This is a genomic window from Blastocatellia bacterium (assembly GCA_016713405.1).
Classification (GTDB): domain Bacteria; phylum Acidobacteriota; class Blastocatellia; order Chloracidobacteriales; family JADJPF01; genus JADJPF01.
The window spans coordinates 1-57,671 of record JADJPF010000024.1 but is presented as its reverse complement, the minus strand read 5'-3'; the positions used below and the strand labels follow the sequence as shown (position 1 = coordinate 57,671).

The following is a 57,671-nucleotide window of genomic DNA, read 5'->3' as shown; positions in this document are numbered from 1 at the left end:
GAGGATTATTTGGATTAAATGGATTAGCTGTAGAATTATCATAAAAGGCTGTTAGCTTAATTTTGCTACCACCAGGTAATACTAGGGGTTCTTGATAAGTATATGTACCTTGCCATTCGAAATCCCAAGCAGGAATGTTAACCATACAAGCAGGCTTTTTGCTACCTGGTAAAGTAACTTCTAGCTTCATTTGTTTTCCAAGTAAGTGCATATGTGGGCTAACACCTAACACTTTAATATTGGTGTTGGCTGGAATTGTATATTGTCCAATAACTTTATGTTTTTTTGCTCCAGGAGGAATAGCAAACCCAAGGTTAAAAATTGGGAAACTACGTAATTCACTTTCTAGTGGTGTATCTGAAAAATGTAGCCCAATACGAGTTTGATCAAGTGTTGTTTTACCATTTGGATGATAATGAACTTGCATCACTACACGTGAGCCTTTAGGGATTTTTATCCCAACACCTTCAGGAGAAAAACGAGGTAAATTTCCAGGAGCCCAACCGCCTAGACCGCCTGTAGGAGTAAAGCCTGGGCCACCAAAAGAAGTATAGCCTGGGCCAGGATCCGCCTCATCTAACTTAAGAGATACGCCTTTACCATCAATAAAAAGTAGTACATGATGAACTACTTCTGCTGCATCTGGTAGGACTTCTACGGCAGTAACATATTTATCTTCTTCAAAAACATGTGGCATAACAAAGCAGCGATAAACATCATCACCATTAGCGGCTAGCTCATAAGGTTCGCTAGATTTTAATGCTAGTTGTGGTTCGCCTAGTCCCCAACTACTACTAAATTTTACTGGAGGTGGTAGGTCTTCTGCATTACCTTCAGGCGCACCAGCATCGGCCCATTTACTAATGGTTTCTATTTGAGCAGGCGTTAAAATACGCTCATCATTAAAGCTTCCGCAACCCTCTGCTGCTTTCCAAGGAGGCATCATACGAGATTGAACAGCGGTTTTGATTGCTTCTGCAAAAGGCTTAGTTTCTGAATAAGTCATTAATGAAAAAGGTGCAATATAGCCTGGATGGTGACAAGTTTGACAATTTTGCTGTAAAATTCTGACTACTTCTTTATTAAAAGTTGGGGCATCAGCAGCAGATCCTTTGGTTGGTTTAGTTATACTTGGTGCTAAAACTAACAAACCGCAGGCAAATAAAAAGACCAATAGTAAAAATTTTTTCATGCTTTCCTCCAACGGAAATGCAATTAATAGCATTGAGTGATAGATAGTTATTTAAGGATTATTTTATTTTGCTAAAGGTTCTTGCCATTATACAGAAAAATACTTTTCTACAGCAATTATATTATTGTTAAAATGCAATAATGTAAGCTTAAAACGCGAAAATACTTAGTTAGAATACTGTTTAGTAATATTCATTACCAGTATATTTTGTTTTATTTAGGGTTTATTTAGGATCTTAATATTATCTAAAGAAAGTAAGTTTTTTATATTCTATTTAGGATCTCTTAAATAGTTAAATTTGTTTATTAACTATTAATAGTTATTTCTTCTATATAATAAAGATAATTAAATTTTTGTAATGCTTGCCTACCATAGCCAGGAAAAAATTGCTAGATTATTTAGGACATCTGATCATTAATAATGAGCATCAAAAATTTTAAGCCAAAAAAAGCTCTCAACATTAAAATCTTAAACAACATTCTTCTGAGGTTTAATTAAATGTCAGCTAAAGTATTTTTCCCTATACAAAACATATTAAAAAATAACTGGAAAAAAGTTGTTTTAGGCAGTGTTTTATTTGCAAATTCTTTTATTCCTCTATATGCACAAAATACTAATCAAACCCCTATAGATATTAAATCTAATGAGCCTCCAACAACAACCATATTAAAAAGCACTAATAAAGTTGCCAAAGAAAAAACAACAGAAGAATATTTATTAGATAAATTAGTTGAAGCTCAAAAGATACTAGCTAAGGATTGCTCTTTAGATGAAGAAACTGTTGGAATTTCAATGCTAGAAAAACGCAGCGGCGAAATCTACTTTATTAAAACCTTAAAAACTAATTTTATTACTCGCGGCTATCAAGAAAACTTCGCCTTATCAGAAGGATCGCAAATTACCTTACGAATAGACCATCCTAACTTTATTAATACTAAAGTAAGCATAGAAACTAGCAGTGGTATAGGGCAGTTTGTTCCCTTAATGGTTAAATACCCAATAGTTAGAAAAGGTATGTTTAAGGAAATGGGCTATTATGTTCCGGCCCATTATAGTTTGCAAACTTATAATTTTGCTCCATTAGGTGATCAGTATATTGAAAAAGTTTTGACTAATGCTAATAAATCTCTTAAACGCAATAATTTAGATGTACCTGAGAAAGTTTTTAATTTAGCAAAACTGCTTTGTATTGTAGAACATATTGACCATAGCCGTTACCACAATGAAAGCAAAACAGCTTTATTTAATGAAGTAAGAACACTTTACGCACTTAATCGTGGAAATACCTATCGTTATGCTGTTAGCAGTGCTGGTGCTGGTGGAATGGTGCAAATGATTTTTAGCACTTATAGAGAAATGAAAAACTCTTTTCCACAAGTAGATTGGATAAGTGATTTTGAGCAAGCAATGATGACACATGAAAATGCTGCTAAAGCAATGTTACTTTATCTAAATCGTTACTATCAATTTTTCTCTGGTAATGATGTTGTTGCTAGTGCTTGGGAAAACAGTATTGCAACAGAAGAAGAAATAATGGCAGCCGGTTATAATTCTAACCCTGTAAAAGTACCTCGCACATTATCACAAGGCGAATATTGGAAACGTTCACTTCCACAAGAAACACAAATTTATTTATCTATTCTTCGTTCATTAGATAGCTCTGTTACAGTAGAACCACCATCAGACTACCGCGCACCTGAAACAGTAACAAGGGCTGCTTATCGTCCACGTGCTAAATCCCAACAAATTCGCAATGTTAGACTAAAATCTCGTTATAAAACTTCTTCCCGCTATAGCACTAGTCGCAAAGCTGTAATCCGTAAAACGGTTAAAGTAGCACCTACTAAGCAACAAAGTTACAAAACTAGTAACAAAAGCAGAGTAAATGCTAGTAGTAAAGCTAAAGCACAGCCAAAAGCAAAAAATCGTACTTCGCGCCATCGTTAAAACTAGTAAAAAAATATCCAGCTAATATGGTCTACATTAGCTGGATATTTTAATTATACTAATGTCTCATAGTTAAGAAATTTCACGTTAAGTAAAATGTCTCAGCTATAATCTACTAAATCACTAAACTAATCCCCAATCTTTTTTTAAGCATTCAAGTAATTCTGCTTCTGCTTCAGAAAGTTCATCACTTCCAATTACTAATTCAACCCCATCAGCTATTTCTTTTAATTTTTTTGATGGTAAATATTCGGCAAAAATAGCGATAGATTCTTTTAAGAGTTCTACATTAACATCTTTTTGCATATCATTAATACAACCAACTACTAAACTTTCAAGGTCTGTATCTGAACCTAAGCCTTCAATCATTCCTTTAAGATAGCCCGCTATATGTTCTATTTCTGTTTGGGAAAGGTCTCCATCTGATGCAGCAAAAAACGATAATAAATGGCACATTCTATATTCTAAGCTATAATCTCCAAGGGCATTCAACATCTTTTTTATATCTTTATTCATAAGATCTCCTTAAATTTTAGGCTTGAGTCTTTTCATAATAATAAATATCACGATAAAAATTATTTATTTAGAAAAACTCTATAAAAGGTAGAAAAAGCTGTTAAAGCGTTATTTTTATCGCTAAATAGTTTTAGAACATATCAAAAAAATAATCCCAATAAAATTGTGGAACTACTTCTTCAGCACGACCTAAAACGCTAACATCAAAAAATTTAGATAACACTGTAGGTTGAGGATTTATTTCTATTAAAAAATTACATTTGCGACGTGCTAAATTAATCAATTGGCTAGCATAAGTAATTTGACCAGAAACACCAATAGAAATAAATGTATCACTTTGTTCAATCGCCATTACAGCTTCACGATGGATTGCTCGTGTAATAGGTTCATCATTAAATACAACATTAGGACGTAAAAACCCTTGGCAGATTTCGCAATATTCTGGCATAGGTAGTTGTCTAAAAGGTACTAAATCATAGATCGTTTGACAAAAGTGACAACGCAACTGCCAAATAGTTCCTTGTAACTGAATAATAGATTCATTTCCCATCAAATTATGTAAGCCATCAAAATTTAATGTTAAGAGAAAAAATTTTAGTGGATAAGTAAAACGTCTTTGCTCCCAACCATGCAAAGTTTGATGGGTAATGCTTGGTCGCGCTCTATAAATACGATTGCGTAAGTCATCATAAAAAGCTTTTACTATTTCTGGGTAATCTTGCCAGGCTGTAGTAGAGCTAAGATATTCACAAGGATAATTATTAAAATGCTGCAAGCGTCCGCTACCTTGGAAAGTTGGGACACCACTAGCTAGGGAAATTCCTGCACCAGTAAGTACACATAATGACCTACTTTGCCCAAATTTTAAGAGTAAATCTTCTGGCAATTGAGGCGAAACCATAACTATCTTCTAGTTTGACTCTTACTTAACGCTTTTTGAGAAACATGTATGTTTATTTCTTGTTTCTGTAAAAACTGTTGAAATATTTGGTAAAAAGCTTCTCGATCAGTTGAAGAGATAAACGCTGTAGCATCAGCCGTTGCTAAAGGGTAAGGATAGCCTACACCAACCACTACTTCAGCACGTACTAAATTTATTACATAATCAAGCAAGCCTTTTTCATATACCCAAACCGGAATATCTAAACGAGCAGGCAAATTCTGATTAGTTTTTAAGTAAACAAATCCAACCCCTCTTTTATGTTTACCAAATTGGTCTAGTAGCCCTGCACGCGCACAAGTAAAAAAAATACTGCGATCTCCCCAAGCTAAATTGCGAAATAAATATGCGTCATGTAGCGGGCTACGCTGAATATCTAAAGCAAAAAAATACTTAAACATTACCGTGATATCACAAGCAAGCGTAGTGTCTACATAACCAACAATAGGAACATTAGTAGCTTCTGAAACATCCAAAAGCCTAATTAAAGGCTCAATAAACAATTTTCTTTGGTCTTCATGCCAACGTTCAGCAAAAGAAATTACAATTGAGCTATCAAGAAAAACAAGTGGAGGAGTTTTGCCTGTATCATTATTTTGAGCATAGCTTTCCATATAATTAGTTAAAACTTCTACTTCTAGTTGAAAGCGTCGCAAGTTTACCATTTGATCAGAAACTTGTAGCTCTGCACCCTTTCCCATCAATAGATCATTAGGTGAAAGTACCTCTACACGAGTGTTTTTAGTATATTGTCCATTAGGTGTGTGTGGATTTTCAAACCAAGCAACTTGTATTGCTGCAACAGGCAAGGACAAATCTTTGGACGGCATTATTTGCGAACCATCTGCGGCAAAAGTTGGATGCCCAAGTAAAATTTTATATGCCCAAGTACGCGCTTCTTCGTGATTTGACCATTGTTCATTAAATTTAACTACTAGATTTTTACTAGTCTGAAATTCTGCTAATGGAATTGCCCCAGGTGCAGAAAAGTCAGATAAATTTGCAAGAATTTCCTCATAATTTAACTTTGAAAATTCACAAATTTTTTCATCATAAAACAAACTACTACTATTTAATTGTTGATCAAAGCTTGTAAATTCCTGGGCTTTAGAATTTAAGGCATTAGCAATTTTATTTCTTAAAGACATAAATTTATATATGAGCTTTTTTTGTTAATTGAATAATATTATCCGTAGAGCCTTCAAATGAATCATCATGAGTAACAATAAAAAGTTGCTCAAATTCTTTTATTCGGCCAATTTGTTGAGCTAAATTCCGACGACGTTCTTCATCCATATTTGTAGTCGGTTCATCAAAAAATGCAAAGCGTAAATCTGAAAATTCTTTTAGAAGTGCTAAACGAACAGAGATTGCTGCTGTCATTTGCTCACCACCGGAAAGGTTATGAAATGGGCGGTCGCGGCCTTCTTCCTCCATAATAATTTCATAATCTAGCCCCCAGCGTAGACTAATCATAGAATTACCAGAAATTTCTCTATAAAGTAAATTTGCTTCTAGCGAAACTGTATAAAGATAAGCCTCTGTAATATATGGCCCAGCCTTACGCAAACAATCACGAATAAAATCAGCCAAGTCATGTAATTCACTAAGACGATCTCTTTCAGCAATTTTGTTTGTTTGTTCACGTTTTACTACTTTTAATCTTTCTAATTGATTAAATAAGTTTTGTTTTTGCGTTTCTGTATGCTTTGATTCGCTTTCTAGCTGAGCAACTTCATGAATTAATTTGTTAATTAGGTTGCGCTTTTCACTATGTTCTTCATATGAGTATTTAGGGCTTATATTTATTAACTCTGTCTCTTTAATTTCTAATTCTGTTTTAAGATTAGAACTACTTGAGATTATCTTTTCTAAATCTTGTTCTAATTTTGGCAGTAAGCTAGCCGTAGATTGATTAGCTAAAAAAGTTTGATAATCGCTTTGACAATCAGCTAATAGAAGATTTACTTCAGCTAGTTCTTTATCTAAAGCAGAAAAACTTTCCAGTTGATTTCTTAGATTAGCAGTTTCATCAATTAATCGTTTATAGTTTTGTTCTTGCAAACTTAGTTGCTGTTTAAGCATTGTTTCGCGCAAAATTTGACGCTTTAAAGCCTCATAAGTAGCACGAGGATTTCCCAAGTTAACTAAATCAGTTTGAATAATTGCTTGCGCTGATAGCTCTTCTTTAAGTCGAGAAAGTCGTGCTGAATCTGCGTCATGAGCTTTACGCTTTTGTACACCTTCTTCTTTAAGCTCAATTAAACGCAAGCGGCGAGGCTCTAATCCTGCATATTTTAATTTTCCTTCTCGTGCAATTATAAGTTCTTTTTCTAGTGCTTGTAGTCGATTTGTGTCATCTATTTTAGCCTTAAGTAATTGGGTTTTATCACCAAGTTTAGCAATTTCATTTTCTAATAAATTTTGTTGTCCTTGGATAGTTGTTGCTTGTTGTTTTAGTGTTGTTAGCTGAGATATTAAATTTTCCAAAATCAATTTTTTATTTAACAAAAACCTTGCTTGAGTAAGTTGTAATGAAATTGTTTTTGACAAACTCTCTTTTTCTTTTAATTGTGTGTTTTGTTCTGTTAACTGAAAGCTAAAGTATTCATCCAGGGTTTGACCAGGTTTCATATTTAGGCAACGCTCAGACAGCAAAGGACATAAACCGTTTTTTATTTCCTGCTGCATTTTTTCATCACGTTGGGTTATTGCTTTTAGCTCTGCTATTTTTTGTGTTAAATCTTTTTGCTTTTCTTCTAATTCTGTAACAGAAGGCAAGTCTATAGAAATTTCCTTTTGTAAGTCTTCTATTTTTATAGAAATTTCTTTTTATTTGTAAGTCTAAGTTTTGATAAGTATTTATTATATTATTAAGTTGCTCTTCTTTATGCTTAAGCTCAGTTAAAGTTAAATTATAGTTGGCTAAACGTTGGTCTATTTCTGATTTTTCAAGCTCTAATTTTGTCACTAACTTATCATCATTTTTATGTTTTTCTGAATCTTCTATGCTACGTGAAACCTCAGAATATTTTTGTCTTAAGTCGTCTAAATCTCGACCTAAATTAGAAATATTTCTTTCTACCTGTTCTTTTTCCCCAACCTTTTTTTGTAAGTCTTGTAATTGTTTTTCAAGCTCTTCTTGTTCCTGGACTTTTGTTGTTAAATTAGTAAGTTCTTGATGGGCTTTTTCAATTTGTTTTAATTCTTGTTGAGTATGTTCAATATCACTTTCAAGCCTGCTAATTTGTTGTTCAGTGCTGCTATAGCTATTTCTTAATTGATCACGTGTAGTGCGAGATTTTTCTAATACCTTTAGCTTTTCTGATGCTAATAAAAACTTTTCATAACCTATTTTAGCTTTGTTAACTAGCTCTGATGCTTGTTTAGCTCGCTGAATTTCTGCTATTAAATTTTTCCCTTTGGTTTCATTTTCAATATTGCTAAGTTTAAGTTGATGGATTTGCTGATTAATTTTATCAATATTTGTTTTTAGAGTTTCTAGCTGAGAAAGTCGAATTTCTGTAATTTGTTTATTTAATTTAGCATCATCATACAAATATTTAAGTGAAGCTAATTTATCTATAGCCATTTGATAGTTAGATTCTATTTCCTCAAAGTGTTTTAACTGTCCTTCATCACTAGCAATTTTCTCACGAATGGCAGAAATTTTTCCCTCAATTAAGCGCGATAAGTCCTTAAATTTGTCTGCTGCATGGATGTAATCTTCTACTTTTAAGATTTTGTCAAAAACTGGCTTACGCTTAGATGGAGGTTGCAAGAAATCATAGGTAAAAGAGCCTTGAGGAACTCCTATTGTAGTCCGAAATAGGTTAGAAAGGTCTGTTCCATCTTCTACACCATGTTGTTGGCAAAGCCATTTTGTTACTTCCTGTTTTTGTTGGGCTAGACGAATATTTAGTTCAGGATCATAAACATAATAAGAGCCTGTGCTATCACGAGAAACACCATATTCCCGACCATCTATATTAGAAACAAAAAAAACATTCACACTTCCTTTACGCGCACCCCTACGGACAAAATCTTCTTTTTTATAGTCTAAATGGTCAAATAATGCCCAAGCAATTGATTCAATAATGGTTGTTTTACCTGATCCATTTGGCCCGCAAATAGCTATTATTCCATTGCTAAAATCAAATTCGTGTTCAGTATAATTTTTAATATCTTTAATTTGTAATTTTCTAATTAACATAAGAATTTATCTTAAAGGTGTTTTGCGAAAAGAAAAATATTCTAAGGGGAAAGATATGGAAAATAAGCAAAATTGTCAATAAGTTGATTTGCAGAACATTATAAAAAATAGTAGTCTTTCGCTTTGCAGATACAAGCTTTTTAAGGCATAATAACAGCATCTCAACACAAAATTCTTAAAATCTATATGCTAAAAAACCTATTATTTTCACAAATTGAATTAACTTCCTGTTTTATTCCCGCAAAAATGCGGGCTGACCTTTTTGCAGACTAACCTTAAATAAATCTACCTCTAAATCTTCTTGAAAAATCTTAAGTCTTTTAACCTAGTGTGTCTTTAGCACAAAGATTTTGCTGCTAGGCAGAGGACTACTAACCATTATTCTATTTAGCCTTCTAGTTAAAGAAGGTAAGGAGAAAATTTATTTATGACTAGTGTAGCAAAAGAATTTCGCGCACCATTAATTAAAACTGAATTACCCGGGCCCAAGGCCAAAGAAATTGTAGAAAAAGACGCTCGTTACATTTCCCCAAGTTATACTCGTACTTATCCATTAGTTATTAAACGTGGGCGAGGTGCAGTAATTGAAGATGTTGATGGAAATATGTTTTTAGACTTTAATGCTGGCGTAGCCGTACTAGCAACCGGACATGCTCATCCAGAAATTGTTAAAGTAATGGCAGAGCAAGCAGCAGATTTTGTTCATATTTCTAGCACCGATTATTACTTCGATAGCATTACAGAATTAGGAAAAAAACTAGAAGAAACTACACCTGGAGATTATCCTAAGCGAGTACATTTTGGCAATTCTGGTGCTGAAGCCGTAGAAACAGCCCTAAAATTAGCAGCATATTCTCGTCGTCGTCACAAATATGTTGCATTTTTTAATAGCTTTCATGGTCGCACATTAGGCGCGTTATCCGTAACCGCTTCTCGCAGTACACAACGACAAGGATTTGGTCGTCAAGCTTTAGATGTTACACATATTCCTTATGCCAATTGTAAACGCTGTCCTTATGGTAAAGATGTTGAAAATTGTGCTGTAGAATGTGCAAAAGTAATTGAAGATCGTTTATTTAAGACAACTGTTCCGCCAGATGAAGTTGCAGCAATTATTGTTGAACCTGTTCAAGGTGAAGGTGGTTATGTTGTACCGCCAGCAAAATTTTTACACGAGTTACGCGCAATTTGTGACCGTCATGGTATTTTGCTAATCGCCGATGAAGTACAAGCAGGAATGGGACGCACTGGCAAAATGTATGCTTGTGAACATTCTGGAATTGTTCCTGATATTATTTGTTTAGCTAAAGGAATTGCTTCTGGACTCCCGCTTTCAGCTACAGTTGCTAGTGAAAAGGTAATGAATTGGCATCCCGGCGCACATGCATCAACTTTTGGTGGTAATCCTGTTGCTATTGCTGCATCACTAAAAACATTTGAAATGTTAGAAGGTCAATTAATTGAAAACTCTCGCAAAATGGGTGAAAGACTCTTAGAAGGTCTACAACCAATTGCTGCAAAATATTCAAGTGTAATTTTTGATGTACGTGGTCTAGGGTTAATGGTTGGTGTGGAGTTTGTTACAGACCGAGTAAGCAATAAACCTGATGCTAAATTAAGAGATCGTATTGAAGTTGAAGCTTTTCATCGGGGATTAATTTTACAAGGCGCAGGTGAAAATACTATTAGATTCTCACCACCATTAATTGTTGATGAACAAGACATAGACACAGCCTTACGTATATTTGATGAAGCTATTGGTGCTGCTATAGCTGTCTAGATTTTTTAGTTTTTATAAAAAGCTCCAAGTGTATAACTTGCATTTGGAGCTTTAATTATATTCAGGTGAATAATTTAGAAAAAAGATTTGCTTTAACTATAAGAGGACGTGTTCAAGGCGTAGGCTTTCGCCCTTTTGTCTATCGACTAGCACAGCAACTTAGTCTAACAGGTTGGGTAAGCAATTCTTTACAAGGTGTGTTAATTGAAATTCAAGGAAAGGAAATAGATTTAGAAAAATTCTTTACCCTCTTAGAACAAGACTCTCCCCCTAATTCAGAAATTAGCTCTATAGAAAAACACGCTTTACCCTTGAAAACAGAAGAAAATTTTCTAATTGCCCAAAGCAATTTAGCTGGAATAAAAGAAAGTGCTATTTTGCCTGATTTAGCAACTTGTCAGGAATGTTTAGCAGAAATATTTGATATTAATAACCGTCGCTATTTTTACCCTTTTACAAATTGTGTTAATTGTGGCCCACGTTTTAGCATTATAGAAAATCTTCCCTATGACCGCAGCAATACAACAATGAAAGATTTTCTAATGTGTCAGGAATGTGAAAAAGAATATTCTGACCCATCAAATCGGCGTTTTCATGCTCAACCTAATGCTTGTCATACTTGCGGCCCACAGTTAGCTTTCTACGACAGTAATAATCTCCTAGCTACTAAAATAGAGGCTATAACCCTAGCAGTTACATTAATAAAAGAAGGAAAAATAATTGCCATTAAATCAACAGGAGGATTTTTATTAATTGTTGATGCTTCAAATAAAGAAGCTATTGCTAAACTTCGCCAACGCAAAAACCGAGAAGAAAAACCCTTTGCCCTACTTTATCCTTCTTTAGATTTAGTAAAAAAACATTGTTGGTTATCAGACGTAGAAAGTAATTCTCTTACCTCAGCCATTGCACCAATAGTTTTATTAAAACAACTTGATGGAATAAATATTGCTGATAATGTTGCACCTAATAGTAATTATCTAGGTATAATGCTAGCTAATAATCCTTTACAGCATTTGCTGATGTATTTATTAGAAGCACCTGTAGTTGCAACAAGTGGAAATATATCTGATGAGCCTATTTGTATTGATGAAAAAGAAGCTATTAGCTACTTAGGAAGTATTGCTGATGGCTTTTTAGTACATAATCGGGCAATTGTTCAAGCAATTGATGATTCGATTGTACAGGTAGTTTTAGGTAAAGAAATGTTGCTGCGTCGTGCTAGAGGTTATTCTAGCTTAATTACTGAATTTACAAATTGCTCTAGCGGGATTTTAGCCCTAGGAGCGCAACTTAAAAACACTGTAGCATTTTCTTTAGAAAACGGTATTTATTTAAGCCAACATTTAGGAGATCTACATAATAAAAAAGCTTTTGCTAATTTTAAGCAAACTATCACAAAAATAAATAAGGTATATGACAATAAAATATCAAATATTGTGCATGATTTACATCCAGAATATTTATCAACTAAGTATGTACAAAGTCAGAGTTTAAATTCTTTAGCTGTTCAACATCATTATGCACACGCGCTTGCTTGTATGGCAGAAAACCAACTTACAGGCAATGTTTTTGCTGTTGTTTGGGACGGATCTGGCTATGGTACTGATGGCACAATTTGGGGAGGGGAATTTTTACAAATTACTTCAAATAAGTTTTCTAGGTTTGCTCACTTAAAACAATTTCCTTTAATTGGAAGTGAAAAAGCTATTAAAGAACCTAGACGAGTAGCTTTAGCCTTACTTTATGAAGTTTTAGGTGAAGAAATTTTTAACAGTCAACTTACTTGTATTCAAAGTTTTACAGAACAAGAGCTAAAAATATTAAAACAAATGCTAAAAAATAAAATAAACGCTCCTTTAACCTCTAGCGTTGGGCGGTTGTTTGATGGGGTTGCTTCAATCTTGGCAATTGAGCAAAAATGTAGTTTTGAAGCACAAGCCGCAATAAAAATGGAAAATCTAGCTTCTAAAGTAGATACTAAAGAAAGCTATAAATTTATAATTTGTAAAAAGCAATCTCCTATAATTATTGACTGGAAAGAATTTATAGCTAATATTTTATCAGATTTAAGTAATTTAATTGATATAAAATTAATATCAGCAAAATTTCATAATGCTTTAGTTAATATGTTGGTAGAAATAGCAAAGCTAGTAGGAGAAAAACAGGTTGTTTTATCTGGTGGATGCTTTCAAAATAGGTATTTATTAGAAAAAAGTGTTTTAGCACTAGTACAAGCAGGATTTTCTGTTTATTGGCAACAAAAACTTCCTAGCAATGATGGTTCAATTGCAATAGGCCAAATAGTAGCAGCAAGTAGAGTGAAAAGTTAGCAAATAATAATTAAATAATTTAGTAATTTGTTGAGGTAATAATGTCAAGTATAATTCAAAAAATAGTTAAATTAATAGGTATCGCTTTAATTTCTCCAATGTTAATAAAAGCAGCAGAAAAGCCAATTAACATTGGTCAGACTTTAGAAAGTCGTTTAGGTGAAAGCTCAGTAAATCTTGATAATATTGCTTATGAAACCTGGCAATTTAGCGGTAAAGTAGGTCAACAAGTAATAATTGAAATGACATCAGAAGACTTTGACAGTTTACTAAAACTTACTGCCCCTGATGGCAATGTCTTGGTAATAGATGATAATGGAGGAGTAGGTTATAACGCTCGTATTTCCATTAAGTTACCAATGAATGGAAAATATACAATTGAAGCTACAACCGTTTGGCAAATGCGAAGCGGTAACTATCGTCTAACAGTTACTAATATTGAAGTTCCAGTTAAAACAGGTGTAGAAAAATTAAGAGAAGATTTTGCTTATTATGAAAAATGCTTAAAAGAAACTAAAAACCCTGCTTGGGCAAGTGAGCTACATACAGGTAGATTAATAATTCTCTCAACTTTAGAAGCAGATAAAGAAGCCGTTGAAGCGGCAGAACTAGCACTTATACTTGCAGAAAAAAGTGCAGATAAATACTCATTAGTTAGAACTTACCTTGCAATTAGTAATCGCCTACTACGTGATGGAGATGCGGACGGAGCAATAAAATACTTTGAGCAAGTTATAGAAATCCAACGAGAATTAAAAAATCGCATTGGCGAGGCCACAACTTTATCAGCAATAGCAGACGCTTATTTATCAATAGACAATTTTGTTGAGTCAAAAAATTACTATCAACAAGCCTTAGTTATTTATCAAGAACTGCAAGATAAAAAAGCAATAGGTTTTGCTTTGTTTGGGCTTGGACAATCTCATCGACTTGCAAAACAGTTTAAGGAGGCTATTCCCTACTATGAAAAATCATTAACAGCAGCAAAAGAGTCTAATAACCTTTCTGGTGTTGGCTATTCATCATTTGGGCTAGCAGATTGTCAAAGAAATTTAGAAAACTATGATGAAGCTTTTTTATCTTACCAAGTCGCACTAAGAGCAAGCCGCGAGGATAAAGAGCGTAATTTAGAAGGAACTGTACTAGCTGCGGTAGCTGATACTTACCGGTTATTAGGAAAATATGACTTAGCATTGCCTTTTTATAAGCAAAATATAGCTATTAGAAACGAGCTAAAAGACTTACGTGGTGAGGCTTACACCTTAAATGCTTTAGCTATCTGTGAGAAAAACTTAAGTTTATTTAGTGAAGCAAGCAAACATTATGATCAAATGCTAGCGATTTGTCGGCAAATCAAAGACCGACGGGGTGAAGCACTAGCATTGCTTGGGCTAGGTGCTAGTTATCGCCCTCAAGATAAATATCAAGACTCTGTTAGTAGTTATGAACAAGCTTTAGTGGTTGTTCGAGAGTTAAAAGACCGACGTAGCGAATATACTGCATTAATAGGATTAGGAGATAGTTACACTAGTCTAAATCAACCTGCTCGCGCTTTACCATATTTAGAGCAAGCTTTAGCAATGAATCTAGAAAATAATTCTCCTGCTAGACAAGCTGTTTTATTTGAATCTTTAGCTAATGTTTCTTTTGTTGCTGGACAATATGAGCAGGCAGCAAAACATTGTGAAAAAGTTTTATCCCTTAAGCGAGAAAGTAAAGACCAAGCAGGTGAAGTTAATACACTTTTACTACAAGCCGCTATCGCTATTAAACGTAATGAATTAACTGCTGCCATAGAAGCTTATAATCAAGCAAAAAATATTTTTTCTGAGCTAAAAAATCAAGTTGGAGTTTATACATGTCTTTATGGTTTAGCTAAAATTGCAAATCAACAAAATGATGCTAAAGCAGCACAAACAAACTATGAAGCAGCAATTAATATTATTGAAAATTTCCCTGATATAAAATCAGAGCCATTTTTTGGCTTAGTAAAGCCTTTGCAAGTTTATCAAACTTATATAGAAATGTTAGTGGCTAAACAATTATTTCCTGCTGCGTTAACAGTCTCAGAAAGAATAAGAGCCTATCAATTCCGTGACTTGTTAACAAAAAATTTAAGTAGCGAACAATCTAAACAAAATATAGAAACTTTTAAACCCTTTGTTGCTGTAGACTTTGTGGAAATTCTTCAAACAGCACAACGACTTAATGCTACTATTTTGGATTATTTGCCTATAGAAAACGGATTACTAATTTTCCTAGTAAAACCCGACTCAACCATAGTTGCACATCATCATAAAATAGATATTAATCAATTAAATACCCTGCTAGACAAATACCGAAGCCTTACAGAAGTTAACAATCCAAGAATAGATAAATTTAAAGCTGCATTAGCAGAATCAGTAAATAATATTAATATTGATAATCCAACCACTTTATCAGACGAGCTAAGAGCTTTACTTATGCCTGAAAATATTTCAAACGCGCTGCCTATGGAAGTAGAAAGCAAGCTCTTAGTGGTAGCATCTGGTAAACTTTCAACTTTTCCATTTATGGACTTAAAAGATGTTCAAGGAACCAATTTAATTGACCGTTTTGTTATTTTACAAACACCTTCAATTAGCACACTCTCAACGGCTGCACGCCAACGTAACAAACCCGATCTTGTGGTTAGAGTAGAAAATGTTGCTTTAGGTATTCCTGCCGGAAATTCAATTAATAATGTTGCATTACCTGTTTTAAGTGAGGCTAAAGATGAATTAAAAGCAGCTACAAACTTTAAGGCAACAGCTTTAACAGGTGTTGTAGCGGTTAAAGATACTTTATGTGAACAAGGAAAAAATAAACATTTTCTACATTTAATTGCTTATAGTTACTTAAATGACAAAGAACCTCTCAAAAGCTTTGTCTTACTAACTCCTCAAACTAATGAACAAGGTGCAATAGTGCATGATGGTGTAGTTTCACTAGTAGAACTAAATAATTGTATTAAAAATAATGATCTAGTAATTTTAAGTAATAATCAATCTGGATTTAGTTCTAGCACTGGAGATGGGATTTTCTTTTTAGCCAATAGTTTAGCAGTAAATAACTGTTCTGCTAGCCTGCTTTCACTTTGGCAAGTGGACAACAAAATTTCTACCCTTTTTATAGAATCTTTTTATGAGCAGCTAAGAAAAACTCCTGATATAGCAATAAGTTATCGAAGAGCATTATTAAAACTAAGAGAAAAATATAAAAGCCCATCTCAATGGGCAGCATTTGTTTTAATGGGAGAGCCTGTTAATTAAAAAATTGTTAGCTTGGGGGATTAAAATATGTTGTGGTTTTCCACATTAACCCCAACAGTAATAACCTTTTATAGAATTATCCATAAGTGTGGTTAGTCTCGTTAAAAATATTTTTCCAAAAATTCATAATTCAGCTGCTTCAAGATTCAATTATTTATTTAGGAAGATATATGAAACAATATTTATATTTGCTAATCACTGTTTTATTACTAATCACTGTAACCACAATAAGTTTTTCAAATAATACTCAAACATCCATACTTACAACTTTTCCTTTAGAAAAAGGTAATTATTGGCTTTATGAAGGAAAAATTAAATGGGATAATCAACCAAACTATGAAAACCTAGATGAAATGATTAATTATGATTTGGTTTCTAAAAATTTAGAGGAAAAATCAATTACTTGGAAACTAGAAGTATTAGAAACCTATGAATTTGAAAATATTAAAGTAGCTGTGTTAAATGATGATTTTAGCAATCTATCATTAGATTCAGTTGCTGTAATTACTAGTAACGTAAATAATTCTAATAGTAATATCTCTGGTAAATCAGTAATAATTGTTTTGGATGGCAAAAAATACTACTTAATTACAGATACATTAACAGATAAGATTATTCGCAGAGCCAAAAATAATAACTTTAATTTTACTGATTTAGGAGTTTTAGAAGAAGAATATTTAATGCTTTCATTACCATTAAAACTTAATTCTTACTTTGGCCGTAGCGAAGAATTAAGCACAAAAAATGATAATTGTCTTGCTTGGTGTTGGAACGTTAAAGAAGAAAAAACTATTTTACCTAGTAATATAACAGGGGCTAATATTACTAGTCCAACCAACCAATACTTACTTTCTTGGGGATCAAATAATGGGGTTGTAAATAAACAATTTGTTGTTGGTGTTGGTTTTACACAGTACAGCAATGTTTATCACGGCCCATCTTTTTATGAAAAAATTTCTCTTAGTCTAAAAGATTGCAAAATAAATTATTAGTAACCTAAAACACCTAAACTATAACCTACAAAAGAGCCTTAGCCAACAAACTAGCTAAAAAGGCAATTGTGCCACAAATTGGAAAAGTTAAAACCCAGGCTAAGATAATGTCTGTCGAGTAATTCCATCTAACTGAAGTTACTCGACGTGAAGCAGCAGCCCCCATAATTGAAGTTGTAATTGTGTGGGTTGTGCTAAGAGGTATGCCAGAAACCGAAGCTCCTAAAATTGCAGTTGATGCTGCTAGTTCTGCACCAAAACCTTGCCAGGATTCAATACGAGCCATCTTTTCGCCTAACATACCAATGATTTTGAGTCCTCCAACAGATGTTCCAAGCCCCATCACTAAAGCACATAAAATAACAACCCAGCTAGGAACCATAAAAGTAGGCAATTTACCAGCAATAACTAGTGCCATAACAAATACACCTATAAACTTTTGTCCATCATTCATACCATGATTAAAAGCCATTAGAGCAGCGGAAAATATTTGTAGGCGGTCAAAGAGTTTTTTGGATTTAATAGGATTGGTTTCAGCAAAAAAGTATTTAATTAATTTACCAATACCAAAAGCTAGGAAAAACCCGACGAAAGAGGAAAAAACTAGCCCAATTAAAACTTTTTGCCAGCCACTCCATAAAACTGCTTCGGGGCCGGCTGTGGCTAGTGCTGCACCTGTTAAACCTGCTACTAGCGCGTGTGATTCACTAGTTGGTAATCCTAAACGGCCTGCAATTGTACTCCAAACAACAATCCCAAGTAATGCTGCTGCAATTGTTGGAAGTGTGATTATTGAAGGGTCTGCTATTCCTTTACCTATGGTTTCGGCTACAGCAGTACCAGATAAAGTTCCTATTACATTTAATACAACAGCTAAAATAATAGCGTTACGCGGAGCAATTACCCTAGTTGCAACTACGGTAGCAATAGCATTTGGGGCATCTGTCCAACCGTTAACAAACTCAGAAGCAAGAACTAACAAGATAACAATTACAAGTAATATGTCCATGTGTATCACCTATTTTATAAGGATTCTTTTCTAATGATTGAAGATAGGGTGTTAATAACATGTTCTGCGTGGTCGGTAATTGTTTCTAATTTCTCAAAAATATCTTTCCATTTAATAATAGTTTTATAGTCATTTTCTTCATCAAAAAGGTTTTGTATTGCTTGGTTGACTAGGGCATCTGCTTTTTCTTCTAACTCTTTAATATGAATAACATAGGTTTGCATTTTTTCCATATTTAAGTTAGGTAGATGTTTTATAGCCTCTTGTAGATACTTAAGCATTTCAACAATTATACTTGCAAATGTTGGAGCTTCTTTTCTAGCAGCAGGAATACGATAAGTTTGTATATCGATAGCGACCTTTTTCATATAGTCGATCGTATTGTCCAGGTCTGCAATTAACCGTTCAACGTCGGGTTTGTCATAGCGAGAGATAAAAGTATTATCAAGGCGGCGGTAAGTTTCTCCAACAAGTTTATCTGCATTATGTTCTAGCTCAATTATTTTTTGAATATGCTGGGCAGCAAATGAGAAGTTATTAAATAGCTGAAATAATTCTTCTGCACATTTTGCAGAAGTGTCCACATGTTCTTGAAATATTTCTTCAAATTGTCGTTCTTTCTTTTTTCCAAACATAACTATTCCTTTCTAAAAGGTTTATAGAAACCAGCTTAGGTTCTATCTTAAGCTAGTTTTGCAATTTACTACTGTAAAATTATTGTTAACTTTTTGGATAGATTTTAGAGGAAAATAAAAAAACTTCTAGACAAGCTATTTAAGTTAAAAGCAAGTCCGCAAAAAGAAGATAATTTTAATAAACAACTATTTTTTATAACGTTGAGTAAAAATAGCTGCAACAAGTAAGCCAAAGGATGCTGCTTCAAACAAAGTTCTAACTGCACCTATAGCAGAATAATAAAGCCCTATTTCTGAGGCTGATACGCTATTTAAAAACTGGGGCAAAACCATATTAACAACAGAAAAAACTATTGTTTCTAAAATTAGAGTAGTAAAACCAAGTAAAGCTAAAAGGGATGCTTTTTGGTAATGTTCCCAGTTTTTTATTGCTAAAGCAATTCCCACTGTCCAAACAACTAATAATGGAACTTGTCCTAAAAAATACATAATCCAAGTCATAAGTTAATTAACCTCATATAAAATTAACTAGTTATAGGAATCAAACAGCGTAAACAATGTGTAGCAAGGTCAGTAACATAGATACGTCCATCTGGGCTAAGAGCAATTCCCGCCGGATGTTGAAATTTTGCTTGTAGTGCTGGCCCATCCTCATGACCTGGAGTTAAACAACCTGCTACTTGGGTAATTACTCCTTGAGGAGTAATTTTTTTGACTGTGTAGTCCCCAACATCTGTCACCCAGCAATTACCCATTGAATCTAGTGCTACTGATGTAGGTTGTTGCAAAAATGTGTTACTACCATCTGCGGGAGTAATATCAGCACCAGCTAATGTGCCAACTTTTTGCAATTGAGTAATATATCTTATAGCACTATTATCAGCGTCTACTACATAGAGATTGCCTACAGTATCGGTAGCAACAGCACTAAGAGTGCCAAACCTTGCTTGGACACCAACACCATCCCAAAGGCCAGATTCAGTGCCACCGGCCCAGGTTACAACGCTACCTGTACGGCTAATACGTCTAACTTGATAGCGATCTACAGCAAAAATATATCCTGAGTGATAAGCAACATCGCGCACTTCAACAAACGAGGCAGCACGACCTGCACCATCTGATTGGGATTTTGCACCTGAACCAGCTAAGGTAGTAACTTCTAGGTTGCCATCAATTTGTCTAATTAAATTATTTCCAAAATCAGCAATATAAAGATTTCCATCATTATCAAAAACTAGCCCACGAGGGTTAAGAAATGCTGCTAGAGGAGCTAGACCATCTTGAAAAGTTTTTGTTGCTTTACCACCAGCAATAGTAGTTACTTCACCAATAACACTAACTCGACGAATAGCACTATTACCAAAATCAGCAATAAAGACTGAACCTTGACGGCTAATTGCAATGCCATTGGGACGGTTAAACTTGGCTTTTTCTCCCATTGCATCAACAAAACCAGAGGTTAAGCCTCCAGCAACTGTAACTACTCTATATTCCACTAATATATCTCCTTAAATCACAAACCTAATTTTTATTAATAACATCTGCTAGCATTTCTAATAATTTTTCTGCTGTGTAAGGTTTGGGCAAAAAGCTTTTTGCACCACAAGCTATTGCTTCCCCTGCTTTACCATCTGAACTTAAGCCACTAGTAGCAATAACTTTAACTAATGGATTAAGTCGCTGTAATGCTCTAATAGTAGCAATACCATCTAAATAAGGCATCATCATATCTATAATTATTACTGAAATTTCCTCAGAATGTTTTGCATAAATAGCTAATGCTTCTGTGCCATCGCCAGCAACCATAGGTGAGTATCCATATTTATTTAGTGTTGCTCTAGTAATTTCTCTGATGGAAAGCTCATCATCTACAACTAAAACTGTTTCACCTTTTCCTAACATTAAACTAGTAATTCTACTTTCTGTATGTGGAGTAGAAACTTGAGGAGCAGAAGGAAGAAAGACCTTAAATTTTGTTCCTCGTCCTAATTCGCTATAAACCTCAATAAATCCTTCATGACTTTTTACAATTACAGCAACAGTTGAAAGACCAAGCCCTGTGCCTTTTCCTACTTCTTTAGTAGTAAAAAAAGGATCAAAAATTTTATCTATAGTGTCTTTAGCAATACCTATTCCTGTATCACTAACAGTAATTAGCACATATTGCCCAGGTTTACCATCTAAGTACATTTTTACATAATTTTCATCAAGAAAAATATTTTCTGCTCTAATAGATAATTGTCCACCCTGAACCATAGCATCACGAGCATTTACACAAAGATTAAGCAATACTTGATAAAGTTGAGTAGCATCTCCAACAACGGGCCATAAATCCTTGGCTACAAAACTGCTTATTTCAATAGATTTAGGGAAAGTTTGATCTAAAATTTTCTTAAGTTCATTAATAAAATGTTTTGGCTGTAGGACTACGCGATTGCCTTCTACACCACGAGCAAAAGAAACCACTTGACGAACCATATCGGCTGCACGTTCTGCACCTGCTGTAAGGATATTAAGTAAAATAAGCTTTCTTCATCGCTAAAACGTTCCCTTAAAATTTGTACTGCCATTAATACAGGTGTTAAAGCATTGTTTAAGTCGTGAGCTATTCCACTAGCTAATGTGCCTATGCTTTCCATTCTTTGGGCCCGTAAAAATTGAGCAGCAAGCTTTTTCTTTTCTGTTATATCAGTATTAACTATTAATTTAGCTTGAGGCTCACCTTGATTATTTAATACAAGTGTCCAACGGCTTTCTACAGCAATTTCTTTAGCTAACTTAGTGGAGTTTTGCATTTCTCCACGCCATTCTTTTTTATCAAGAACTGCTTGAAGTGCTTCTTGAAGTTGTGGATAGCTTTTTTCAAATAAAAGTTTTTGAGTTTTTTGTCCAATTGCTTCGCTACTTGTCCAACCATAAATACTTTCCGCACTTTTATTCCAAAATATTATTTTTCCTTCCATATCTTCAACAATAATTGCATCTTGGGTTTTATCTAATAAAGCAGCTTGTTCACGAATTTGTTGTTCAGCACGTTTTAGTTCCTCAAACTGTAATTTCAAGTTTTGATTAACTTGGGAAAGCTCTTTGGTTCTTTCTTCAACTCTTTTTTCTAATTCATCGTGAGCGCGTTTAAGAGCTTCTGCTGAACGTTTACGCTCTGTTACATCCCGAATAATACTAGTTACTAAAAGACCTTCTTCGGTTTGTAGAGGGCTTAAACTAATTTCTACAGGAAATTCTGTTCCATCTTTACGACGTGCATAAAGATCTAGTCCACTTCCCATTGGGCGAGTATGAGGATCTTGGAAATAATTTTTACGGTGATGATGATGGTGATTATGGTATCTATGCGGCACTAAAATTTCTAATGGTTTATCTATTAGCTCAATACGAGAGTAACCAAAAAGTTTTTCTGTTTGTGAATTAATAATGCTTATTAGTCCTTTTGCATCAACAATTACAATTGCATCTGGAGCAGATTCCATAAGAGCAAAAAACTTTTTTTCTGATTGCATTTGATGTTGGCTAATACTTTGCAGATTAGCCACTTGATCTTTAGTTTCTTCTAGCAATTTTTCTGTCTCTATAAGTTGTTCTAGAAGCTTATCTTTTTTTATTTTTGGATTGATCATTGTTTTAGCCCATAATCTAGCCTATACAGCCTATTTGAGGGAGGTTTTTATTTGTTTTTCTAAAGTCACCCATTATAGATATTTTTTAGTATCTTTGTCTATCAAGCCAAAAATTTTCAACAAAAATTTTTAGTTCCTTTTACTTATTATTTCATTGTGCTAAGGCTACTAGCACAATTATCAAAGTTAATTGTAGGATGTAAGCTCATTTTCAAACTCTAATTACTAAATACTAAGGATTAAAAGAATGAAAGTTTTTGAGATTCAAAACCAATTTGGCTTAGATTCACTTACCCAAACTGAACGTCCAGAACCAGAGATTACTAATCACCAAATACTTATAAAAATGCGAACAGTTTCATTAAATTTTCGTGATCTAATGACTGTAACTGGAACCTATAACCCTAAACAACGTCTTCCCCTTATTCCATTATCAGATGGTGTTGGAGAAGTAGTAGCAATAGGTAAAAATGTTACTAGAGTAAAAGTAGGAGATCGAGTATCAACTATTTTTGCTCAAAAATGGTTAGCCGGCCCTCCAACCAAAGCTAAATTAAATTCAACTTTAGGTGGCCCATTTGATGGAACACTAACAGAATATATGGCACTTAGTGAAGAAGGTGTAGTTACTTTGCCTGCGCATTTAACTGATGAGGAAGCAGCCTGTTTAGCTTGTGCTGGAGTAACAGCTTGGAATGCAATAATTTCACATGGTCAACTAAAAGCTGGTGATACAATCTTATTACAAGGTACAGGAGGAGTTTCTATTTTTGCTCTACAATTTGCAAAAATGGCAGGTGCAAGAGTTATTATCACTTCTAGCAGTGATGAAAAACTTTCTCGCGCTCGTAGCCTTGGTGCTGATGAAACTATTAATTATGTATCTACCCCTAATTGGGATAAACAAGTAAGAGAATTAACTAATGGTAATGGGGCAGATCATGTTGTTGAGGTTGGTGGAGCAAATACTTTTGAAAAAGCTTTGCGTTCAGTACGTTTTGACGGTCAAGTTAGCGTTATTGGAATATTAAGCGGCGCAACTCCACAAATTAGTTTAGTGCCAATTCTAATGCAAAATCTTAGAATTCAAGGAATAATTGTTGGTAGCCGAGAAACTTTTGAAGAAATGAATCAAGCTATTAGTTTGCATAAAATGAGACCTGTTGTAGATAAGGTTTTCTCTTTTGAACAAACTAAAGAAGCTTTTGAATTGATGAGCCAGGGCGGTCACTTTGGCAAAATTGTTATTAAATTTTAATTTGTTTTTTCTGTTATTAGATGTGCCATTACTAGATTAATTAAATCATCAACCATATTGTCTGTTAATGGTGCGTGTCCTATTAATAGGCGAAAATAAAGTGGTGCGTAAAGAACATCTAGTAATAGATCAACATCAATATTACTAGATATTTTGCCTTGCTCCATTGCTTTTTTTAGGACATTTTTTGATTCTAAACGTCGGACGGCCAAGAACCTACTACGAAAAGCTTCAGCTAGTTCCTTGTCCGTCTGACAACCACCTAATAATGTAGCAATTGTGCGCCCACCTTGACCATTTAACACTTTTACTACTAATTTTATTTGCTGTCGAAAATCTTCTAAAGGTGAACCTGTATCGGGAAAAGGAAATTGAGGTGCTGTTTCAGCTAAAAAAGCATCCATCACTACACTAGCTTTATTAGGCCAACGTCTATAAATAGTTGTTTTACCTACTCCAGCACGCTGAGCAATTCCTTCAATTGTTACATTACTAAACCCTACTTCTATTAGTAGTTCATTAGCCGCATTAAGAATATTTTGATGTGCAATAATACAACGTCTTCGCCCTGCGGATTTTGATGAGAGGTTTTCATCAACAAAATTTTTAGGATCTTTTTTGGTTCTTTCCCTTGACATTATGACCTTTATTGAACTATTTTACAAATCGAAACGTAGCGTATCATATTAAATTTTGTTAAACAACAAATTAGTTGTAAAAGTTAAACAAAATAGCGATTGTGAAAGCTGAGGTAAAGAATTATGAAGATTAGTAGTAAATATTCACAAGTGGTTTTTGCTTTATTAAGTTCTGCTGTTATGACAATTTTGATGTCTGGAGCAATGACAATTATTAATCGAGGTTTGACAAATGATTTTCTTTTCTTTTGGGGAAAATCTTTTTTAATTGGTTGGTTAATATCCTTCCCTTTATCTATCCTAATAATCCCACAAATCAGACGTTTTGTTGAAGAATTAACTAATAAGGCAGAAATGGAAATGAGTCATCCAGCTTAAATTCCTACAAAAGATCTAAGGTAATTTTACTCTTAAACTAAAAAATATCCGTGAGCCATTACGAAACAGTACCGCATTAGAGTCTCCTTGTCCAAAATCTTGTTGCATTTTACCAGTGAATGAAGTGTTGGCAGGAGCAAAGTTACGCCGGTAAATACCTAGATCCATACGGCCATTAAAAAAGCGATAAAGAATGATTCCTTTAGTATAAGAGAGCATATCCCGACGATAATAAAGGCGGTCGCTTTCCATTTCTATGGCTTGTCCAGTTTCATTAAAGCGTTGGCGTTGAAATAAGGATTCTTGATAGAGGCGGGAAGCACGTTCTACCATAGTTTCTGGAGTTTTTGTTACTTTAAGATTCTTAAATAAATTAGCACTACGCCAATCAACTACTTCTACAGAAACCAAAGTAGTATCACTTTCTACTTCTACAGGTGTGGAATCAGATGCTTTTTCTACAGGTTTTGGTAATGTAGTAAGAGCTTGTGCTAAGTTTTGTGCTAGAGCTAAACTTGGAAATAAACTTAAAACCAAAATTACTAATAAACGTGTCATAAATTTATACAGTAAAATGTCTTAGATATTTTACTGCCTCCAGCAACAAAGATTTTATAGATTGGTTTAATAGATTTATAGACTGTGAGAGTGTTAAACACAATAAAAAAAGAATGGTTCAAGGGTTTAATTAAAAATTAAATCTTTAATTAATATATTCTTCTCCATCATAAGTTTCTTCTGTTTGTAAATAAAGATCTCGCCATTTATCAGCCGAACGTTGATAGGTTTCTGCTGTTTCTTGCCAAGTTTCAGAGGCTTCTTTCCAAACCTGTGCTGATTCTTTCCAAATAGCAGTTTTATTTTGCCAGTCTAAAGATAAATTTTGCAGGTCATTAATAATTGTTTGGGCCATTAGATATTTTTTACGTTCTTGAAAGTACTTAAACCAACCAACAAAAGCAAAAATTAGGTTGATGATTAAAAATAAAACTAACCACACCATAAAAATGGCCTCCTTGTTGTTAAATCATATATAGTTAGATGACAAAAAAAAGTAGGTAAAACCGTAGCTACGAATTAAATCTTTACAAAGATTAAAGTATTTTTTTAGAGAAAAACTTTTGCTATAGTATGTTCTCTGTAGTTATATATTCAATCAAGCATATTACTGATAGCCAAGAACCCCTATTTGAATGCTACAATAGCAAATACAAATCAATTGATGTTCCCAAAAAAAATTTAATATTCACGGATGAGGATAAGAATGGATTTCTGGATTCCTATTATATTGGCAGTTGTTGCTGTTGCTCTTTTAATAATTTATTATATTTACTTAATGAAAAAGCGTAAACGTCATGAACAGGAGTGTTTTGATGCAATGTTAAGAATGCTTCTGCAACCTACATTAAATAACATATCTGCGTTAGAGAAGATCTTAAAAAGTCATTGGATTAGTGGCAAAGCTAGTCATAATATTTTATATCAAGCAGAACTTGAAGCCGATTGTTTATCAATTATGCCTACAGGAGAAATACGTTCTAGTCAACCATTTTTACAACAACGCTATAATCAAATTTTAACTACAGCACAATCTCAGGAAGCTGTATCCAAATTAGTAAAGGTTCGATTAACTAGTTTCAAAAAATCTAAATAGTTTCACACCTTCCTAAAATTGATAAAACTAGGTAGTTTGCCTAGCAAATCTAGCAAATAGAAATTTTCTTTCTATAAACTCATAACTAGGGTTGAAGCCATTAGCCGTTTATGGTATTAGATAGCGTTATCTTTTTAATTGTTATAAACATTCAACAAATAGCATCTGTTAATACTATTGCAGTAGATTAGCACAATTAATCTAATTAAATAATTATACTTACAGAGAAAGAAAAATTTATGCAATCTTTTGATGAAAACCTCAAAAAGCTTGAAGAATATTTGCAAATGGCAGTTGCAATTCAATCAAAATTAACAATAGATGATATTGATACTAAAGAAGTTACAACACAATTGGCTGAACAACTTCGTTTACAACAATTTCGTTGGGCAGATAACAAGTATTTACCACATATTTTAATGGTACATGTTTTAGAAGATAAACCAGAAAAAGTAGAACCGATGGAAGTCGTCTTTTGCTCCCCCGATTTTATCAAGCTATTAATGTACACAGCTAAAGCTGCTGGATTAGATTGTTTAATGCCTATTCGCTCTGAAGTAGAACTAGTAAAACGTAATCATCCTGCTTTAATTTCTGGTAGTAACAGATGTGCAATAACTTTAACATGGCCTAAAGTAGAGGATACCTTAGCCCTAGCAGATGTTGTAGTTGACCAAGAACAACGTCGTATTATTGCTATACATATAAGACGTGCTAAAATGCCTGTTCTTGCTCGTCTCACTGCCTTAAATGCTGAGGTTTACCGAAATAATTATTTAATGATTCGTGAAATTACTCATATTGGTAGGTTACGAGTAGTTATTGATGATAAAACTGGCAGATTTATCAGACGTAACGATTTTGTTTTTGCTCAAAACGATGATCCAGAAGCTATTTGTAATAGTGTTTCACGTCAACATGCAAGAATTACTTATCATTCAGATGGAAGCTTTTATATTGAAGATAGTGGTAGCTCTAACTTAACTAGGGTGGAACGTTTAGAGGATGGGAAAAAAGTTCCTATAGATGTCAAATCAGGCATTTTAGTTAGATTACAACATAATGACTTAATTAGTTTAGGGCTTGCTCAAGTAAGGTTCCAGATTGTAGATCAAATAGATCCTAATGCTTTAGCAGAAATCAGTTTTGAACAAGAGCGTTCTTCTGTTGCTAGAAGTAACGAGAAACAAAATGTCACTATGCGTTTACCAATAGCAAAAACCTATGAAGATTAAATAGTGAGGGAAAATTAATGTTTAGCCATCAAAAACATTTTGACCATTTTCAAATTCATACATTAGCCGATGATGCAGGTAACTTATTATCTGTAGTGCCTGAGAGAGGCGCAATAATTTCTCGTTTTGAAATTGCTGGCAAAGCTATTTTTTATTTAGACCAAGATAGCCTAAATGATACTAGTAAAAATGTTCGTGGTGGAAATCCTGTACTTTTCCCTATTTGTGGCCCTCTTTCAGGTGGCACTTGTCAGATTGATGGCAATACCTATGCTATGAAACAACATGGCTTTGCTCGAAATCTAGCTTGGCAAGTTATAGAAGAAAATGAGACTTCAGAAAGTGCTAGTATTTGCTTAGAACTAATTAGTAATGATACTACTCGCCTGCAATATCCGTTTGATTTCTCTGTAAAATTTACCTATAAACTTACACCAAAAGGATTAACCATATTACAAAGATATGAAAATCTTTCTAAAACTACTATGCCATTTTACGCAGGTTTTCATCCTTACTTTGTTGCACCAAAAAAACAAGCTGTCAATTTAGAAGTTGATGCAGATGAATATGATGATTTTCTAACAAAAAAGACTTTTCCAGTAGAAAAAATCATAAATTTTGATGCCGGGACAGAAACTAATGGAGCATTTCATAATGTGAGAGGAAACAAAGTAGTATTTAGTAATTTTGGACAAGACCAAACCATAGAAATTACCTTCCAAGAGCCTTATAAACACATTGTAATTTGGGCTTTGAAGGATAAACCTTTTATTTGTGTAGAACCTTGGATGGGGCTAAATAACAGCTTAAATACAGGAGAAAGTGTTTTTCATTTAGATTCCGGTGCTGTTTTAGAAACCGCAGTCTCTTTTAATGTTTTATAAAATAAAGTATTTACTTAAGGATTTTTAGATGACAGAAGAAATTTCTACTCCAAACGAACAACAACAATTTCATTTACTTGCTTTAGCACATTTGCTAGAAGAACAAAAAGATAATTATTCTCCACGTCAAATCCATCATTTAGTTGGATTATTAGAAGAAGGTGCAACAGTTCCTTTTATCGCCAGATATCGTAAGGAAATGACTGGGGGAATGGATGAAGTTGTTGTTGGCAACTTAAAAGAACGTTTTGAAGAATTGTGCGAATTAGAAACCCGTAAACAAACAATTCTGGAAACAATTCAAAAGCAGGGCAAGTTAACCCCAGAATTAGAAGGACAATTAGCCGCCTGCCATGACAAACATTTACTAGAAGATCTTTATTTACCCTATAAACCAAAACGCAAAACCAAAGCTGCAACAGCCCGTGAAAAGGGTTTAGAACCTTTAGCAACAGAGATTTTTGCCACTCAAGGAAAACCTTTGGAAAGCTCTTTAGCTACTTTAGCAGAAAAATTTGTTAACTCAGAATTAGGGGTAAATACTGCCGACGAAGCATTAGAAGGTGCTAGTTATATTATTGCTGAATGGATTAGCGAAACTGTAGCAATTCGTACTGGACTACGTAATCATTTAGCTACTAGCGGGGAAGTTGTTGTAAGTAAAGCAACTAAAACAACAGATCCTACAAAATATGAAATGTATTATGATTTTCGTGAAGCAGTTGCAAAAATCCCTTCACATCGTTATTTAGCTGTCCGACGTGGTGAAGAAGAATCAATACTAAAATATACAATTGAAGGTGATCGGATCCAATGGTATCAATGCTAGATGAACATTTCCTAGTTCATCGTAGCGGAGAAGTAGCAGAATTTCTTAGAGCTTGTTTAATTGATGCTTTAGATAGATTGTTACTACCTTCTTTAAGTACAGAAATAAGACTTGAATTAAAACGACGTGCTGAAGCAGAAGCTATTGCTGTTTTTGCTCAAAACCTTCGTCAAGTCCTGCTTTCACCTCCTGCTGGGGAACGTCGAGTATTAGGTATTGACCCTGGCTATCGTACTGGTTGCAAACTAGCAGTAATTGATGAAACAGGTAAGTTATTAGACTATAAAACTGTTTATCCACATCAGCCACAAAATCAGTATGAAGAAGCTAAAAACTTAATACTAGAATTATGCCAACAACATCAAGTTAGTGCCTTGGCTGTTGGTAATGGTACAGCTAGCCGAGAAAGTATGCAGTTAGCTCAAGAAATTGCCACCACAATTGGAATAAGTGCATTATTAGTTAATGAATCAGGTGCAAGTATTTATTCTGCTTCAGAAATTGCTAGAACAGAGTTTCCAGAATTAGATTTAACTGTAAGAAGTGCTGTTAGCATTGCCCGACGCTTTCAAGATCCATTATCAGAACTTGTAAAAATAGATGCTAAATCTATTGGTGTTGGACAATATCAACACGATGTTGACCAATCAGCATTAAAAAAATCTCTCGATCAAGTTGTTGAATCCTGTGTTAATTATGTTGGAGTTGACCTTAATACAGCATCAGAAACTTTATTAAAATATGTTTCTGGCATTGGCCCTGCTGTTGCTAAAGAAATTGTTCAATATCGTAATAAACATGGAAAATTTAATAATCGTGAGCAACTACTAGCAGTAACAAAAGTTGGCCCTAAAACCTATGAGCAAGCAGCCGGATTTCTACGCATTCGAGATGGTGTTAATGCTTTAGATAATACCGCGGTACATCCAGAAACTTATAATGTAGTAGAAAAAATGGCTGAAAAGCTAAGTGTCAAAGTAAACGATTTAATCGGTAATCAAGAATTACTTAAAAAGATTCATTTAGATGAGTTTATTTCCGAGCAAGCAGGACTACCAACATTAAGAGATATAATGTCAGAACTTGATAAACCTGGCCGTGATCCTCGTAGCGAATTTGCTGCAATTACATTTACTGAAGGTGTAAATTCATTAGATGATTTAGAAGTAGATATGATTTTAGAAGGTGTAGTAACAAATGTAACCAATTTTGGAGCATTTGTAGATATTGGCGTACACCAAGACGGCCTAGTTCATATTTCCCATTTAAGTCATCGTTATATTAAATCAGCAACAGAAGCAATTAAAGTAGGCGATAAAGTTAAAGTTAAAGTTTTAGAAGTTGATATGGCTCGCCGTAGAATTAGCTTAAGTATTAAAGAAGCTCAACCTGCTCCAGTTAAAGAAGTTAAAGAAATTAGAGAAGCTAGAGAACCAAGAGAAGTTAAATCTATGGAAAAAGCTGCCCGTTCATCACAAAACCCTAGATTTGAAGCTAAGCCAAAATTTGAACAAAAGGGTGAGCCAAGAAAGTTTGATAGAAACCAAAGGGAGGCTCAAAAAGAAAGCCAAAAGCCCGTAAAGCCTGTTGAAAAACCAGTAGAAAAAGCAGATACAACATCCTTAGCCGATAAATTAGCAACAGCTTGGGCAAAAAATAGATTGAAATAGTTAATTTTAGTTTTTCTAAACCTAGAAATTAAACTAACAAAAGGTACACTAAAATAAACATTAGTGTACCTTTTACTTTTCACTCATAAAAATTTTTCTGCTAAAAATTTTTATCTTATTGTTATATAGCCTCAAAAAATTTTGTCTTATTGGTGTATTGGTAATAACCTGCGCTCAAAATATTAAAAAATAGAGCTAACACATTAAAAAGAAAATTTTCTATCTTTGAGCGTAGCTTAGTACCAATTATTTTCAGTCCTTTTTAAACTACTCTGTTCCACATTTTCAATGCTGATTACTTTAACCAGCAAGTCTGTAAAGTAATCAGCTAAATTTTCCAATTAAAATAAATGGGGCCCAATAATATGGGTTTGAATAGCTGTTTTGTGAGTCACGGATAAGCTGAAGTTGTGCAGAGCGTAAAGCCTGATTTTTTGTTTGTCCAGAATTAAGATGTTGATAAAAAGCGGTGATTAACTCTTTAGTAGATTTATCATTTACTTTCCATAAACTAGCAATTACAGACTTTACTCCAGCACGGCGGAACTGTTCAGAAATACCAAATAATTCTATTCCATCTTTGCCCAGTGCAGTTTCACAAGCAGATAAAGTAATTAGCTCCATTCCATTTAATTTGCTCGCTAAAGCTGCAATTTCATCATAATAAAGCCTTTGTTCTTGCTCGCTACTACCAGCTAACATAATAAAAGAGCGTTTTGGATCTTTAGGCTCTAAATGTGCGTGAGTAGCTAAATGTAGGTAAGTAGCTTTATTAAGTTCGGCTAAAAGTTTTTGTTTACTTGCATCTTTGCCAACTCGCACTAAAGCACGCTCTCCAAAAATCTCTTTTAACCCTATAGCTTCTAACTCTGCTTGTGGAAGTTTTAAGTTATTATCTTCGGGAAATGGATTTCCATAACCTAAAATTTGCCCTTTTTCTAAACTTCCTTTTATTTCATTGTAGTATATTAATGATGCGGTAGTAGCTAGGTAACTCACAGGTATTTGTTCGATTAAGTATTGTTTTCCGTTCCAAAGGGCTTGAAAAGGTAAATATTGCAGTTTGTCATTAACAATTACAATTAGCTCTTTAGCTGATAAAATATCACTTTCAAAAGGTTCAATTAGCAATTGATAAAGCTCTTGACTAAATTTTTTATTTCTGTTAATGAGCTTTCTCGTTTATTGCTTAAACTAGCTAACAAAAGCTGAATAGGCCGTTGAAGTTGAGCATCATTTATAGGAAGAATTTTTACTTCTAATTTTTTATTATTAAAAACTGTTATTAAAAGCTTATCTGAAAGAGAAAAAGTTTCTAAAACAATGCTATCTTTTGGAATAGAAGTTTGAATAGAAGCAAAACTAACAGCCTTTAAGCCTAATAGCTCTGCTGTTCTAGGATTATTACGCAATACACCATCAGTAAATTTTTGCTGCTCTGTTGTTAAATCTGTCAATTGTTGCTGCAATTTAGCTCTTTCTCTTTTTTCCCTAGCATTTAAGAGTTGTTGTTCAAGAGCTTGTATCCTTGCTAAATATTTTCTCAACTGTTGATAAGCTAAGGCTTCTGTTTCACTAGTAAATAAATTAGCTGTTCTTTGCTGTAACGCACTTAAATCTCTTTGTTTAGCACGTTCAATATATTCAATAGCCTTTTCTTTTTGATTTGCTTTTATAAGCAACTCTACTAAATCTCGATAAATTTGTTGCTTACCATTTAAGAATAAATTCTCAGCCTCTTCTCCGCCTGAAAGACGGGTGCGAATGTCTTGTAGTTTATCTACAGCTTGTTGTAAATAATCTATAGCTTCATTTAACTTGTCTTCATCACGCATCAGTAAAGCTTTTAGATAGAGCATTTGCCATTCTAATGCAGGTGCTTCAAAGGTTGTTGCTAGTGTTAAAGCTTCTTCAATTGAAGTTAAGGCTAGGGGTTGTTTTTTTAGCTCTCTTAAAGCTCGTGCCTTAGTAGTAAGTGCTAGAGCAATATCTAGCTTTTCTCCACTTTTTCGAGCTTCTAAAAGAGCCTTACTAGCCCATTCTAAAGCATTTTGATAATCTTTAAGCTCAATTAAACATTGTCCAATTTGTACAGATAAAACGCGAGTTTCTCCTCGATCATTAATGCTTTGTTGAAGTGCTAAGGCTCGTTTTAAGGACTCCAAGGCTAAGGAAAATTCTTGTTGTGCTAAATAAATTGCCCCTAATCTAGCTATAGCATTGGCTAAGGCTCGTTTATCATCTAGTTTTTCTGCAAGCGTTTCTGCCTTTTTATAGTAATCAAAAGCTTGTTGGTAATCTCCTTGTGACGAGTAATAAAGACTTAGATTACTATAAGTTATAAGTAATTTTCTTTCATCGTTAGCTTCTGTAAAAATTTTTAATGCTCGCTCGCTATATAAAACAGCTTGTCTATAATCTGCTTGATAATAAGCAATAGAACCTAGGTTTTGTAGTGCTGCACCTACCCAGCTTTTTTGTTTTGCTTGCTCAAAATTATCTAATGCCTGCTCATAATAGCTTTGTGCTTGCCTATAGTCTCCTATAGTAGTAAATACATTTCCTATATTATTTTGTACTAGTCCAACATTAAATTTATCTAAAGTGGTTTGATATTGTGCTAAAGCCTCATAATAGACTGATAAAGCTAGATCATACTCTCCACGTCGGCTATATAAACTTCCAATAGCACGTTTAGCACGTCCAATTATTGAAGTTTTATTGGTTGAATTATCAATGATTTGCTGATATTGAGCAAAAGCTTTTTCATAATCATTAGCTTCTGTATAAACAATGGCTAAACGAAAATTAGTTTCTATAACTGCTTCTAAATCGCCTTCTGCTTTTTGAATTTCTATAATTTGTTGGCAAATATTTACTACTTTTTCATAATCTTTTTGTTCTCTATATATTTTTGATAATTCAAATAATGTAGAAATAATTTTTTTATTATCTGACAAATTACGATAAATGCTAAGCGCTATATTTATACTTCTAATTGGCTGTAAATGCTCTTTGTTAGCTTGTTCTATAGTAGCTTTAATAACCATTACATCGGCATATTCAATAGTATTTTTTTTAGCTAAAGTTAAAGCTTGTTTTATAGTTTTACTAGCTTGTTTTATTTGGTTTTCTTTTAATTCTTTTTTAGCTTTCTCTATAAGTTCTTGGTAAGTTATTTGTTGAGTTACTATTTTGTTTGGTTTGCTATTTTGTGCAAAAACAGTAGGGTAATGCAGCAACAGTAACAAGAATAAAATAAATAAGCTTTTAACTATAGTCATATTACCTATTAGTTCTTTGCTTAAGAAACTCTTTTAGTTCCTGTCGTCCTCTCATAATCAGATTATTAACAGCAAAGATACTACTCATAAAAATTTGCGAAATCTCTTTAGGATAATAGCCGAGTAGAAATCTTAGAATCAACACATCTGCGGTTTTAGAACTCTTACGCCCGCTAACAGCAAAGTGTGTAATTTCAATTAATAGCTCTTGGGCCTGCTCATTAGATTCGGTTTCAATGCTAACTAATTCCTCAATAAGAGGTAGAGAAACGGATTGAAGATCTCCTCCTCTTTTTTTTGCCATAGTTCTTATTAATTGATTTTTATAGAGGTTACTAGTCAACCGACATAAATAAGCAAAAACGTTTTCTATCTCATTTAATGGAGGTTTGCGGCTAACAAATTGAATATAAGCATTTTGCACTAAATCTTCTGCTAAAGTTTTATTATTTTGACAAAGATAAGAAGCCCAATTAAGTAATTGATCATAATGAGCAACAAAAACTTCCTCATGCGTCAAAATCTTTTGTTCAACGGCAGAATCTGTTCTAATAACAGCTTTTTTTATTGTTTGTAGTAGCTGTTTCATTTGAAAATAATTAACTCTTTAACTATTTTTACTTATAGTAAGCTCTTTTGAAATATTTCTAATGAGCTTACTTCAATAGCTTTTTTATGTAAATTTTTTAGTAAATCAAGCTCTGTTATTTTAAGTTCTTCTAAATCAAGTTCAAGAACTAAACTGAGGCAAAATATCTTCTGCATTTTCACGTATAACATAGTCCATATCTTTTGTTAAGTGTGACGGCTTAGGGTTAATTTCTAGTAAAGTAGTATTAGGTCGTAATTTAACAGCTTTCATTAAACCATAAGAATGACTATTAACTCCTGATGTACCAATAGCAATATAAACCGTACAGCCTCTAGTAGCGTTCACAGCTAAATCATAATGCTCTTTTTTAATCAAATCATCAAGTAACACTATATTTGGAATTAAGATATTTTTACACTCACACATAGGGGGAAGCGAGCTTAAATCAAGGTCTTGCATTTCATAAGTATTTTTGCAAGTAGGGCAAAGAGCTTTTGAGATATTTCCATGTAATTCAACTGCTTGACCACCTGCACAGCTAATTAGTCCATCAAAATTGCTAGTTAAAGTAGTTAGATTAACTATCTTACGTGCTGCAATCTTTTTTTGAAAATCCACCAAAGCATAGTGAGCAGCATTTGGTTTAGCTTGTTTTACTAAATTATAAAGATGGATGTAGTATTTCCATGCAAGCTCTGGAAATTGTACTAATCCTCTAATGGAGGACAAATAAACTGGGTTATGTCTATAAAAATATTTGTCTTTTCCTAGACCGCGAAAAGTTGGTATTCCACTACTAAGAGAAACACCTGCACCGATAAATAAAACAATAGAAAAGCTTTTGTTTATTTTTTCTCTAATTTCATCTGTTACATTAGTTAATATTTGAGGTTGCTGCATAAAATCTACTCTATTTATTAGGTAATTGCATTAGCAAAGCTAGCCAATATTTATTTTGTCTTTTATCAATTAGCTCTAAGCCTTGTTTTTGAAATAGTTCTGTCATATTGGAAGTTTCAGCATTAGAAACATCACTAACCATAGGCGACCAGTCAAAGCTAGCAATTGTACGTATCTCATCCTTGTTAGAAAACCCAGATAAGATTATTTTTCCACCTGGTTTAAGCCTTTTAACTAGTTCCTCTTTTATTTCAACAAATATAGATGGTAGTAGATTTGCTGTAATCAAATCATAAGTAGCGGCTGGATAATCGCTAATATTAGCTTGTTTAAGGTCAATTTTATCTAAAACTCCATTTAGTTCTAGGTGTGTTAAAGCATCATCAACCACATCTTGAGAAATATCAAAAGCTTCTATTTGTGCTTCTGGTTGAAGAAAAGCAGCAGCAATAGCTTGTACCCCTGTACCCGTGCCAACATCTAGGAGTCGTCCGCCTTGCCAATAATCTTCTAAAAGTTCAAGTGTTAAAAGTGTAGTTTCATGCGACCAGCCAAAAGAAATACAAGGATCTATTTCTATTGCTCTACGGTTTTGAAAGGCAGGATCTTGTTTTACTAGGTCTCGTTTCCAGGAACGAGTAATAACAAAATTTTTTCCTGCACAAACTGGTGTATCAGTCATTGCCCATTGAGACAAGTGAGGTGTGATTTTGTTGCGTTGCAAGCTTTGATCTAGCTCTTTAGCTTCTTTTAAGAACTTTTCTTGATCCTGAATATTAAAAGCTTGGAGTATTCTTTGGGCTAGATTTTCTAGCAACTCTTGATCTTTGTTATCAGTATTTTCCATTGATATTATTTTGTTAGTAAGTTTTTAATTATTTTTAATTAGAAAAACCTTAGTTTAACAGAAAAACAGATAAAAACTTAACCAACATTTATTAGGACTACAAAACAATTCGACTAAATAAAGAATTTTTCTTAGATATGAAATAATTACTTTGTAGCAAATAATTTGTAATATCTACTGCCCAAGGCCCATAAACTTGTTTAGCTGCAATAATTGAGCTAATCCAATCTGTCCCAACTACTAAGTCATCCCACTCCGCAATTAGATTATAACCTTCTTTAATTACAGCCACTTTAGCTAAATCATAATCATCCCCAATAGCAAAGCCTTGACCTTGTTTTTGTCCTAAATACCAGGAATGATCAATTTTTTCCTTCCAAAGATCCTTACTAAGCTTGATGGATTTAACAATTTGGGTTAGTTTAGGCGCACTTTGCATTTATTTTTCTCCAAGTTAATTAATAAATTTTGTTGGAGATGTTTTAACTAAAAAATGTAAAGTTGATATAAAAGCAGTGTAATAATTTTGTAAATGTAGGGTGTTTTATGATATTAGCGGCAATAGATGTTGGCTCAAATTCAATACATTTTGTTTTAGTTAAAGCTGAAGTTGGACAATATTTTGAACTAATTGCACAAGAAAAAGATATGGTCAGACTAGCAGCAGGAATGGGTTTACATCTTTTATCTAAAGAAAAAATTGATCAAGCTTTAACCACTATTAGCCGTTATGTTAGTTTTGCTCGTGCGCGGGAAGCATCACATATTTTAATTACTGCTACTAGTGCAGTTAGAGAAGCAACCAACAAAGATTACTTTCTAGCTAAAGTACAAGAATTAACTGGAATAACTGTAGAAGTCCTTTCAGGAATTGAAGAAGCCCGACTTATAGCTTTAGCGGTTACTTCAGCAATGAACATCAGCGGACGACGTTCATTAATAGTTGATATTGGTGGAGGTTCTACAGAATTTATTGTCACAGATGGAACAAAGCCTGTTTTTCTTAACTCTATGCGCCTTGGAGCAGTCCGACTAGCAGAAGCACAAAAATTAAGCGATCCTGTAAAAAAGAAAGAATTAACAAGATTAAAAAAACAACTTTCCGTAACTCTAGTCCATACTAGCCAAGAAATACTAGATCTTGGCTATGACATCCTAATAGGCACTTCTGGCACAATTCTTAACTTAGTTGGACTTGCAGCACAAAGTAAGGAAGAATCTTCTAGTCCAGAAAAAGGATTTAGCCGTTTTAGTAAACAATGTACTTTATCAGACTTAAAAGACATCAATGATAAATTAGCTAAAATGCCATTAAAGGAACGAACACGCTTTCCTGGACTAGATCCTAAGCGTGCAGATATTATTATTGCTGGAGGGCAGCTTTTAGAAACTATTTTAACTAGAGTAAAAGCAAAAGAAATTATTACTTGTGACTGGTCATTGCGTGAAGGTGTGCTATTAAATTTTATTGAGCAAATTGGAAATACTTTGCATGCTGACCTTGGGCAAATATCGCTAGATGAAAAGGTTTTAGATGTTAAGGATAAAACAATTCTTTCTATTGCCCGTCGCTATGATTATCAGCCAACACACGCCCATCAGGTAGCAAAATTAGCAGGTAAGCTTTTTGATAAACTGCACACTTTACATAGTTTAGCTGAAGAAGATCGTGTATTACTTCAATATGCTGCTCTTTTACATGACCTTGGTTATCATATTTCTCATGTTGGACACCATAAACATGCTTACTATCTTATCCAACATTCAGAGATGCCAGGATTTAGCACTAGGGAAATAGCTATTATTGCTAATTTAGTCCGTTTTCATCGAGGGCCCAAACCGCTTAAGAAACGGCATGCTTGTTATCGTAGGCTAAATAAAACTGATCGTTTGCGAGTTAAGCGAATGTCTGCGCTACTTCGTGTTGCTGATGGTTTAGATAGAACTCATTGTTCTTTAGCAGATGATTTAATGGTAGAAATTAATGAAAGGGAAGTCCAAATAACTGTTATTTCAAAAGAAAATTGTGAGTTAGAAATTTGGTACACCAACCAACAAGCCAGCTATTTTGCTAATATCTTTTCTAAAAAACTAGTGGTCATACAACAACCACTAGTTCTTTAACTTGTTTATAAACAAATGTTTATTGTGGGACGCAAACAACTGGAATACGTGTAGCGCGCAACACTCGGTCAACCGTGCTACCAAAGAAAATTTCTTTAATTGGATTAGGTTTGCCACGTATACCCATTGCAATCAAAGAAAAATCTAAGTCATTAGCAATACGTAGGATTTCAACAAAAGGAATGCCTACTACTACCATTTTATTAAGCTTTTTCTCTGACTCAGCATGAGCAGCAATAATTTTATCTAGTTCATTTTCAGCACGTTGACGTAGTTTTTCAATTACTACATCTTTTTTATTAAGTTCATTTTGTTCTATTTTTTCTACAAAATCCGTATCAATAACGTGTAAAAGATAAACTTCGCCTTCAGTCGATACCATTGATAAGGCATATTCTAAAGGTTTAAGAGATGGATTGGAAAAATCTATTGGAACAAGAATATCGCTAATTTCCATATGTTTATTTAACCTAAAATAAGTAAATTTACCTTACAGGAGTAAAGGCTTTAATATCTTTAGTAACACCAAAAATTATCCCACTCTTAGGGCTAAAATCGGTTAATCCTTTTGTACCTGCTAAATCAAATCTTAGACCTGCTGCCATTATTTGAACGCCAAAACGGGCTTGGCTAAGGTCTTCTGTCCCTATTTGAGCATTACGACTACTAAAGCGGCCTGAAACCTCACCTACTAAGTTTAAGCTAGGATTGACTTTATAGATTCCTGCTATGCCGTAGGTGGTGACATCATTTTGTGAAAAAAGTGCTAAAGGAGCAGGTAAAATAGCTAAACCTAAGTTACCAAATACATTAAGCCGCTTATCAAAAAATTTCTTTCCAACTAACACACTTGCAAAAAAGTTAGTTGTATTAAGCCCTAAACCTTTTGCTTGGTTGGTGTTAGGCAGTTGTACACCAAAACGAAAGCCAACCGATGGAGCTTTTTCTGTTTCATTACGAAGCTTAATTTTAGTTGCTAATGTAAAATCCCCAACATCACTTGTAGAAAGCGCATTTGGAGCAAGTTGCAGCGGGATTTGACTTGGCCCCATTCTATCTATGCTTAAGTAATTTTGTAAAGTACCTGAAACCTCAAATTGAACATTTGGAGCAAGTCCAAAAGCAAAACTAACTACACCAATTCGGCTTAAATCCCCCTCTAAGCCAGAAACGCTAAATTTTTGTTTTTGAAGTAGCTCAATTCCTATTTGAGTACGTATGCTGCCAGTCTCAACTATATCTACATCTTCAGTTAACAAAGGTCTTTGCTGTGCATAACTTAACGAACTAAGACTAAATAAAAACACAACTACTAAAGCTATTTTGAGTAACCATTGTTTTAGAAAAGTTGAATCATTAATTTTTTGATAAATAAGCGGTAGTTGCATTTTGCCTCGTTAATTAGTTAAGTAAGTAGAAATTGATAAGTTGTAACATTTTAATCACTATGTTAGCTGATTGTCTAGCATTTGGAACTAATCACGTAGTAAATAAGATGCTCCATCAACAATTAAAAGCCCAGGACGCTTTTCTGCTACATTTTCTGGATAAATAAAGAAAGTATGCTTAATTAATTTTCCATCAGAGTAAGTTAATTCCAAAGTGTTGCCATTAATTTTATAAGTTCCTGTTCCCGCGTCGCGGCTAGAACCTGCTCCACCACCAACAGCAAAACCAACAAAACCTTTTTGGCTAAATCGTCCATCTGCTCCAAAAACTAACTGGTTTTCTCCTGACACTCCGCCAGTGCTATTTCCACTGGATGTATTAGTAAATGTTCTAACTGAATAAGCCCCATTTAAGCGTAAATTAGAAGTAGGCTCAACACGATAAAGTTTAAGATTGCCTATTTGTAGAAAATTTCTATTATTAGTAAATGCTCTAGGAGGGTTGGCCTGACCTCCAGCATTACTAAATTGAATTTGCCCATTAGATATTTCATAAGAACCTATATTATTTGGTTCTATATTTTTTGGATTATCAAAATCAAAACTATCTAATGCACCGCCTTTTGGTAGCGCGTAGCAAACCCGTCCATCTGGAGAAAAAATATAGTAAACTTTCCTAACAATATAATCATACAATTTAGTATTAGGATTAAATTGCTGGCGGCTTTCTGTTCCAACATACAAACCTGATAGAGCATTTTCTGACTTTGCTGGTTTAGTTTTTGCAACAGTTTTATTGCTAGTAGTTTTATCTAAGATATTAGCAAAATCTACAGTTTTTAAGAAATTTTCTAAAACAGGATTATATTTTTGGAAATCTTGCTCAGAATAAGCAATATAAGTTATTAATTCTGCACGTTGGGCAGGATGTGCGCCAATATAAAAGCGATAAGAACGTTGTCCTGAGTCATTTTCTATTACAAGCGGTGTATAAATTAAAGGATATCCGCCTTCTGGTTCAGTAGTTTCTGTTATTTCGCCTTTAACTAAAACTTTGGATCCTTTATGAAGTTGTTCTAATTTGTTATCAAACCAGTTGCGAAAATCGCCTTGAAAATCCTCGCCTGGAAGTATTGCAATAAAACAAGGTGTCTTGTTTAGGTCGCTTGATGGTGACAAGACAACTCCATTAGGTTGGTCTATTTTTTGCCACCCTTGAGGAGGAATATATAAAACATTTCCAACTTGAATTTGTTTAGCAGATGGCTTTTGCTCTGTTGCTTGAGTACAATTAATATTCATTAAAATTAGTAGCAATAAGGCAATAAACACCCTAGCTTGACTTAATGTTAATTTAAGTAAATACATAAATTTAGTCCATAGCCAATTAAGTTTTATTTTGTTATTGGGTAATTAGCTTCTTGCCAAGCACGATACCCACCAGCCATTGAATAAACATTTTTATAACCCATTTTTTGCAGATTATCAGCCGCTAAAGCTGAACGAAACCCGCCACCACAATAAAGAATAACTTCTGCTAAGAGGTCAGGAATTTTATTTTCCACATCCCTTTCTAAAATTCCTCGTCCAAGATGTTCTGCCCTGTCAGCATGGCCTTGTTGCCATTCGTGATCCTCGCGGACATCAATAAAATAAAATTTCTCTTCTCTATCTAGTTTGGCTTTTACTTCTTCAATGGAAATCTCTTTAATACGTGTCTTAGAATCTTCAACTATATTAAGAAAACCTACAGAATGTTTCATTGATTAACCTCCGCTAGTTTAGTTTACTAATTACAGTTTATTAATTATTCAGTATGAACAATAGATTGACTATCAAGTAGGGCAAGAAGCATTTGAAAAGCAGATTGCGTTATGTTTTGGTCTTTAGATTCAATAGTTACTTTGACTTTATAGTCTTCTCGGTCAAAAACAGGATAAGAGCCAATGGAAACTTGAGGATGTTCATTAGCGACCTGTTCTAGTTGTTTAGCAATAGCAAATTCATCTTCTTTAGTAAAAATTAGTTTTAAGAAATATTGTGATGTGCGAAAGCGTTCTTTAATGGCTAAAAACTTTTGACGGAAAAACCCAGGGACTCCAGGAAAAATAAAGACATTTTTATAAGAAAGTATGGGCCAGCGTAACCCCTCTACGCTTGTAAATGTTGAGCCAAAAGGAACATCTGCCATTTGCAAATGTGTTTCCTGGAGTTTTTCACCAAAATAATCTCTTAGAGCTTTTTCTATTTCTGGATGTCTATATATTTCTGAGTTAAAAGCCTTACAGATTCCAAGCATTGTTACGTCATCATGCGTTGGCCCTACACCACCAGAAGTAAATACATAAGTAAAACGTCTTGAAAGATCTGCTAACGCGCTACCAATTTCATTTATATCATCAGGAACTACCATAATAAGACGTAAGGCTACACCCAGGTCACGTAGTTCTGAGATCAAAAACTTTGCGTTAGATTCTTCTGTCTTTCCGCTAAGGATTTCATCCCCAATAATTAAAATTGCTGCTGTTGTTTCACTCATGCCACAAATAATAAATGTTTCTTATTTGGTTAGGCAATAAGCAATAGCTAGCCATCAACTTTAAATATTTTTGGACATTTCATGGCTGAAAGTAAAAATGTATGCAATTCTTTAGCTGTAGGAACTAAAGATTCTCCACTGCTACGAAGATCTGAAACTAAACCTGTTTTTAAGTCTAAAACTAAACTATCTTTTTCATAAATTCTAATAACAGGTAATATAGCCGCAGGGTTATCACTTGCTAATTTTTCTTGATTAGCAAATAGTTTTAGCCAATTTTCATAACTCTTTATATAGTCCTTAATAGGTATTAAAGGGTCTATGCCAGCATCAATAATAAAACATTGGACACTAACAGGATTTAATTGACCATTTGAATCTAAAAATAGGTGTGTTCCAACTTCTTTTTCTACTAATGGCAAGGCATGTGCGTTAGAAACTAGAATAACTCTGTCAAATGGAGAAAGAGCTTTATTTGTTGCAAATAAAGAGCTTTCTAGTCCAAATTTACTATTAAAAAGCTGCAAATAAGTTTCTGCTAAAGCATCCTGTGGAGTAATTTTACTATCTGTAGTTTTATTAGCTAAAGGATGGATATAAAGAACAATTTGCTGAGAATTATTTGGGTCTGTTTCAGCCATTAATTCTAGCAGTGCAAATTCCTGCGCTGCTTCAGATAATTGATCTGTCATTGAACGACTGATTAAAGAAGACTGAGCCATCATTTCTTGAAGGGCAAAATGAATATCTTCAGCAGCAAAAAGTTGTTGCCAAAGACCTGTATAATCTACACATCTATATAAAAATGTTTCTTTATATCCAGTAGGTTTTCGATTAGGTTTAACAGGCTGTTTTGCTATAGCTGTTTTGCTATTAGCAACTATACGCTGTGATAGATTTCTGCAAATAGCTTCCATCCGCCTAAGTTGACCTTTAATTTGGAAATAATGATAAAGCGTAGGGCTAAGGTTACTAGCATCAAAAGCACCTGAAGGGCTGATTTCTGCAACCTTTTTTTCCAATTTAGCTAGAGCAGTTTCTAGTTTTTGCAAAGCTAATTTTGGATCTGCTAACTCGCTTTTAGCAATATTTTGCTCATTAGAAGAAATTTGGGTTAAAGTTTCCAAATGAACAACAATTTTTTCTTTTCCAGGATAAATATTAATTATTGTAGGAGTTTCATTGCTTAAAATTAACAATTGATTAGCTACAGACTGAGTGATTTGGCGTTCAATAACTCGTTTTAATGCCCTAGCTCCAAAAATTGGGTTGTAACCCTCATCAATGATTGTTTCCATTGCTTGGCTATCAATATTAAGCAAGCATTTACGTCTAAGTAATCCTTCTCGGCTAAAAATAGTTTGTATGATGTGTTTAGCAATCGCACTCATATCAGAACGAGAAAGCTTTCTAAATGGAACTACTCGGTCAATTCTATTAAAAAATTCTGGACGGAAGAATCTTTCTACAGCTTGTAAATAAATAGCTGATTCGTTGGCTTCGCTTTGTTGGAATCCTAGTTGCTTGTTAGCCTCTTTAACTCCTAAATTAGATGTCATAATTAAAATAACATTAGTAAAATCTACGGTACGACCTGAAGCATCTGTAAGTCTACCTTCACCCATAACTTGAAGTAACAAGTTAAAGACATCTGGGTCTGCTTTTTCTATTTCATCTAGCAAAAGTACGGAAAAAGGTTGTCGTCTAATAGCACTAGTTAGCAGTCCATCAGGTCGGTAAAATGTTCCAACTAGACGAGTTAAAGAGTCAGGCGTTATAAACTCGTTCATATCAAATCTAATTAAGCGTTCTGCGTCGCCAAAGAGATATTTTGCTATTGCTTTGGCAGATTGAGTTTTTCCAACACCTGTTGGGCCAAGAAAAAGAAATACTGCTAAGGGTCGGTCTGGGTCATTAAGTTTAGCTTTAGCAATAGTTATTACATCGGCTGCCGCTGCAAGTGCTAAGGGTTGGCCGATTATTTCTTTTCCTAAAGCATCAGTTATTTCTTTATGAATAAGTCTAGTATTATCATCTAAGAAGTTTAATGAAAGTCCACTTTTGGCTTGAAATTCTTTTAATACATCAGCACGTAAGATTTCAGAATTTCGATATTTTACTGCTAATTGCTTAAGAAATTGCGCAGCTTTACCAGGAAAAACAGCATCTTTAACATAACGTTGTTGAATATTAAGCACAGAAGGCAAAACAGCTAAATCAAAATTACAATTATTGCTATGTTCTAATTGTCGTTTTGAGCTAATTAAAATACGTAAGGTTTGATCTAAATCAGTTTCTTTAACAGGTAGTAAATGAAAGAGATCTGCAAAGCCTCTATCACGTTCTTGTAGAACACGAAAGGCCGCAGGGGTAATTTCTGCCAACATTTGAAACTCGCATTTTTCCATAATTGGCTTTATTACATCAGCAACGCTAAGCTTAGATTGGCTAGTCACACCAGCATAAAATAAGCCTAAAAGATCATCAAAATATAAAATTAAGTTATTCTTTTTTGCTGTATCTAAAATTGCCAGTAAGCGTTGTTCCCATTGACCTACATAGGACATGCCAGAAATCAAGCGTTGAGGAGAAAGAAGCCAAAGACTTTTCTTAAATGTGTAGGCAGATTTTTTACTTTTTTCTACATACTGATAAACATATTCATGTACTAAAGCAGTTTTTCCTACCATTCTTGGGCCAATTATTAAAATTGGTTTTTTTTCTGGTAAATTTAGCAGTTTGGTTAATTCTTCTAATTCTTTTTCTCGATAAATAGCACGTTCTAAATCTTCTGGAAAAAGCCAGTTTAAGCAACGCCCTATTTTATTTAGTTCTGCTGTTCCGTCTACTTCCTCGCAACTACCAAGTGTAGCCAAGGTTTTGCTTTCTGCACTTGGTTTTTCCTTTGGTTTTGGGAGTGGAAAATCTAAATCTATTGTGCTTACCCAAGCCTTTTTTGCAACAGAAATATCTTCTGGTTTAATGGCTTCAGTACCAAATTTTCTTTCTTGCTGACGAAAATATTGATTTAAGACTGAAGTTGCTTGGTCATTTAAGTTTTTTTCTCTAGGCAGTTCAAACCATAAATCAGGAATACTTGGGCTAAAAACAACCCGACGATTTAAGCTATGAAATACAACAAATAGAAAATTAACCGTAACAGTTCTTTTTCCCAAATCTAAGTTTAGCCTTAAGAACTGATCTTCAATATCAGGTGAAAACCCTAGTTCAGAAAGTTCTTTTTGAAAGAAATCTTTTCCAACAATTTCTAATTTCTGAGTCAAATCTCTAACAAACTTATTAATTGCCCTAGGTAATTTTTCATCTGAAAAATCAGAATGCTCAAAAAATAGAGGTTTGACAACATAGTTTGGTGGTGAATCAGAGTTTTGTTTTTGCTCTATATAAAGAGGAATAGAGATATTCATATAATAAAAATTTTAATCCATAAACCGATATTTAAAGATACACCAAAGCGCAGTAACACCATCTTTCCAGCCTATTTTTTTACCTTCTGAATAGTCTCGGCCACTGTAAGAAATAGGAACTTCATAAACACGACAACCTTTTTTTGCTACTTTTGCGGTAATTTCTGGCTCAAATTCAAACCGGTTAGATTTTAGATTGATATTTTTTATTACCTCTGCTTTAAAAACTTTATAGCAAACTTCCATATCGGTTAAGTTTAGGTTAGTCATCATATTAGAAAGTGTAGTAAGTATTGTGTTCGCAATCATATGCCAAAATAAATGCACTCGTCGCGCTCCACCACCGCCTAAAAACCGCGAACCAAAAACAACATCCGCCCGGCCATCTAAAAGCGGTTCTAACAAAGAAAAATATTCTTTAGGGTCATATTCTAAATCAGCATCCTGGATTATTATATAATCTCCAGTACATTTACCTATAGCAGTACGAACCGCAGCACCCTTACCTTGATTTTTTCATGATAAAACACTTTAACATCTGGATATTTACCTTCTATATTTTCGCGCAAATAGTTTATAGTTCCGTCTTTAGAAGCATCATCAACAATTACAATTTCTTTATTTATATTGATACTTCGTACACGGTTTACAATTTCCTGAATTGTGCGAATTTCATTATAAACAGGCATCACAACAGATAAAGTAAAAGGTTTTTGAAACAAACTATTTTCAGAATTTATTGCTATTGCTTGATTTGTATTAGGTTTAACTAGTGACATATTTTATTTAGTAAATTACTTGGTTTTTGATTTTTGGTTTTAGAAAAAACATGCTTAAGTTCTATGGGAAACAATAAAGCCAAGATTATAGCATTTATCTTAAAAGACAAAATAATTTTTTAAGCTAAACAAAATCAAACAGGAATTTTATTTTAAGTATAATCAACATGAATAATAACGTAACCAGAGGACATGGACTATTAGAAGGCTTTTTAGCTAACCAAAGAATAAAAATGGCAAATAAGCTAATAATTGATAAATATCGGCAAGGAAAGTTGCTTGATATAGGTTGTGGCTCTTATCCATTGTTTTTAACTAAAGTAGAATTTAGTCAAAAATATGGTTTAGATAAAATGGTGCAGCCTTCACAGATAGAAACACTTAAAAAGCAAAATATAAATTTAATTAATTATGATAGTGAAGAAAATCAAAGCCTTCCTTTTGAAGATAATTTCTTTGATGTAGTAACTATGCTGGCAGTATTTGAACATATTGAACCAGTAAAACTCCCAAATTTGTTAAGAGAAATTAAAAGAATATTAAAACCTAATGGAATTTACATATTAACAACTCCTGCTGTTTGGACAGATGGACTACTTAGATTTTTAGCTAAGCTTAATTTAGTTAGCCCAGCAGAAATTGAAGAACATAAGGACGCTTATAGTCATAAAAAAATCGCTCAATTCCTTACAAAAGCAGATTTTCAGAAAGAAAAACTACAATTTGGTTATTTTGAATTGTTTATGAATGTATGGGCAACTGCCACTAAATAGATTTACTATTTTATACTTAAAATACTTAGTATATTGCTTTGGTTACTACTAAAAAGAAACGATATAATCAATACACAAATAAATAATCCTGCTGGTGCAATTAATCGCATGTATAAAGGTAGATTACTTTTTTCTAATATCTTTTCTTGATTAAGTAGTTTTTTATCTTCCTTAAAAGCAGTTATCTTTTTTTCTAAATTTAAGTATTGTCTTAAATCTCTGATTAACCCTTGGGTTGATTGATAGCGATTTTTTGGGTCTTTTTCTAAACATTTTAGAACAATGCGTTCTAGTTCTGCTGAAATACTAGAGTCTATTTCTCTTAAAGCTATAGGTTGTTGATTTATTACCTTAACTAAAATATTGAGTGCATTTTCCCCACTAAAAGGTGGACGATCAACTAGTAACTCATAAAGAGTAGCCCCTAAACTATAAATATCTGTTCGACAATCTAGTTTTGAGCTTTCACCACTAGCTTGTTCTGGTGACATATAACAAGGTGTTCCTAAAATACTTCCATATTCTGTTAGGTATGGCTGGTAAAGTTCCTTAGCTAAACCAAAATCTATTAAATATGGCTTCCAATTACCTATATCCGTTTTTTCAACAATAATATTTCTTGGCTTTATATCACGGTGGATAATATTATGTGCATGTGCTGTAGCCAAAGCATTTGCTACATCTATTATTAATTCTATTTTTTCTATTAAAGATAGCTTAGGCTGTATTTCATCTAATGTTTCCCCTTCAACATATTGAGAAACAATAAAAAACCGTTTTCTTGTCTTTGCTACATCATAAATTTTACAAACATTAGGATGCTCTATTTTAGCTTGCGCCCTAGCTTCTAAAAGCAATCTTTCAATAGCTTCTTGATCTTTCTCATTATTTGTAAATTTCATTACTACAAATCTTCTTAGGTATAAATCATAGGCTTTATAAACTTTACTCATTCCTCCTTTACCTAATAAGCCAATGATTTGATATTTATTAACTTTTGAGTTACCAGATTTTTCACAATAAGCAGAATTTTCATTAAATTTATCTTCTAAAACATCAACTTTTTTTATATCAGCTAAATTTGCTACTTTTAAGCTTGTTGTTTCTTTTTTTCTATCAACCTCTTTTTCTAAACCCTTAATTAGCTCATCTGTTAGTAAATTATTCTCCTTAAGATATCTTAAACAGTGTAACCCCTTTTCAATTCTAGTAGTTGAATAACCCTGGTGTTCTTTACTATTATCAAAGTTTGGTATTTCTTCTTTTTTAATTAATCCTTTTGCTAAAGCTAAATCTATTATTTCTTTTGCTTTATTATGCCACATATAGCTTCCTCCTTATGCAGAGGTTAAATTATGACTAGCCCAAACAATTTTTGGACTAGTCTAAATATAACAACATTACTTTTTGAGGATTTTGATTAGACACCTAGCTAAATGACAACAAAACCAAAAAGCTCTTTTGAAAAGTAACTAGATCTAACCACGTAAAACAACTAACACTATAATCTGATTACCCTTTAACAAAAGAATTAGAAAGAGAATTTTTAAGATTTATTACTTGCATAAAATCACCCCTCAATAGGTTTGTCGGTTATGTTTTAATAATTACTTTTTATTTACCGACTTGTATTTACCTTTATCAAAAACTATGCCAAAAGCAATAGAAACCAATAATAACTATTAACATATTGTAAACACAGGAGATAAAGTATTAACAATAAATTATATTTAAGAGAACAATCGTTTATAGTATGTAAATTTGTAAGAGGGGTGTATAAAATTAGTACAGGAAAAATTTACAAACCAAGAAAATTAAGTATCTTTACGCATCTATTGATTGAAGAGCTTTTCTTTTTTCCGCTAAATCTACTTCTATTAAATCTCTTTGAGAAATAATTCCTACAATTTTACCTTCTTTTGCAACCAAAATATGTCTTATTTTTTTTTCCTTCATTTTGCGCAAACAATAAGTAGAAGTTTCATCAACATTAGCAGTAATTAGCTTACGTGTCATTACCTGACTAACTAAAGTCTGTTTTATATCTAGTTCAGCCGCAACAACACGTTTTAAGAGATCTCTTTCTGTAAAAATGCCTATAATTTGACCTATTTTATCAGTAATAGGTAAGGCTCCGACTTTACGTTTTACCATAAGTTGAACAACTGTTAAAATATTAGCCGTTTCTGCTACTGTGTAAAGTTTACGTCCTACTATTAAATCTCCGATACTTCTCATAAAATTTTTACTAGCTCCACTAAAATTTATTAACGAAAGACACGTGTTCCTACTCCTAAACGCCGACCTTCTGTTATTAAAATATCCAACTCTAGTTTTAATTTTGTTATTTCTTTTTCTAAGGCTTCAACTTGTGCTTGGGCTTGAAAAACCCCTGTAAAAGCACCATTTCCTTGACCACCTTGAACAATTTTGCGTCTTTGCTGCTGAACACTAGCAATAGCATTTTGTTGTTGTCTTTGAGCATTTATTATTGCAACTCTTAAGCTTATATACTTTTTACGAAATTCTAGATCTCTTAAATTAGTCTCACTTACTTTAACTAACTTAGCTTGTCTTACTTGTGTATTTAATTCTATTTGCTGCATACGCAAAACTTGATTTTCTGGATCCTCAGCTAAAGCTAACATTAAATCTAAAACCTTAAACTGCAAACTAGGATCTATAACCTGATTTTGCTTATCATTTGGTTTTTCCTGGTTCTGTTTATCGGCTAAATTAACTGGATTTTCTGTTACTGTAGAAGTCGGATTATTTGAGTTAGTTGGACTAGTAGTAAATGCTTCATTAGTTAGTATAGGAGAAATTTTTTTTGTAGGTGTTTCTTGTGCTAAAGAAGTGTTTTGAAAACATATGACTAAGAAAATTACCAAAAAAGAAATTTTTCTTATCAATACTTTTTTCATAATATTTAATAAGTCTAAAACTTAATTAATACTACATAAAATTGTTAATTCTAAGCAAGTGCTGAATTAAGCGATTAAGAGAATCTAACGCGGCAGCGGCTGTTGCTCTATAAGCTTCCTTAGCTTCTGCTACCACTGCTCCTGTAGGCTTAAAAGAAAAAGTTCCTGCAATAACATCAACAATGACAACAAATAAAGATTTAGTCATATAAGCAGGCTTCATTTCCTCAGCTACTCGTAGGGTAATTTTTAATGTTAAGTTGATACTACTAAGTAGAGCTTTATTTACTCCATCAAAAGTAGCTAATGCAATTACTTTTAATGGAGATTCACTTCGTTCTGCTTCATGTTGTCCAATATAGTCTACTGCTCCAAGCCGTAGTAAGATAGTTGCTTGATGTGTATTAGCTTCTTCATTTTCAGTAAACTCAACTCTTCTTAGCTGTAATCTATTTTTGGACACAGTTATAACTCCACAAAAATACTAATTTATTTTAACCAAGCAACCTAAATATAAAAATACCCTTAATAGCTTGCAAAGATTCTCTTTTGACAAGCTCTTTAGTCTTACTATCTATGATTTTTACTATAATTCTCTTTATAAGAATAAACCTATTGGGCGATTTACTGCATCAAGGGTAGCTCTTACTACAGCATTTAGAGCGCAATTGCCTATGCGAGCAGTGCCGGGAAATAATCTTTCTTCCCCTTTAATTCTAACTCCAACTAAAGTAACAAGAACTGGCTCTGAGAGTTCTTCAAATCTTATTTGTAGTACTTCTGACACTCTAGTAACTATAGGAGTAGGTATAATTTCATTAATAGCTTCAACAGTAGCTTTTGTAGCAGCCATTAACCGTTCTTTTTCTGTAGCAGGAGCTAAAACAACTTTTTGATATGCTTTACCTGAGTATGTTAATTCTACTTGTATATTGTTAGTTGACAAACTAACTTGTTGGATGATTATGCGTTGATTGTTATCCATCATTTATTTTGGCACAAATTGTGCGTTTACCTTTCGGGATTTGCTAAATAGGAGATTACACTAGTATTTGCTAGCCTAAGCAGATAGTTTATATTTTAGTTACAAATCTTTTGTATGCAACCAATTCAAGTCTAAAATATGCTTGAAATATTTTATTGATGTTTAAGTTAAATTTGCTTCAACTAAACGATTAGTAGCATCTAAGGTAGCTTTGACAACTGCGTCTATCTCATCGCCTGTATTACGACAAGATCCAGGGGTAATCATTTCTGTCTCACCATCATTAATTGCCACAACAACAACAAGTAAAGTTTCTTCTAATCCTGCAAATGTCTCACTAGCATTAACTCCTTTTACACTTAAAGCAAAAGCGTTATTTAGTGCTGCCGACACAGCTTGCAGAGTAGCATTAGCAGCCGTTTCTAGCTTTTCTTTTCCTCTAGCTTCACCAACAAAATTTGTCTCTTTTACTGATAAAGTCACCTGCATATGATAATGCCCATCGGCTTGATCTTGGCAATTAATTTGTTTTAATGCTAAACGCTTATTAAAATCGTCCATAGCTCCTCCTTATGATGTCGGTCAATTATCACTATCCAATCTAGTTGCGTCAAGTCTAACCCTATAACTATTTTAACCCTTAAATTAAGACTTAGTGTAAAGTGGCTTGCACTTAAACAATGATTTCGCTAGTATTTACGGCTTTACTACTTATTTTATACTAATTTAACTCCTAATCTGGCAATGCGAATAGCTATCTTACAACCTGGATATTTGCCCTGGTTAGGCTTTTTTGATCAATTATGGCGTTCAGATCGCTTTGTCATTTATGATGACGTGCAATATACCCGCCGTGATTGGCGTAGCCGTAACCGTATCAAAACCTCAAAGGGTGAGCATTGGCTAAGTGTTCCTGTAATAAATCATGGCCGTTTTCATCAATTAATTAATGAAGCGGAAATTGACTATAACCAAAACTGGACGCATAAACACTTAAGCACAATAACAAGTAATTATCATCGTACACCTTATTTTGAAAAATATTACCCTAAATTAGCAGAAATTTTTAACTTAAAACCTAAATATTTGCTAGAGCTAGATATGGCATTGATCTATATCTGTGCTAAATGGTTAGGTATTAATACAGAAATAATTTTTTCATCTAAGTTAAATATTTCTGGAAGTAGTACAGAAAGGTTAGTCAAAATTTGCCAACACTTAAAAGCTGACCATTATTTAACTGGCAATGCGGCAAAAGATTATTTAGATAAGTCAATGTTTAGCAAAGCAAATATAGAACTAGAATATCACAACTATACACATCCCTTTTATAAACAACTTTATCCGCCCTTTATCCCTTATTTATCAATCGTTGACCTACTTTTTAATCATGGTCAAGATAGTTTAGCAATTTTAACAAGAGAAAAGATTTTAGAAAGTGAGGACTAATGAAAACCATCTTAATTACTGGTGGGGCTGGGTTTATAGGTAGTAACTTTGTTCGTTATTTATATGATAAGTACCCTGATTATTACTTGGTAGTTTTAGATTTACTTACCTATGCTGGTAATCCAGAAAATATTCCTAATGACATTAAAAATAGCTCACGCTTTGAATTTTGGTATGGCAATGTTAACAACGCTGGTCTAGTAGAAATGCTAGTCTCAAAATCTGATGCAGTTGTACATTTTGCAGCAGAATCACACGTTGCACGCTCAATTTTTGATGACCGCATTTTTTTTGAAACCGATGTACTTGGAACACAAACCGTTGCTAGTTGTGTATTAGAACATTCTCATAAAGTAGAAAGATTTATTCATATTTCTACATCAGAAGTCTATGGTACGGCTTTAACCGATCCAATGACTGAAGATCACGTGCTTAACCCAATGACCCCTTATGCTAGTGCTAAAGCAGGTGCAGACCGTCTAGTTTATTCCTACTGGGCAACTTATCAGTTACCAGCCGTGATTTTACGCCCATTTAATCAATATGGCCCACATCAACATTTAGAAAAAGTTATTCCTCGTTTTATAACTAGTGCTTTGATGAATGAGCCTTTAACCGTTCATGGCGATGGTTCAAGCCGTCGGGACTGGAATTTTGTTACTGATACTTGTGCAGCAATTGATGCAGTTTTACACGTAGATATAGAAAAAATAAAAGGCCAGGTAATTAACATTGGATCAGGTTTTGACTTAGATGTTTTATCTATTGCTAAAAAGATTCTTAGTATTATGGACAAACCTTTGTCTTTAATTGAATATATTGGAGATCGTCCCGGACAAGTACAACATCATATATCTTCTATCAATAAAGCTAGTGATTTATTAGGTTGGAAAGCAGAAACAAGCTTTGAAACAGGACTGCTTAAAACTATTAAATGGTATCAAGATAACCCTGATTGGTGGCAAAAGCTTACTTGGATGAAGCATGTCCCAATTAAAACCCGTAAAGGTAGCGTAGAATATTATTAGAAACTTTTTTGATTAAATATGACTTATCTAGCAATTTTTATCACAATTTTATGCACTGTAGTAGGTCAATTAATGTTTAAGTATGCTACTAATTCATTAGGCGAAATGCCTGCTACATTCGCCGATGGAACAACATTTCTAGTAAAAGCTATGCTAAATATTTATATTATTGGTGGATTTTTCCTAGCTTTTGTTGCTTCATTGTCCTGGATTTTTGCTGTCTCTCGTATGGAATTAAGCCTTGCTTATCCTTTTACTAGCCTAAATTTTGTTTTTGTAATGATCTTTTCTGCAATTATTTTCCAAGAACAACTAAGCTTAATGCGTGTGTTAGGCGTGCTAGCTATTTGTTTAGGAGTTTTTTTAATTTCAAGGTCTTAGGATGTTTTAATGAAAGTAGAATTTTACCGTCATAATATTGGTCAAGCAGAAAAAGAGCGTGTTTTAGCCGCACTAGATTCTATTTTTCTTACCACAGGAGACATTACAGCCGAGTTTGAACAAAATTTAGCTAATTATTTAGGTGTTACTGGAACAATTGGACTAATGAGTTGCACGGCTGCCTTACATTTAGCTCTACTAGCCTTTAATATTGGCCCAGGTGATGAAGTTATCACTACCCCAATGACTTTTATTGCTACCGCCAACGCAATCTTACACGCTGGAGCAACCCCTGTTTTTGTGGATGTGGAAGCTAGCACAGGAAATTTAGATGCTAATTTGGTAGAAAAAGCCATAACTCCAAAAACTAAAGCTATAATGCCAGTGCATCTTTATGGTCATCTCTGTGATATGAAAGCACTTAGAGAACTAGCCGACAAACATAACTTAAAAGTAATTGAAGATGCAGCACATTGTTTAGAAGGTACAAGAGATGGTTTTTATGCTGGTCAATTGGGCGATGCAGCTTGTTTTAGCTTTTATGCAACCAAAAGCATTACTTGTGGTGAAGGTGGAGCAATTAGTTTTAGAGATCCAAACCTAGCCGACATTTTACGCAAATTATCCCTGTGATGGAATGAGTCGTTCTGCTGCTGATCGTTATCATGGACGTTATCAACATTGGGATATGGAATTACTAGGTTGGAAATATAATTTAAGCAATATCCAAGCTGCATTACTGATTCCACAACTAGCAAAAGTAGAAGAACATTTAGCACGTCGGGAAGAAATCTCTAAAAAATATGAAAAAGCTTTTATGGATTTACCTGGGGTTGATTTTCCTAAAGTTCTAGCAAACACAAAAAGTGCGCGACATCTTTTCACTATTTGGGTAGACCCTAAAATACGTGATGAAAAAATGTTTGCACTTCAAGCAGCAGGAATTAATGTTGCCGTAAACTATAGAGCAATCCACTTGTTAAAGTTCTATCAAGAGACTTTTGGTTTTCAACCAGGAAGTTTTCCAATAGCTGAAAATATTGGCAATAGTACTATTACATTGCCGCTTTATTCTAAACTTACAGATTTAGAAGTTGACTATGTGATAGAAACTGTAAGAAAAACTTTTGCTAGCTAGATTTAGATTTCAATGAGCCAAGAAAATTCTATTGATATATCTATAATTGTTCCTGTTTTTAATGAGGAAGAAAATTTACCTGAGCTATACCGCCGCTTAACTACTACGTTGACCAATCTTGTCAAAAACTACGAAATTATTTTTATTGATGATGGCAGTTCAGACGATAGCTTAAAAAAACTTTGTGAATTTCAAAAACAAGACCCAAAAGTTACTGTAATAAAATTAGCAAGAAATTTTGGACAGCACCCAGCCATTGTTGCGGGACTTCATCGGGTAAAAGGACAAGGCATTGTTTTAATTGATGCTGATTTGCAAAACCCTCCCGAAGAAATTGCTACACTTTATCAAACATTTTTAACAGGCATTGATGTAGTTTATGGTATTCGTGCCGGTCGAGAAGATGCTGGTTGGCGTAGATTTGGGTCAAGCTTTGTTATTTGGCTAACAGAGAAAATGTTAGGTATTAAAGTCCCTTCAGATATGATTAGCGGCTTTCGTATTATTCACCGCAAAGTAGCTAAAACATTAAATAATATTCGTGAACAACAATATGACACATCAATTATGATGCTTTGGCTAGGATTTTCTCATAAAGGCGTGGTAGTAAAACATGACAACCGTTTAGCAGGGGAATCTAAATATAACCTCTGGAAATTGTTATATTTAACCCTAGATATGTTAATTGGTTTTTCTGACTTTCCTTTACGTGCAACTAGCATTGCTGGTTCAATGCTCGCTCTAGCAAGTATTCTGCTAGCCATTTATATTGCAGTTCTGCGAATTTTAGGAGGCGTTAGTGTAGAAGGCTATGCTTCTCTTTTTGCTGGTATTACTTTTTTAGCTGGTATTCAACTACTTTTTCTTGGCATTATTGGCGAATATATTGCGCGTATTTACCGAGAAATAAAAGGGCGACCTTATTATGTAGTTGGGGAAATTTACTCGTCTGATTCTAATTAAATAAATCTTACAAAGAATAATTTTATGCAACAACTAAAACAAAATGTAATTGATTATTTTGAAAGCTGTTTAGCTAAACATGGCGACTCTGCCCAAGGGGTTGATTACAACGGGCAAAAATCCCAATATCAACGCTTTGAAATTCTCTCAGCCATTGCCCCGCTAGCAGGAAAAAGCGTGCTAGATGTCGCCTGTGGTATAGGTCATTTTTATGATTTTCTTAAGGAAAATAACTTAACACCTAGCCATTATAAAGGCGTAGATATTACTCCAGGAATGATTGAACATGCTAGCAAACGCCATCCACACCTAGAGTTTAGCTTAATGGATATTCTAGCTGCACCAGACCCACCAGAACCTATTTTTGATTACGTTGTTTGCTGTGGGCTATTTCATTTACGTGCTAATAATAGTGATAAAGAATGGCAGGAATTTTGCCAAGCGATGATTAAACAAATGTATAAATATGCTCGCTATGGCTTAGCGTTCAATATGATGACTGATCAAGTAGATTTTCGCGTTGATCGTCTTTATTATGCTGACCCTAGCGAATATTTTAATTTTTGTAGACATAATTTAAGTCGTCGTGTTTGTTTGCGTCATGACTACCCACTTTATGAGTTTACTCTTTACACTTACCGAGCATAAGTTATGGGGATTTTAAGGCGAGACTTAATAATTGAAATTTTGCTAGTAAGTCTAATAATTGCTGGATTTATATTTATTACCATACAAAAAATAGGCTTTCATCCTGTGCCTTGGAAAGATGAACCTTGGTTGATGCAACCAGCCTATGAGATAGTAAAAAACGGTCAAATGTCATCGCCAATGTTTCGTCATTTTGGAAATGAACTTGGTGAACGAACTTTTACAGACCCAGCTTTTACTTATTTGCTAGCTATTTGGTTTCGCTGTTTTGGTTTTGGGATGCTAGAAGCCCGACTCTTTAACTTAACTTTAAGCGTTGGTGTTTTACTGCTAGTTTACTTGCTAGGTCTGCTTTTAGCTGGTCGGACGGCTGGAATAATCGCTATAAGCTTTTTAGTTCTTGACAACAATTATTTAACAGGTAGCAGATTTTTACGTAATGATTTTGCTTCTATCTTTTTTGCTTTAGCTGC

Annotated in this window: 53 protein-coding genes and 2 pseudogenes (1 of these 55 running past the window's edge); 21 read left to right on the top strand and 34 right to left on the bottom strand. The window is 33.8% G+C overall.

Going from position 1 to position 57,671, the window contains the following annotated elements; translation table 11 throughout:
* Positions 1 to 1,192: the 5' portion of an ascorbate-dependent monooxygenase gene (locus tag IPK14_24380; protein MBK7996390.1), read on the bottom strand. 341 nt of this gene lie to the left of the window's left edge; the window shows 1,192 of its 1,533 coding nt (coding positions 1-1,192); its start codon is at positions 1,190 to 1,192; the stop codon falls past the left edge of the window.
* Between the two features lie 498 nt (positions 1,193 to 1,690).
* Here IPK14_24380 and IPK14_24375 point away from each other — a divergent pair, with 498 nt between their 5' ends.
* Positions 1,691 to 3,139, top strand: a complete 1,449-nt coding sequence (locus IPK14_24375) for a hypothetical protein (GenBank protein ID MBK7996389.1) — start codon at positions 1,691 to 1,693, stop codon at positions 3,137 to 3,139.
* A 123-nt stretch (positions 3,140 to 3,262) separates the two neighbouring features.
* Here the strand turns inward: IPK14_24375 and IPK14_24370 are convergent, their stop codons facing one another.
* The 5 genes from IPK14_24370 to IPK14_24350 all read right to left on the bottom strand — a co-directional run bounded on the left by IPK14_24370 (position 3,263) and on the right by IPK14_24350 (position 8,808).
* The gene (locus IPK14_24370) at positions 3,263 to 3,655 is read right to left on the bottom strand and encodes a hypothetical protein (protein ID MBK7996388.1); all 393 of its coding nucleotides are present in this window, start codon (positions 3,653 to 3,655) and stop codon (positions 3,263 to 3,265) included.
* A gap of 130 nt (positions 3,656 to 3,785) precedes the next feature.
* On the bottom strand, positions 3,786 to 4,556 hold the full coding sequence (locus IPK14_24365) for a hypothetical protein (GenBank protein ID MBK7996387.1): 771 nt from the start codon (positions 4,554 to 4,556) through the stop codon (positions 3,786 to 3,788).
* 2 nt (positions 4,557 to 4,558) lie between these two features.
* Positions 4,559 to 5,743, bottom strand: coding sequence for a DNA double-strand break repair nuclease NurA (locus tag IPK14_24360; GenBank protein MBK7996386.1), 1,185 nt, complete (start codon positions 5,741 to 5,743; stop codon positions 4,559 to 4,561).
* 4 nt (positions 5,744 to 5,747) lie between these two features.
* Positions 5,748 to 7,376, bottom strand: coding sequence for a hypothetical protein (locus IPK14_24355; GenBank protein ID MBK7996385.1), 1,629 nt, complete (start codon positions 7,374 to 7,376; stop codon positions 5,748 to 5,750).
* Positions 7,294 to 8,808 carry an SMC family ATPase gene (locus IPK14_24350; protein MBK7996384.1) on the bottom strand — a complete coding sequence of 505 codons (1,515 nt, stop codon included), beginning with the start codon at positions 8,806 to 8,808 and terminating at the stop codon, positions 7,294 to 7,296. Before IPK14_24350 ends, IPK14_24355 begins: the two co-directional genes overlap by 83 nt.
* Before the next feature lie 427 nt (positions 8,809 to 9,235).
* Between IPK14_24350 and IPK14_24345 the strand changes: the two genes are divergently transcribed.
* The 4 genes from IPK14_24345 (at position 9,236) to IPK14_24330 (ending at position 17,203) form a co-directional block, all read left to right on the top strand.
* Positions 9,236 to 10,588, top strand: a complete 1,353-nt coding sequence (locus IPK14_24345; protein MBK7996383.1) for an acetyl ornithine aminotransferase family protein — start codon at positions 9,236 to 9,238, stop codon at positions 10,586 to 10,588.
* Positions 10,589 to 10,653: 65 nt separating this feature from the next.
* The gene (gene hypF / locus IPK14_24340; protein MBK7996382.1) at positions 10,654 to 12,921 is read left to right on the top strand and encodes a carbamoyltransferase HypF; all 2,268 of its coding nucleotides are present in this window, start codon (positions 10,654 to 10,656) and stop codon (positions 12,919 to 12,921) included.
* Between the two features lie 41 nt (positions 12,922 to 12,962).
* Entirely contained in the window at positions 12,963 to 16,211 is a 3,249-nt protein-coding gene (locus IPK14_24335; GenBank protein MBK7996381.1) for a tetratricopeptide repeat protein, read from the top strand.
* Between the two features lie 170 nt (positions 16,212 to 16,381).
* Positions 16,382 to 17,203: a hypothetical protein gene (locus IPK14_24330; GenBank protein ID MBK7996380.1), complete on the top strand. Its 822-nt coding sequence runs from the start codon at positions 16,382 to 16,384 to the stop codon at positions 17,201 to 17,203.
* 25 nt (positions 17,204 to 17,228) lie between these two features.
* On the opposite strand, the gene IPK14_24325 is transcribed toward IPK14_24330, so the two are convergent.
* The 6 genes from IPK14_24325 to IPK14_24300 all read right to left on the bottom strand — a co-directional run bounded on the left by IPK14_24325 (position 17,229) and on the right by IPK14_24300 (position 22,482).
* A complete protein-coding gene (locus tag IPK14_24325) occupies positions 17,229 to 18,212 on the bottom strand; it encodes an inorganic phosphate transporter (protein ID MBK7996379.1) in 984 nt (327 codons plus the stop codon).
* A 14-nt stretch (positions 18,213 to 18,226) separates the two neighbouring features.
* A complete protein-coding gene (locus IPK14_24320; GenBank protein ID MBK7996378.1) occupies positions 18,227 to 18,847 on the bottom strand; it encodes a DUF47 family protein in 621 nt (206 codons plus the stop codon).
* 186 nt (positions 18,848 to 19,033) lie between these two features.
* Positions 19,034 to 19,348, bottom strand: coding sequence for a hypothetical protein (locus tag IPK14_24315; GenBank protein ID MBK7996377.1), 315 nt, complete (start codon positions 19,346 to 19,348; stop codon positions 19,034 to 19,036).
* 23 nt (positions 19,349 to 19,371) lie between these two features.
* The gene (locus IPK14_24310; GenBank protein MBK7996376.1) at positions 19,372 to 20,343 is read right to left on the bottom strand and encodes a hypothetical protein; all 972 of its coding nucleotides are present in this window, start codon (positions 20,341 to 20,343) and stop codon (positions 19,372 to 19,374) included.
* A 25-nt stretch (positions 20,344 to 20,368) separates the two neighbouring features.
* The gene (locus IPK14_24305; protein MBK7996375.1) at positions 20,369 to 21,325 is read right to left on the bottom strand and encodes a response regulator; all 957 of its coding nucleotides are present in this window, start codon (positions 21,323 to 21,325) and stop codon (positions 20,369 to 20,371) included.
* Positions 21,289 to 22,482, bottom strand: coding sequence for a PAS domain S-box protein (locus IPK14_24300; GenBank protein MBK7996374.1), 1,194 nt, complete (start codon positions 22,480 to 22,482; stop codon positions 21,289 to 21,291). The genes IPK14_24305 and IPK14_24300 overlap by 37 nt, the downstream gene beginning before the upstream one ends.
* 247 nt (positions 22,483 to 22,729) lie before the next feature.
* On the opposite strand from IPK14_24300, the gene IPK14_24295 reads away from it, so the two are divergent.
* The gene (locus IPK14_24295; GenBank protein MBK7996373.1) at positions 22,730 to 23,740 is read left to right on the top strand and encodes an NAD(P)-dependent alcohol dehydrogenase; all 1,011 of its coding nucleotides are present in this window, start codon (positions 22,730 to 22,732) and stop codon (positions 23,738 to 23,740) included.
* Here IPK14_24295 and IPK14_24290 read toward each other — a convergent pair.
* The gene (locus IPK14_24290) at positions 23,737 to 24,378 is read right to left on the bottom strand and encodes a TetR/AcrR family transcriptional regulator (protein ID MBK7996372.1); all 642 of its coding nucleotides are present in this window, start codon (positions 24,376 to 24,378) and stop codon (positions 23,737 to 23,739) included. The two genes, IPK14_24295 and IPK14_24290, sit on opposite strands and share 4 nt — an antisense overlap.
* Before the next feature lie 123 nt (positions 24,379 to 24,501).
* On the opposite strand from IPK14_24290, the gene IPK14_24285 reads away from it, so the two are divergent.
* Positions 24,502 to 24,756 carry a DUF2798 domain-containing protein gene (locus IPK14_24285; GenBank protein MBK7996371.1) on the top strand — a complete coding sequence of 85 codons (255 nt, stop codon included), beginning with the start codon at positions 24,502 to 24,504 and terminating at the stop codon, positions 24,754 to 24,756.
* A 15-nt stretch (positions 24,757 to 24,771) separates the two neighbouring features.
* Here IPK14_24285 and IPK14_24280 read toward each other — a convergent pair whose 3' ends face one another.
* Both IPK14_24280 and IPK14_24275 read right to left on the bottom strand, forming a co-directional pair.
* Positions 24,772 to 25,314 (bottom strand): hypothetical protein, encoded by a 543-nt coding sequence (locus tag IPK14_24280; protein MBK7996370.1) that lies wholly within the window; start codon positions 25,312 to 25,314, stop codon positions 24,772 to 24,774.
* Between the two features lie 145 nt (positions 25,315 to 25,459).
* Positions 25,460 to 25,759: a hypothetical protein gene (locus IPK14_24275; protein MBK7996369.1), complete on the bottom strand. Its 300-nt coding sequence runs from the start codon at positions 25,757 to 25,759 to the stop codon at positions 25,460 to 25,462.
* Positions 25,760 to 26,020: 261 nt separating this feature from the next.
* Between IPK14_24275 and IPK14_24270 the strand changes: the two genes are divergently transcribed.
* The 4 genes and pseudogenes from IPK14_24270 (at position 26,021) to IPK14_24255 (ending at position 31,028) form a co-directional block, all read left to right on the top strand.
* Entirely contained in the window at positions 26,021 to 26,410 is a 390-nt protein-coding gene (locus tag IPK14_24270) for a hypothetical protein (protein MBK7996368.1), read from the top strand.
* A 239-nt stretch (positions 26,411 to 26,649) separates the two neighbouring features.
* Complete coding sequence (locus IPK14_24265; GenBank protein MBK7996367.1) at positions 26,650 to 27,645, top strand: FHA domain-containing protein; 996 nt, start codon at positions 26,650 to 26,652, stop codon at positions 27,643 to 27,645.
* A 17-nt stretch (positions 27,646 to 27,662) separates the two neighbouring features.
* Positions 27,663 to 28,529: an aldose epimerase gene (locus IPK14_24260; GenBank protein MBK7996366.1), complete on the top strand. Its 867-nt coding sequence runs from the start codon at positions 27,663 to 27,665 to the stop codon at positions 28,527 to 28,529.
* 28 nt (positions 28,530 to 28,557) lie between these two features.
* Positions 28,558 to 31,028 (top strand): annotated as a pseudogene (locus tag IPK14_24255) (RNA-binding transcriptional accessory protein).
* A gap of 324 nt (positions 31,029 to 31,352) precedes the next feature.
* On the opposite strand, the gene IPK14_24250 reads toward IPK14_24255, so the two are convergent.
* The 6 genes from IPK14_24250 to IPK14_24225 all read right to left on the bottom strand — a co-directional run bounded on the left by IPK14_24250 (position 31,353) and on the right by IPK14_24225 (position 37,090).
* Positions 31,353 to 32,159, bottom strand: a complete 807-nt coding sequence (locus tag IPK14_24250) for a CHAT domain-containing protein (GenBank protein ID MBK7996365.1) — start codon at positions 32,157 to 32,159, stop codon at positions 31,353 to 31,355.
* Positions 32,153 to 34,312, bottom strand: a complete 2,160-nt coding sequence (locus tag IPK14_24245; protein MBK7996364.1) for a tetratricopeptide repeat protein — start codon at positions 34,310 to 34,312, stop codon at positions 32,153 to 32,155. The genes IPK14_24250 and IPK14_24245 overlap by 7 nt, the downstream gene beginning before the upstream one ends.
* 1 nt (position 34,313) lies before the next feature.
* The gene (locus IPK14_24240; GenBank protein ID MBK7996363.1) at positions 34,314 to 34,901 is read right to left on the bottom strand and encodes an RNA polymerase sigma factor; all 588 of its coding nucleotides are present in this window, start codon (positions 34,899 to 34,901) and stop codon (positions 34,314 to 34,316) included.
* A gap of 141 nt (positions 34,902 to 35,042) precedes the next feature.
* A complete protein-coding gene (locus tag IPK14_24235) occupies positions 35,043 to 35,804 on the bottom strand; it encodes a hypothetical protein (GenBank protein ID MBK7996362.1) in 762 nt (253 codons plus the stop codon).
* A gap of 10 nt (positions 35,805 to 35,814) precedes the next feature.
* Positions 35,815 to 36,651 carry a 50S ribosomal protein L11 methyltransferase gene (locus IPK14_24230; GenBank protein ID MBK7996361.1) on the bottom strand — a complete coding sequence of 279 codons (837 nt, stop codon included), beginning with the start codon at positions 36,649 to 36,651 and terminating at the stop codon, positions 35,815 to 35,817.
* A gap of 97 nt (positions 36,652 to 36,748) precedes the next feature.
* Positions 36,749 to 37,090 carry a hypothetical protein gene (locus IPK14_24225; GenBank protein ID MBK7996360.1) on the bottom strand — a complete coding sequence of 114 codons (342 nt, stop codon included), beginning with the start codon at positions 37,088 to 37,090 and terminating at the stop codon, positions 36,749 to 36,751.
* Positions 37,091 to 37,197: 107 nt separating this feature from the next.
* Here IPK14_24225 and IPK14_24220 point away from each other — a divergent pair, with 107 nt between their 5' ends.
* A complete protein-coding gene (locus tag IPK14_24220) occupies positions 37,198 to 38,775 on the top strand; it encodes a Ppx/GppA family phosphatase (GenBank protein ID MBK7996359.1) in 1,578 nt (525 codons plus the stop codon).
* Between the two features lie 19 nt (positions 38,776 to 38,794).
* On the opposite strand, the gene IPK14_24215 is transcribed toward IPK14_24220, so the two are convergent.
* From IPK14_24215 to IPK14_24185, 7 genes and pseudogenes are all read right to left on the bottom strand, one after another.
* Positions 38,795 to 39,232, bottom strand: a complete 438-nt coding sequence (locus IPK14_24215; protein ID MBK7996358.1) for a universal stress protein — start codon at positions 39,230 to 39,232, stop codon at positions 38,795 to 38,797.
* Positions 39,233 to 39,260: 28 nt separating this feature from the next.
* Entirely contained in the window at positions 39,261 to 40,163 is a 903-nt protein-coding gene (locus IPK14_24210; GenBank protein ID MBK7996357.1) for a hypothetical protein, read from the bottom strand.
* 87 nt (positions 40,164 to 40,250) lie between these two features.
* Entirely contained in the window at positions 40,251 to 41,531 is a 1,281-nt protein-coding gene (locus IPK14_24205) for a hypothetical protein (GenBank protein MBK7996356.1), read from the bottom strand.
* A 26-nt stretch (positions 41,532 to 41,557) separates the two neighbouring features.
* Positions 41,558 to 41,926, bottom strand: a complete 369-nt coding sequence (locus IPK14_24200; protein ID MBK7996355.1) for a sulfurtransferase — start codon at positions 41,924 to 41,926, stop codon at positions 41,558 to 41,560.
* A gap of 44 nt (positions 41,927 to 41,970) precedes the next feature.
* Positions 41,971 to 42,702, bottom strand: a complete 732-nt coding sequence (locus IPK14_24195; GenBank protein MBK7996354.1) for a competence/damage-inducible protein A — start codon at positions 42,700 to 42,702, stop codon at positions 41,971 to 41,973.
* A 47-nt stretch (positions 42,703 to 42,749) separates the two neighbouring features.
* Positions 42,750 to 46,130, bottom strand: a complete 3,381-nt coding sequence (locus IPK14_24190; protein MBK7996353.1) for an ATP-dependent Clp protease ATP-binding subunit — start codon at positions 46,128 to 46,130, stop codon at positions 42,750 to 42,752.
* Between the two features lie 12 nt (positions 46,131 to 46,142).
* Positions 46,143 to 46,909, bottom strand: a pseudogene (locus tag IPK14_24185) (glycosyltransferase family 2 protein).
* A 167-nt stretch (positions 46,910 to 47,076) separates the two neighbouring features.
* Here IPK14_24185 and IPK14_24180 point away from each other — a divergent pair.
* Complete coding sequence (locus tag IPK14_24180; GenBank protein ID MBK7996352.1) at positions 47,077 to 47,682, top strand: class I SAM-dependent methyltransferase; 606 nt, start codon at positions 47,077 to 47,079, stop codon at positions 47,680 to 47,682.
* 5 nt (positions 47,683 to 47,687) lie between these two features.
* On the opposite strand, the gene IPK14_24175 is transcribed toward IPK14_24180, so the two are convergent.
* The 6 genes from IPK14_24175 to IPK14_24150 all read right to left on the bottom strand — a co-directional run bounded on the left by IPK14_24175 (position 47,688) and on the right by IPK14_24150 (position 52,152).
* On the bottom strand, positions 47,688 to 49,007 hold the full coding sequence (locus IPK14_24175) for a serine/threonine protein kinase (protein MBK7996351.1): 1,320 nt from the start codon (positions 49,005 to 49,007) through the stop codon (positions 47,688 to 47,690).
* 499 nt (positions 49,008 to 49,506) lie between these two features.
* Positions 49,507 to 49,920 carry a CBS domain-containing protein gene (locus IPK14_24170; GenBank protein ID MBK7996350.1) on the bottom strand — a complete coding sequence of 138 codons (414 nt, stop codon included), beginning with the start codon at positions 49,918 to 49,920 and terminating at the stop codon, positions 49,507 to 49,509.
* Between the two features lie 29 nt (positions 49,921 to 49,949).
* Positions 49,950 to 50,606: a hypothetical protein gene (locus IPK14_24165; protein ID MBK7996349.1), complete on the bottom strand. Its 657-nt coding sequence runs from the start codon at positions 50,604 to 50,606 to the stop codon at positions 49,950 to 49,952.
* Between the two features lie 31 nt (positions 50,607 to 50,637).
* Positions 50,638 to 51,069 (bottom strand): hypothetical protein, encoded by a 432-nt coding sequence (locus tag IPK14_24160; protein ID MBK7996348.1) that lies wholly within the window; start codon positions 51,067 to 51,069, stop codon positions 50,638 to 50,640.
* A 135-nt stretch (positions 51,070 to 51,204) separates the two neighbouring features.
* Positions 51,205 to 51,594, bottom strand: a complete 390-nt coding sequence (locus IPK14_24155; GenBank protein ID MBK7996347.1) for a hypothetical protein — start codon at positions 51,592 to 51,594, stop codon at positions 51,205 to 51,207.
* Positions 51,595 to 51,753: 159 nt separating this feature from the next.
* Positions 51,754 to 52,152 carry a hypothetical protein gene (locus IPK14_24150; protein ID MBK7996346.1) on the bottom strand — a complete coding sequence of 133 codons (399 nt, stop codon included), beginning with the start codon at positions 52,150 to 52,152 and terminating at the stop codon, positions 51,754 to 51,756.
* Positions 52,153 to 52,335: 183 nt separating this feature from the next.
* On the opposite strand from IPK14_24150, the gene IPK14_24145 reads away from it, so the two are divergent.
* From IPK14_24145 to IPK14_24110, 8 genes are all read left to right on the top strand, one after another.
* Complete coding sequence (locus IPK14_24145) at positions 52,336 to 53,040, top strand: WbqC family protein (GenBank protein MBK7996345.1); 705 nt, start codon at positions 52,336 to 52,338, stop codon at positions 53,038 to 53,040.
* Positions 53,040 to 54,068, top strand: coding sequence for a GDP-mannose 4,6-dehydratase (locus tag IPK14_24140; protein ID MBK7996344.1), 1,029 nt, complete (start codon positions 53,040 to 53,042; stop codon positions 54,066 to 54,068). Before IPK14_24145 ends, IPK14_24140 begins: the two co-directional genes overlap by 1 nt.
* 18 nt (positions 54,069 to 54,086) lie before the next feature.
* On the top strand, positions 54,087 to 54,449 hold the full coding sequence (locus IPK14_24135; GenBank protein MBK7996343.1) for an EamA family transporter: 363 nt from the start codon (positions 54,087 to 54,089) through the stop codon (positions 54,447 to 54,449).
* Between the two features lie 9 nt (positions 54,450 to 54,458).
* Positions 54,459 to 55,082: an aminotransferase class I/II-fold pyridoxal phosphate-dependent enzyme gene (locus IPK14_24130; protein ID MBK7996342.1), complete on the top strand. Its 624-nt coding sequence runs from the start codon at positions 54,459 to 54,461 to the stop codon at positions 55,080 to 55,082.
* A gap of 4 nt (positions 55,083 to 55,086) precedes the next feature.
* A complete protein-coding gene (locus IPK14_24125; protein MBK7996341.1) occupies positions 55,087 to 55,587 on the top strand; it encodes a DegT/DnrJ/EryC1/StrS family aminotransferase in 501 nt (166 codons plus the stop codon).
* A 12-nt stretch (positions 55,588 to 55,599) separates the two neighbouring features.
* Complete coding sequence (locus tag IPK14_24120) at positions 55,600 to 56,550, top strand: glycosyltransferase family 2 protein (protein ID MBK7996340.1); 951 nt, start codon at positions 55,600 to 55,602, stop codon at positions 56,548 to 56,550.
* Between the two features lie 24 nt (positions 56,551 to 56,574).
* The gene (locus IPK14_24115; GenBank protein MBK7996339.1) at positions 56,575 to 57,198 is read left to right on the top strand and encodes a class I SAM-dependent methyltransferase; all 624 of its coding nucleotides are present in this window, start codon (positions 56,575 to 56,577) and stop codon (positions 57,196 to 57,198) included.
* Between the two features lie 3 nt (positions 57,199 to 57,201).
* A partial coding sequence (locus IPK14_24110; GenBank protein MBK7996338.1) for a phospholipid carrier-dependent glycosyltransferase occupies positions 57,202 to 57,671 on the top strand: 470 nt, incomplete at its 3' end.

Bases quoted from the DNA above. Each gene is read 5' to 3' on its own strand.
- IPK14_24230 (MBK7996361.1), bottom strand. From the start codon at position 36,651: ATGGAAAATACTGATAACAAAGATCAAGAGTTGCTAGAAAATCTAGCC.
- IPK14_24275 (MBK7996369.1), bottom strand. From the start codon at position 25,759: ATGGTGTGGTTAGTTTTATTTTTAATCATCAACCTAATTTTTGCTTTT.
- IPK14_24170 (MBK7996350.1), bottom strand. From the start codon at position 49,920: ATGAGAAGTATCGGAGATTTAATAGTAGGACGTAAACTTTACACAGTA.
- IPK14_24330 (MBK7996380.1), top strand. From the start codon at position 16,382: ATGAAACAATATTTATATTTGCTAATCACTGTTTTATTACTAATCACT.
- IPK14_24300 (MBK7996374.1), bottom strand. From the start codon at position 22,482: ATGATCAATCCAAAAATAAAAAAAGATAAGCTTCTAGAACAACTTATA.
- IPK14_24290 (MBK7996372.1), bottom strand. From the start codon at position 24,378: ATGTCAAGGGAAAGAACCAAAAAAGATCCTAAAAATTTTGTTGATGAA.
- IPK14_24220 (MBK7996359.1), top strand. From the start codon at position 37,198: ATGATATTAGCGGCAATAGATGTTGGCTCAAATTCAATACATTTTGTT.
- IPK14_24235 (MBK7996362.1), bottom strand. From the start codon at position 35,804: ATGCAGCAACCTCAAATATTAACTAATGTAACAGATGAAATTAGAGAA.
- IPK14_24135 (MBK7996343.1), top strand. From the start codon at position 54,087: ATGACTTATCTAGCAATTTTTATCACAATTTTATGCACTGTAGTAGGT.
- IPK14_24260 (MBK7996366.1), top strand. From the start codon at position 27,663: ATGTTTAGCCATCAAAAACATTTTGACCATTTTCAAATTCATACATTA.
- IPK14_24190 (MBK7996353.1), bottom strand. From the start codon at position 46,130: ATGAATATCTCTATTCCTCTTTATATAGAGCAAAAACAAAACTCTGAT.
- IPK14_24325 (MBK7996379.1), bottom strand. From the start codon at position 18,212: ATGGACATATTACTTGTAATTGTTATCTTGTTAGTTCTTGCTTCTGAG.
- IPK14_24285 (MBK7996371.1), top strand. From the start codon at position 24,502: ATGAAGATTAGTAGTAAATATTCACAAGTGGTTTTTGCTTTATTAAGT.
- IPK14_24145 (MBK7996345.1), top strand. From the start codon at position 52,336: ATGCGAATAGCTATCTTACAACCTGGATATTTGCCCTGGTTAGGCTTT.
- IPK14_24175 (MBK7996351.1), bottom strand. From the start codon at position 49,007: ATGTGGCATAATAAAGCAAAAGAAATAATAGATTTAGCTTTAGCAAAA.
- IPK14_24305 (MBK7996375.1), bottom strand. From the start codon at position 21,325: ATGGTTCGTCAAGTGGTTTCTTTTGCTCGTGGTGTAGAAGGCAATCGC.
- IPK14_24120 (MBK7996340.1), top strand. From the start codon at position 55,600: ATGAGCCAAGAAAATTCTATTGATATATCTATAATTGTTCCTGTTTTT.
- IPK14_24335 (MBK7996381.1), top strand. From the start codon at position 12,963: ATGTCAAGTATAATTCAAAAAATAGTTAAATTAATAGGTATCGCTTTA.
- IPK14_24200 (MBK7996355.1), bottom strand. From the start codon at position 41,926: ATGAAACATTCTGTAGGTTTTCTTAATATAGTTGAAGATTCTAAGACA.
- IPK14_24210 (MBK7996357.1), bottom strand. From the start codon at position 40,163: ATGCAACTACCGCTTATTTATCAAAAAATTAATGATTCAACTTTTCTA.
- IPK14_24245 (MBK7996364.1), bottom strand. From the start codon at position 34,312: ATGACTATAGTTAAAAGCTTATTTATTTTATTCTTGTTACTGTTGCTG.
- IPK14_24360 (MBK7996386.1), bottom strand. From the start codon at position 5,743: ATGTCTTTAAGAAATAAAATTGCTAATGCCTTAAATTCTAAAGCCCAG.
- IPK14_24270 (MBK7996368.1), top strand. From the start codon at position 26,021: ATGGATTTCTGGATTCCTATTATATTGGCAGTTGTTGCTGTTGCTCTT.
- IPK14_24150 (MBK7996346.1), bottom strand. From the start codon at position 52,152: ATGGACGATTTTAATAAGCGTTTAGCATTAAAACAAATTAATTGCCAA.
- IPK14_24205 (MBK7996356.1), bottom strand. From the start codon at position 41,531: ATGTATTTACTTAAATTAACATTAAGTCAAGCTAGGGTGTTTATTGCC.
- IPK14_24195 (MBK7996354.1), bottom strand. From the start codon at position 42,702: ATGAGTGAAACAACAGCAGCAATTTTAATTATTGGGGATGAAATCCTT.
- IPK14_24350 (MBK7996384.1), bottom strand. From the start codon at position 8,808: ATGTTAATTAGAAAATTACAAATTAAAGATATTAAAAATTATACTGAA.
- IPK14_24115 (MBK7996339.1), top strand. From the start codon at position 56,575: ATGCAACAACTAAAACAAAATGTAATTGATTATTTTGAAAGCTGTTTA.
- IPK14_24265 (MBK7996367.1), top strand. From the start codon at position 26,650: ATGCAATCTTTTGATGAAAACCTCAAAAAGCTTGAAGAATATTTGCAA.
- IPK14_24165 (MBK7996349.1), bottom strand. From the start codon at position 50,606: ATGAAAAAAGTATTGATAAGAAAAATTTCTTTTTTGGTAATTTTCTTA.
- IPK14_24125 (MBK7996341.1), top strand. From the start codon at position 55,087: ATGAGTCGTTCTGCTGCTGATCGTTATCATGGACGTTATCAACATTGG.
- IPK14_24140 (MBK7996344.1), top strand. From the start codon at position 53,040: ATGAAAACCATCTTAATTACTGGTGGGGCTGGGTTTATAGGTAGTAAC.
- IPK14_24345 (MBK7996383.1), top strand. From the start codon at position 9,236: ATGACTAGTGTAGCAAAAGAATTTCGCGCACCATTAATTAAAACTGAA.
- IPK14_24155 (MBK7996347.1), bottom strand. From the start codon at position 51,594: ATGATGGATAACAATCAACGCATAATCATCCAACAAGTTAGTTTGTCA.
- IPK14_24215 (MBK7996358.1), bottom strand. From the start codon at position 39,232: ATGGAAATTAGCGATATTCTTGTTCCAATAGATTTTTCCAATCCATCT.
- IPK14_24180 (MBK7996352.1), top strand. From the start codon at position 47,077: ATGAATAATAACGTAACCAGAGGACATGGACTATTAGAAGGCTTTTTA.
- IPK14_24280 (MBK7996370.1), bottom strand. From the start codon at position 25,314: ATGACACGTTTATTAGTAATTTTGGTTTTAAGTTTATTTCCAAGTTTA.
- IPK14_24320 (MBK7996378.1), bottom strand. From the start codon at position 18,847: ATGTTTGGAAAAAAGAAAGAACGACAATTTGAAGAAATATTTCAAGAA.
- IPK14_24315 (MBK7996377.1), bottom strand. From the start codon at position 19,348: ATGACTTGGATTATGTATTTTTTAGGACAAGTTCCATTATTAGTTGTT.
- IPK14_24240 (MBK7996363.1), bottom strand. From the start codon at position 34,901: ATGAAACAGCTACTACAAACAATAAAAAAAGCTGTTATTAGAACAGAT.
- IPK14_24130 (MBK7996342.1), top strand. From the start codon at position 54,459: ATGAAAGTAGAATTTTACCGTCATAATATTGGTCAAGCAGAAAAAGAG.
- IPK14_24365 (MBK7996387.1), bottom strand. From the start codon at position 4,556: ATGGTTTCGCCTCAATTGCCAGAAGATTTACTCTTAAAATTTGGGCAA.
- IPK14_24295 (MBK7996373.1), top strand. From the start codon at position 22,730: ATGAAAGTTTTTGAGATTCAAAACCAATTTGGCTTAGATTCACTTACC.
- IPK14_24225 (MBK7996360.1), bottom strand. From the start codon at position 37,090: ATGCAAAGTGCGCCTAAACTAACCCAAATTGTTAAATCCATCAAGCTT.
- IPK14_24370 (MBK7996388.1), bottom strand. From the start codon at position 3,655: ATGAATAAAGATATAAAAAAGATGTTGAATGCCCTTGGAGATTATAGC.
- IPK14_24375 (MBK7996389.1), top strand. From the start codon at position 1,691: ATGTCAGCTAAAGTATTTTTCCCTATACAAAACATATTAAAAAATAAC.